The sequence below is a fragment of the Alteromonas sp. KUL150 genome (assembly GCF_009811475.1).
GTDB lineage: Bacteria > Pseudomonadota > Gammaproteobacteria > Enterobacterales > Alteromonadaceae > Alteromonas > Alteromonas gracilis.
In genome coordinates, this window is record NZ_BLIJ01000015.1 from 1 (window position 1) to 42,509 (window position 42,509).

34 protein-coding genes are annotated in these 42,509 nt (G+C 44.2%); 17 read left to right on the top strand and 17 right to left on the bottom strand.

Annotated elements, in window-relative coordinates; genetic code table 11:
- Positions 1-7: 7 nt before the first annotated feature.
- The 3 genes from GVO62_RS03175 to GVO62_RS03185 all read right to left on the bottom strand — a co-directional run bounded on the left by GVO62_RS03175 (position 8) and on the right by GVO62_RS03185 (position 3,250).
- Positions 8-1,351 carry an anti-phage deoxyguanosine triphosphatase gene (locus GVO62_RS03175; RefSeq protein ID WP_159117708.1) on the bottom strand — a complete coding sequence of 448 codons (1,344 nt, stop codon included), beginning with the start codon at positions 1,349-1,351 and terminating at the stop codon, positions 8-10.
- Positions 1,352-1,428: 77 nt separating this feature from the next.
- The gene (gene yfbR / locus GVO62_RS03180) at positions 1,429-2,028 is read right to left on the bottom strand and encodes a 5'-deoxynucleotidase (protein WP_012519109.1); all 600 of its coding nucleotides are present in this window, start codon (positions 2,026-2,028) and stop codon (positions 1,429-1,431) included.
- 1 nt (position 2,029) lies between these two features.
- Entirely contained in the window at positions 2,030-3,250 is a 1,221-nt protein-coding gene (locus GVO62_RS03185) for a pyridoxal phosphate-dependent aminotransferase (RefSeq protein WP_014976750.1), read from the bottom strand.
- A 271-nt stretch (positions 3,251-3,521) separates the two neighbouring features.
- Here GVO62_RS03185 and GVO62_RS03190 point away from each other — a divergent pair, with 271 nt between their 5' ends.
- Together GVO62_RS03190 and GVO62_RS03195 are read left to right on the top strand one after the other, a co-directional pair.
- A complete protein-coding gene (locus GVO62_RS03190; RefSeq protein WP_159117709.1) occupies positions 3,522-4,316 on the top strand; it encodes a DUF2189 domain-containing protein in 795 nt (264 codons plus the stop codon).
- A 417-nt stretch (positions 4,317-4,733) separates the two neighbouring features.
- The gene (locus GVO62_RS03195; RefSeq protein WP_173359962.1) at positions 4,734-5,063 is read left to right on the top strand and encodes a DUF3718 domain-containing protein; all 330 of its coding nucleotides are present in this window, start codon (positions 4,734-4,736) and stop codon (positions 5,061-5,063) included.
- Positions 5,064-5,189: 126 nt separating this feature from the next.
- On the opposite strand, the gene GVO62_RS03200 is transcribed toward GVO62_RS03195, so the two are convergent.
- The 5 genes from GVO62_RS03200 to GVO62_RS03220 form a co-directional block, all read right to left on the bottom strand.
- A complete protein-coding gene (locus GVO62_RS03200; protein WP_159117710.1) occupies positions 5,190-8,357 on the bottom strand; it encodes an efflux RND transporter permease subunit in 3,168 nt (1,055 codons plus the stop codon).
- On the bottom strand, positions 8,354-11,707 hold the full coding sequence (locus GVO62_RS03205; RefSeq protein ID WP_159117711.1) for an efflux RND transporter permease subunit: 3,354 nt from the start codon (positions 11,705-11,707) through the stop codon (positions 8,354-8,356). The genes GVO62_RS03200 and GVO62_RS03205 overlap by 4 nt, the downstream gene beginning before the upstream one ends.
- 25 nt (positions 11,708-11,732) lie before the next feature.
- Positions 11,733-12,866, bottom strand: a complete 1,134-nt coding sequence (locus GVO62_RS03210; protein ID WP_159117712.1) for an efflux RND transporter periplasmic adaptor subunit — start codon at positions 12,864-12,866, stop codon at positions 11,733-11,735.
- 213 nt (positions 12,867-13,079) lie between these two features.
- Positions 13,080-13,472: an OsmC family protein gene (locus GVO62_RS03215; protein ID WP_105930089.1), complete on the bottom strand. Its 393-nt coding sequence runs from the start codon at positions 13,470-13,472 to the stop codon at positions 13,080-13,082.
- Between the two features lie 86 nt (positions 13,473-13,558).
- Positions 13,559-14,443 carry a CvfB family protein gene (locus GVO62_RS03220; RefSeq protein WP_159117713.1) on the bottom strand — a complete coding sequence of 295 codons (885 nt, stop codon included), beginning with the start codon at positions 14,441-14,443 and terminating at the stop codon, positions 13,559-13,561.
- Positions 14,444-14,508: 65 nt separating this feature from the next.
- Between GVO62_RS03220 and GVO62_RS03225 the strand changes: the two genes are divergently transcribed.
- From GVO62_RS03225 to GVO62_RS03240, 4 genes are read left to right on the top strand one after another with little or no spacing between them, the layout of a single operon-like run.
- Positions 14,509-15,246 carry a 5-oxoprolinase subunit PxpA gene (locus GVO62_RS03225; protein WP_159117714.1) on the top strand — a complete coding sequence of 246 codons (738 nt, stop codon included), beginning with the start codon at positions 14,509-14,511 and terminating at the stop codon, positions 15,244-15,246.
- Positions 15,247-15,302: 56 nt separating this feature from the next.
- A complete protein-coding gene (locus tag GVO62_RS03230; protein WP_159117715.1) occupies positions 15,303-16,082 on the top strand; it encodes a 5-oxoprolinase subunit B family protein in 780 nt (259 codons plus the stop codon).
- Positions 16,079-17,026: a biotin-dependent carboxyltransferase family protein gene (locus GVO62_RS03235; protein ID WP_159117716.1), complete on the top strand. Its 948-nt coding sequence runs from the start codon at positions 16,079-16,081 to the stop codon at positions 17,024-17,026. Before GVO62_RS03230 ends, GVO62_RS03235 begins: the two co-directional genes overlap by 4 nt.
- The gene (locus tag GVO62_RS03240; protein ID WP_159117717.1) at positions 17,023-17,889 is read left to right on the top strand and encodes a D-amino acid aminotransferase; all 867 of its coding nucleotides are present in this window, start codon (positions 17,023-17,025) and stop codon (positions 17,887-17,889) included. The genes GVO62_RS03235 and GVO62_RS03240 overlap by 4 nt, the downstream gene beginning before the upstream one ends.
- A 55-nt stretch (positions 17,890-17,944) precedes the next feature.
- Here GVO62_RS03240 and fur read toward each other — a convergent pair whose 3' ends face one another.
- Complete coding sequence (fur, locus tag GVO62_RS03245; protein WP_105930083.1) at positions 17,945-18,373, bottom strand: ferric iron uptake transcriptional regulator; 429 nt, start codon at positions 18,371-18,373, stop codon at positions 17,945-17,947.
- Between the two features lie 314 nt (positions 18,374-18,687).
- Between fur and GVO62_RS03250 the strand changes: the two genes are divergently transcribed.
- A complete protein-coding gene (locus tag GVO62_RS03250; protein ID WP_159117718.1) occupies positions 18,688-20,694 on the top strand; it encodes a methyl-accepting chemotaxis protein in 2,007 nt (668 codons plus the stop codon).
- Between the two features lie 122 nt (positions 20,695-20,816).
- On the opposite strand, the gene fldA is transcribed toward GVO62_RS03250, so the two are convergent.
- The 5 genes from fldA to GVO62_RS03275 form a co-directional block, all read right to left on the bottom strand.
- On the bottom strand, positions 20,817-21,341 hold the full coding sequence (gene fldA, locus GVO62_RS03255) for a flavodoxin FldA (protein WP_105930082.1): 525 nt from the start codon (positions 21,339-21,341) through the stop codon (positions 20,817-20,819).
- Between the two features lie 26 nt (positions 21,342-21,367).
- Positions 21,368-21,586: a DUF2788 domain-containing protein gene (locus GVO62_RS03260; RefSeq protein WP_014998613.1), complete on the bottom strand. Its 219-nt coding sequence runs from the start codon at positions 21,584-21,586 to the stop codon at positions 21,368-21,370.
- Positions 21,587-21,709: 123 nt separating this feature from the next.
- Positions 21,710-22,489: an alpha/beta fold hydrolase gene (locus GVO62_RS03265; RefSeq protein ID WP_159117719.1), complete on the bottom strand. Its 780-nt coding sequence runs from the start codon at positions 22,487-22,489 to the stop codon at positions 21,710-21,712.
- Between the two features lie 103 nt (positions 22,490-22,592).
- On the bottom strand, positions 22,593-22,991 hold the full coding sequence (locus tag GVO62_RS03270) for an H-NS histone family protein (protein WP_159117720.1): 399 nt from the start codon (positions 22,989-22,991) through the stop codon (positions 22,593-22,595).
- A 145-nt stretch (positions 22,992-23,136) separates the two neighbouring features.
- A complete protein-coding gene (locus tag GVO62_RS03275; protein WP_159117721.1) occupies positions 23,137-24,786 on the bottom strand; it encodes an electron transfer flavoprotein-ubiquinone oxidoreductase in 1,650 nt (549 codons plus the stop codon).
- A 370-nt stretch (positions 24,787-25,156) separates the two neighbouring features.
- On the opposite strand from GVO62_RS03275, the gene GVO62_RS03280 reads away from it, so the two are divergent.
- Positions 25,157-25,909 carry an electron transfer flavoprotein subunit beta/FixA family protein gene (locus tag GVO62_RS03280; protein ID WP_039216447.1) on the top strand — a complete coding sequence of 251 codons (753 nt, stop codon included), beginning with the start codon at positions 25,157-25,159 and terminating at the stop codon, positions 25,907-25,909.
- Positions 25,906-26,832, top strand: coding sequence for an electron transfer flavoprotein subunit alpha/FixB family protein (locus GVO62_RS03285; protein WP_159117722.1), 927 nt, complete (start codon positions 25,906-25,908; stop codon positions 26,830-26,832). The genes GVO62_RS03280 and GVO62_RS03285 overlap by 4 nt, the downstream gene beginning before the upstream one ends.
- A 111-nt stretch (positions 26,833-26,943) precedes the next feature.
- Here the strand turns inward: GVO62_RS03285 and GVO62_RS03290 are convergent, their stop codons facing one another.
- The gene (locus GVO62_RS03290) at positions 26,944-27,252 is read right to left on the bottom strand and encodes an isoamylase early set domain-containing protein (RefSeq protein WP_105930141.1); all 309 of its coding nucleotides are present in this window, start codon (positions 27,250-27,252) and stop codon (positions 26,944-26,946) included.
- A 357-nt stretch (positions 27,253-27,609) separates the two neighbouring features.
- On the opposite strand from GVO62_RS03290, the gene GVO62_RS03295 reads away from it, so the two are divergent.
- The 4 genes from GVO62_RS03295 (at position 27,610) to GVO62_RS03310 (ending at position 34,696) form a co-directional block, all read left to right on the top strand.
- On the top strand, positions 27,610-28,842 hold the full coding sequence (locus GVO62_RS03295; protein WP_159117723.1) for an efflux RND transporter periplasmic adaptor subunit: 1,233 nt from the start codon (positions 27,610-27,612) through the stop codon (positions 28,840-28,842).
- The gene (locus GVO62_RS03300) at positions 28,842-31,976 is read left to right on the top strand and encodes an efflux RND transporter permease subunit (RefSeq protein ID WP_159117724.1); all 3,135 of its coding nucleotides are present in this window, start codon (positions 28,842-28,844) and stop codon (positions 31,974-31,976) included. Before GVO62_RS03295 ends, GVO62_RS03300 begins: the two co-directional genes overlap by 1 nt.
- A 48-nt stretch (positions 31,977-32,024) precedes the next feature.
- Positions 32,025-34,187 (top strand): prolyl oligopeptidase family serine peptidase, encoded by a 2,163-nt coding sequence (locus GVO62_RS03305; RefSeq protein ID WP_159117725.1) that lies wholly within the window; start codon positions 32,025-32,027, stop codon positions 34,185-34,187.
- 152 nt (positions 34,188-34,339) lie between these two features.
- Positions 34,340-34,696: a hypothetical protein gene (locus GVO62_RS03310; RefSeq protein ID WP_120959085.1), complete on the top strand. Its 357-nt coding sequence runs from the start codon at positions 34,340-34,342 to the stop codon at positions 34,694-34,696.
- Between the two features lie 83 nt (positions 34,697-34,779).
- Here GVO62_RS03310 and GVO62_RS03315 read toward each other — a convergent pair whose 3' ends face one another.
- Both GVO62_RS03315 and GVO62_RS03320 read right to left on the bottom strand, forming a co-directional pair.
- Entirely contained in the window at positions 34,780-37,056 is a 2,277-nt protein-coding gene (locus tag GVO62_RS03315; RefSeq protein WP_159117726.1) for a TonB-dependent receptor, read from the bottom strand.
- 257 nt (positions 37,057-37,313) lie between these two features.
- Entirely contained in the window at positions 37,314-38,303 is a 990-nt protein-coding gene (locus GVO62_RS03320) for a GlxA family transcriptional regulator (protein ID WP_159117727.1), read from the bottom strand.
- A 142-nt stretch (positions 38,304-38,445) separates the two neighbouring features.
- On the opposite strand from GVO62_RS03320, the gene GVO62_RS03325 reads away from it, so the two are divergent.
- The 4 genes from GVO62_RS03325 (at position 38,446) to GVO62_RS03340 (ending at position 42,487) form a co-directional block, all read left to right on the top strand.
- Positions 38,446-40,248, top strand: coding sequence for an acyl-CoA dehydrogenase (locus GVO62_RS03325; RefSeq protein ID WP_159117728.1), 1,803 nt, complete (start codon positions 38,446-38,448; stop codon positions 40,246-40,248).
- A gap of 79 nt (positions 40,249-40,327) precedes the next feature.
- A complete protein-coding gene (locus GVO62_RS03330) occupies positions 40,328-41,095 on the top strand; it encodes an SDR family NAD(P)-dependent oxidoreductase (protein WP_159117729.1) in 768 nt (255 codons plus the stop codon).
- 146 nt (positions 41,096-41,241) lie between these two features.
- Positions 41,242-42,003 (top strand): SDR family oxidoreductase, encoded by a 762-nt coding sequence (locus GVO62_RS03335; RefSeq protein WP_120959090.1) that lies wholly within the window; start codon positions 41,242-41,244, stop codon positions 42,001-42,003.
- 25 nt (positions 42,004-42,028) lie between these two features.
- A complete protein-coding gene (locus GVO62_RS03340; protein ID WP_120959091.1) occupies positions 42,029-42,487 on the top strand; it encodes a YaiI/YqxD family protein in 459 nt (152 codons plus the stop codon).
- Positions 42,488-42,509 lie beyond the last annotated feature (22 nt).

The window sequence follows — 42,509 nt, forward strand, 5'->3', positions numbered from 1 at the left end:
ACTGGTATTACATATGCAAACTATCTTGAATGCCGCCTTGTTTAGGGGAAAATATATTACTGTATAAGCGAGAGGCAAATTCATCCGTCATACCTGATATATAGTCGGCGAGAACGCGCATTCCATTACCGTTCTCACAGGCTTTGCGCCAGCGCTCCTGTGTGTTTTCAGGGAGAAGGCGGTCGGGATCTGACGCAAATGCTTCAAATAGCTCCATAACCACCAGTTGCCCTTTATATTCAAGAAGCTGAACGTCAGGGCGGCGTATTACTTTGTTAAACACGAAACGTTTAAATAGCTCCAAGGCTTCTGCAAATTTTTCCGGCATCACGGCGTTGAACGCAAGTAACGGATGAGCAAAACCCTCCACACCTTTAATTTCAATGGCCGTGATAAAGCTATTTACCAGTGCCCCAATAGCATTTTTTCTTTCGTGATGTGCTGCGCTAAATAGTTTGTTGGTTAACTCTTCTATATTGTCTGATAACCAAGGCACGTCAAGGGCCTTAAGTGGTATGGTCACATCATCAACAAAATGATGCTTGCTGACCATATCCATAACAATGGCGTCTTCTAAATCGTGAATGCCATAGGCGATATCGTCAGAGAGCTCCATAATTGAGCAGTCGAAAGATTTAAATTGCGTTTTGCTGTGGCCTGAGGATTTAGGCGTAAACTGCATTAACGTGTCTTTATCTTGATTGCTAAATGGCGAAAGCAGCCAGTCGAATAGAGACTCATCGCAGCGAAACAGACCCTTGGGCGGGTGCCAGTCGTGAGCCTTAACCTGACGAAGTGATACAGGGCGTTCAGGCACGGGCCCCTTACTATGAAGAGCATCAATAAAGTTAGGGTATTTTACCAAGCCCAATACGCTTCTTCTGCATAAATTCATCCCGTGTTCGGCGGTATAGGGCTCAAGCTGGGTAATGATCCTAAAGGTTTGTCCGTTGCCTTCAAACCCGCCGTATTGATGCATCATATAATTGAGCGCAATTTCACCGCCGTGCCCGAAGGGCGGGTGGCCAATATCATGAGCTAAACACAGGGTTTCAATAAGTGTGGGGTCGAGAGCCAAAGAGCTAGCGATATCGGGAAATTTCACCCATAGCTGTGCGGTAATTCCAGTGCCAATTTGGGCGGCTTCTAAAGAATGTGTAAGGCGTGTACGATAAAAGTCACTTAGCCCCACGCCTAACACTTGGGTCTTCGCCTGCAAGCGACGGAATGCAGCGCTGTGAAGCACGCGCGCTTTATCTCGCTGATACGGATTACGATGATCGCCGTCTCGTGTTTCGCTTCGGGGTAAACGGCGCTCGTGTAGTGCTAGTTCCCATTCGCTTGTTGCCAAAAAAACCTCGCTGCCATGCTGTGTTTGCTACTTCTGTTACGTAAGTATAGTAATTTGGGGGCGGTTCATAGCCTTACTTACATATCGTCTTGCGTAATTTCATCAAGACTCAAAGAAAAGCTTGGTACGTAGCGCGTTAAGAAGTAGTCCACTTCTTCAGAATGATATTCTTTAAGGGTTTTATCTAATCTTTTCTTTGCTAGCTTAAACTCTTGGTTGCCAGCAGCCAGTTCTTCAAGGGTTTTAAGGTAAGCGCAAAGTACGTCAGCTGCTTTTACGATAAACGCTTCTTCTTCACTATGGTAGTGGTGATCAATAAGTGCCGCATAATCTTCGCGAAACGCTTCTGGCGCCATTTCAATTAGCTTGTTTTCGGCTATTTTTTCAATCTTTTTGTATTCTTCTTTTATCGCAGGGTTAAAGTATTTTACCGGGGTAGGAAGGTCGCCCGTAAGTACCTCGGAGACGTCGTGAAAAATCGCCATTGTCGCGATTCGGTCTGGATTAAGTGTACCGCCAAAGAACTTATTTTTAATTAAGGCTAGGGCGTGGGCAACCATGGCCACCTGCAAACTGTGCTCCTGCACATTTTCTGTGCGCACGTTATGCATCAGCGGCCAGCGATTGATAAGCTTCAAACGTGCTAAATGCGCAAAGAAATGGCTTTTATCAGACACGTTATGCCCCTTGCTTATAGGTTCTAAAGAAGTTTCCAATTCGGTGAAGTGCTGGTACTAATACGTCGCTGTGAGGTAAAAACACTAACCTAAAATACGTGCCTTCGGTTAAGTTAAAAGCGCGGCCATGTACCAATAAAATCTTTTCAGAGCTCAATAAGTCCAGCACCATCTGCTCATCGTTTTGAATGTTGAATTTCTTCTCATCTACCTTGGCGAAACAATACATAGCACCTTTGGGTTTTACGCAAGAAATGCCATCAATGCCATTCAGCATATCTGTGGTTACATCGCGTTGAATGCGCAAGCGACCATTTTCTTTCACTAAATCGTCAATGCTTTGATAGCCGCCTAGCGCTGTCTGAATTGCGCTCTGGCAGGGGACGTTTGCGCACATTCGCATTGAAGACAGTATGTTAAGCCCTTCTATATAGTCAGACGCCAAACGTTTATTACCACTGACAACAAGCCAACCTGAGCGAAAACCGGCTACTCTATAGTTCTTACTTAAACCGCCAAAGGTAACAAAAAATACGTCGTCAGCCAGTGACGCAATACTGGTGTGCTTTGCTTCATCGTAAAGTATTTTGTCGTAAATCTCGTCACTAAATACTACTAAGCCGTGCTCGCGGGCTACTTCAACCACGTCTTGCAAAAGGGCCTTGTCGTACACCGCACCTGTAGGGTTGTTAGGGTTAATCAGTACAATTGCGCGCGTTTTGCTAGTAATTTTACTTTTTATATCGTCAATGTCTGGGAACCAGCCTGCTTGCTCATCGCAGCGATAATGAACCGGTGAGCCTGACGACAGACTTACTGCTGCAGTCCAAAGCGGATAGTCAGGGCTTGGAATAAGCACTTCATCGCCATGATTAAGCAACGCTTGCATCGCCATCATTATTAACTCAGATACGCCATTACCGATGTAAACATCGTCTACACGAATATCTTTGATATTGCGCTGCTGATAATACTGCATCACGGCTACACGGGCGGCATAAATTCCTGTCGAGTCTGAATATCCTTGAGACGTGGGCAGGTTATGGATCACGTCTTTTACGATGTCGTCAGGGGCTTCGAACCCAAACGGAGCAGGGTTACCGATATTTAATTTTAATATGCGGTGTCCTTCGTCTTCCATTTTACGTGCTTGCGCAGCAATGGGGCCTCTGATGTCGTAACAAACGTTATCTAATTTATGTGAGCGAGATACAGTTTTCATGGTCTATCTGGTTGATTTACATACCCTGAGATTATCGCAATACACAGCCTTATGCGATGGCATTTTTGCAGTATTTCCCTCTTAATCACGACTTTTTTTATCAAGTGCTCAATTATTGAACGCCAAACGAGATAGATCTTTCTTTTGTCACTTAAGTATAAAATTTATGTTAATGGGTTGTGAACTTTTCATTCTAGGCCTATCGTAGTAGTAAGGCGTGTAAAAAAACGCGTTAGTAACAAACAAGCTAACAAGCAGAGGTGATTAGAATATGTCGCACCATTTCAAAGAAACACCAGAGAATGCGATCACGCAAAGCGGTATAGCGCGCGTTATTCCATGTAAAGAGTTAGACGTTGGCGATCCCATAAAATGGATGTCACTGGCATTAAGAGACGCTATGCGCGCCCCGGGGCTCACCCTATTTTACGGGGTGTTGTTTGCGGTTATTCCCTGGTTCATTATGTACCTTGTAGAAATGACCGGTTGGCATTTGGTTATTTTACCTGCCATTGTTTGCTTTATGTTAGTTGGGCCTTTTTTGGCGGCTGGCCTTTACGACATAAGTTGGGAAATGGAAAAAGGTCATAAACCAACACTTCGTCATTCTTTACGCGCTATGCGCAGAAACGCGTTTAACGAATGGGGCTTTGCGATACTGCTAATGGTCATGATGATCTTTTGGTTACGCGTTGCTTCGCTTATCCACGCGCTTTATCCACCTTATATAGAGAACGATTTGGAAAGCCTATTGCCTTTCTTAATGTTGGGAACGATGGTGGGTGCAGGTTTTACCCTTGCAATGCTATTTGTAACTGCTTTTACTCAGCCCATTCTTATGGAACGCAAAGTTGATCTTGCCACAGCAGTTTTGACCAGTGTAAATGCCGTGTGGCTTAATAAGGTTCCTATGCTCATTTGGGGCGCAATAATCTTCAGTGCCGTTGCTATCGGTTTCGTTACCGGCTTTATTGGATTTATCGTTTTAATGCCCATTATTGGTTACGCATCGTGGCATGCTTATATCGACGCAATTGAAATCAAACGCGAGCGGAAATATGAGTAGATTTAGATGTTTTATGTAATTTAATTACGTAAAATGCACCTTTATTTGCTTATAAATTAAGCTTAAACATCAAATGTTTTGTTAAAATTACAGTTTTTAAGCCCCGAAAGGGGCTTTTTTATACTTAAGTCTTATATCACTTTCATCCTATAACCTTCTTCGCTATGCCCATTAGTAATATAGGATTTCCGTTTGTTTCGCGAATTCAATGGCTTACATTGCTAACAGATGTGTAACAACCTGATTTACCTGACATTTACCGCCGTTACACAATCTTTCAACAGAAAACTTTTTATTCTTGATGCATAAATAAAGGGCGTTGAGCAGGTTGATGATTTATTCAACGCTGCTCATGCACGACAAAGAGTTTGCCACAAACTTGTTTAGTACCTTTATCCACATATTGAGGATTTTAAAATGAAATTATCTAAAGCACTTAACCTTGTAGCTGCGACAGCAACGGTTGCTTTTACTATCAATGCAAATGCTGCTGCACCACAAAAAGATATTCGCTTTGTTGGTGAGACTCAGTTCGCGGGTTTTTGTAAAGCAATCGTCAATGATGACGTAAGAGTACTACGCTCAAGCCTTTCACGTAACGTGGGTCGTATTGGTGCCAGCCAACGTGAAGTATTGCGCATGGTAACATCGGAAGAAGGTTTGACTTGTAATGGAAGTAGTCTGATTGAGTTTTCAGTTGAGCGTGATGCTAACGCGGTACATGAGTACCTAACGTCGCGTAGCTAAGGCATTGACTGCTGTTACGTCAAATCCAGAAAAAGCGGGCTAGTGTTATCGCCTCATCGTTTATCAAGACGAGGATGATAAAAACTAGACCCGCTTTTTGTCTTCTTATTTTTTCAACTTTATTTATTAGTTCGCTATTTTTATGTATGTCGCCACGCGCGCCTTACTGGTTTTGAACAATCGCTGTGTTTTAAACCTAAGCTTTAAAAGCAACACATAAGCAAGAGGCACCAAAAATAAGCTGGTTAGGGTAGAGAATACCAAGCCACCAATAATTGCGATTGCCATTGGTGAGTAGGGCGGACCATCACCGCCAATACGGGTGCTGCCCATTGCAAGTGGAATAAGCCCTAGAACGGTTGTAGCTACTGTCATCAGAATTGGCCTGATACGAGTCATACATCCTTCAATTACTGCGTCATACAGCGATAAGCCTTCGTTGATGAGCTGATTAATTCTGTCTACCAATACGATACCATTGTTAACCACAATACCCATGAGTATCAGCATGCCAATCATCCCCATGATAGACATAGATGTACCAGTAACCATAAAGGCCCAAAACACACCTGTGAAAGAAAACAGGAGTGACGTAATAACAGAGGTTGGAAGGATAAGCGACTCAAACAGTGCTGCCATCACAACGTATATCATGCAAAGGGCTAACAGCATGTTCATTTGCATAACGGCGTTGGCTTCATCCTGGCGAGAGAAGCTGCCGTCTAGCGTCCACTTATAACCGGTCGGCAATTCAATATTCGCCAGTGCTTTCTCTATGCGTTCACGAGCTTGTTCGGTGGTGGTTTCACCCTCTAGGTTTGCACCAATAGCTAACGCGGTTTGACGGTAGTTGCGGTTAATTTGCGAAAGCTGAGGTACCACAGAAAAGTCTGCAATCATATTTAACGTTACCGATTGCCCCTGGGTAAATCCAATATTGATATTCTTAAGCTCGCTCAGCGACGCTTGAATATCGCTACCGAATTTAAGCTGCACTGCCACTTCGCCCGCATCACCATAACGGAAGGTACGTAAATTACTGCCTCGTAGAGCCGTAGAGATGAGCTTTGCTACATCATTGACCTGAATGCCAAAGCGGTTTGCTTTCTCTCTGTCTATGCGAATTTGAACCTCATCGCGGGTAGACCCGGTGTCGGCTTTTACATCCTCTAGTCCTTCTATAGTAGAAAGAATAGGAATGATCTGCTGAGAAATAGTCAGCAAGGTTTCTGAAGACTCGCCCAACAAGGTTACTCTTACGCCACCGCCATTGCCACTATCCCATTGGAAAGAGGGGCGAGCACGCACAAATGAAGGCATGGTTTCACGAATATCCTCTTTGATTTGCCCAACGCTTACTGGCAACTCATCGTTTAGTGTAATACCGCTTACCGCATGACCGGCAGTAAAGTAGGTATACACCTGTTTGATGTGAAAACGTTCTTGGTTTTCATAAAGATAAGCTTCCATTTTATCTACGGTTTTTTCTACCTCTTCTAGGGTAAAGTTTTGGGTTACGTGATAATTAAGCCAAATACGCTCTTGGTTGTTATTACCTTCATCGTCTGATGTCACTGCCTGCATGGGCACGAAAGTCGACGCCAGAATAAGTAACGCAATGACGCAAGTTATTCCTTGGTGTTTCAACATCCAGTTAAGTGCTCGGCCATAGCCTTTAATGTAGGATGGCGTTTTAGGTGTTTTTACTACTGGAATTTTTATTTTTGTTGTTAGTAATGGAATAAGTGTTTTAGCAATAAAAAGCGACGCAAAAAGAGATATGCAGATAGCGACGGCTACGTGCTCTAAGAAAATAGTCACGTCTATTTTTACTCCAATAATATTGGGTAAAAACACAATCGCCGTGGTTGCAGTACCAGCAATGACCGCAAGACTCACTTTGTTTACGCCAATTTGGGTGGCCCGTTTGATATCACCTTCTTGTTGGCGCTCTTGAAAGACGCTTTCGGTTATTACAACGGCATTATCAACCAGCATGCCTACGGCAAGCATAAGGCCCATCAGTGACAAAATGTTAAGGGTATAGCCCAAAAGATACATTACACCTAAGGTGATACATATTGAGAAGGGTACCGAAAGTACCACAATCAAGGTCGTGGTAAGCTGGCGCAAGAACAAGTAAAGCACAATAACTGAAAGTAGCGCCCCTAAAAGACCAGCGTTTAGCAAATCGCTTAGCGATGAGGTTACGCTTTTCGCGGTGTCGTCCATTACGAATAAACTAATGCCTGTAAACTCAGGGTCTTCCTTGGCTTTTTCGATAACTTTCATCACCGCATCAGAAACTTCAACGAGGTTGCTGCCAGACTCGCGAAATACGTTAAAGCCTACTGCAAAGGTGCGATCTAAGTGACGCCCTTCGTTACGCTGAGGAAGCTCGTAAGTGACGCTCGCGATGTCAGACAAGCGCACGCTGCGGGTAACCCACATGTTTTTAAAATCGTTTACATCAGTGAATTCGCCAGTTGGGTTAACCAGAATTTTTTCACCGTTGTTGTACATGTAGCCCGCGGTTAGCGAGAAGTTTGCGCTTTGAAGCTGCTGCTCTAAACGAGTACCGTCTATTTGGTAGGCCGCCATTTTCTTAGGATCTAAGCGAATGGTGATTTGGCGCTTCATGGTGCCGTATAGCTCAACTTTAGATACCCCCGGTACTCGCTCTAGCGGGCGCTTGAGGTTGCGCTCTAGCAAGTCATAGGCATTCGATAAGTCGCGGTCGCTCGATACGCGAAGTTGAAATATAGGCATATCATTGGTGTTAAATTTATACACCATGATCCGCTCTATATCGTCAGGAAGTTCGTGGCGAATAGCGTCAATCTTTTCCCGTGCTTCAATGCTTTTGGCTTTTAGGTTTTCATCCCAGTCGAACTCCACAATGACCTCAGCCATATTGTCGTACGAACGTGCTCTTAAGCGCTTTATCCCCGACATGGTAGCCACAGCTTCTTCAACTGGGCGGGTGATCATGGTTTCAATTTCAACTGGAGTCGCGTCGGGGTAGGGTATCTGCACCACCATTTCCGGAATATCGATTCCTGGGAACTTCTCAAGAGGAAGCAAGCGCCCAGATACGATACCGAACAGCAACATAGACAAAAACAGCATTCCGATGGTAACAGGCTTATTGAGCGCAAAGCGTGCAAGCCCAGCACCTATACCTGCAATGTTGGAAAGCTGGGGTTGTGACGCATCGTTTTTATCGTGTTTATTCGCATCGCGTGCTTGGCCGTTTTCGGCGTTGTTTTTAGAGGTGTTAAAAGGCGAACTCATAGTACACCGCCTTTCGACATGGCTTCTTCGTCATCAAAGCGCGCGTTCGTCTTTGTGTTAACAGGTGTTTTTTGCTCAACGTTTTTCTTAACGTCAAATAAGCTGTAAAGCACAGGCAGTAGGATTAGGGTAAGCAAGCTTGCAAACAAAAGACCGTAAATTACCGTGATGGCCATTGGCGTGCGAATTTCAGCGCCTTCGCCAAAACCAAACGCCATAGGTAATAAGCCTAGCACCGTAGTGAGTGTGGTCATTACGATAGGGCGTAAACGCGTTTTAGCCGCATCTAAAATAGCCGCGTCTTTATCTACCCCTTGACGGCGAAGCTGGTTAATACGGTCAACTAATACAATAGCGTTGTTTACTACAATGCCGCACAGCATTATTAAGCCTATAAATACCACTACATTAATCGGCGTATTGGTAAGCCATAGGCCATACACCGAACCCGCTCCAGCTAAGGGCACTGCGAATAAAATAAGCAAAGGGTGTAGTAATGACTCAAATTGCGACGCCATAACCAAGTAAACCATGAATATTGCAAGGGCTAATGCGAACTGTAGTGAACGGAAGCTGCTTTGCATATCTTCACTTTGTCCGGTGACCGTTGCGCTTAACGACAGAGGAAGCTGAGTCTCACTAATGACCTTGTTGGCAACGGCAACGGCTTCATCAAGCTTACCTTTGGCAAGGTTCGCTGATACCAGTGCTACACGCTGCTGTCCAACGCGGGTAATCTCGCTTGGGCCTACGCTCATGTAAACATCGGCGACGGCACTTAATGGAATAGGTTGTGCAGAGCCTGGGTTAACAACAATGGCGCGAACGCTTGCGATATCGTCTCGCTGATTTTCTTGCGTTCTTACCAGTACATCCACTTTTCTGTCTTCAACACTATACTGCGTAGCAACACGTCCGCCTACTTTAGCGGCTATAAGCTGAGAAACGGTAGACGCATCAAGTTCAAGTCGAGCCAGTTTTGCGTGATGGAAGGCTATCTTAAGCTCTGGGTTGCCATCTCGAATACTGGTGGTAACGTCTGCAAAATTACTGTAACTGGTAAGTTTGGTCGCAATGGCGTCCCCATATTGCTGAAGCTGGTTTAGATCGTAACCTGCAATTTCAATTTGAATAGGTGATGCAAAGCTAAATAGTTCTGGCTCTGAAAACGTTGCCTGAACCTGAGGTTCGAAAGCTAAGTGATCGCGAAGCGCACGTTTCACGTCGTCCATATCAGTCGCTGTTGCTGTTGGCTGCATAACAATGTTCAAGCGACCCCAATGATCGCCACCTTGGTTTGGCGCAGCGCTGATAAGACTACCCGTACCAGACATGGCATAGGTACGTAATAACTTTGTGTCGCCGCTACTAGAATCATTTACTGCAACACCAGCAAGCTCGCTAATTACGGCGTCGGTACTAGCTAGTGGCGAGCCCGCAGGAAGGGTGACTTCTACCGAAAATTCACCTTGTGACAGAGTTGGAATGAGTTCCATGCCAAGTCTTGGTACAAGGGCTATCGCGCCAGCGGCAAGAACTAAGGCAGTGACTAGCACTAGTGCTTTTGCTCGAAGGCTTGCGCGCAGCAGCGTTTCATAGGCCGAAGCGAGAAGGTCGAACGCTTTATTAAATGCCCATACAAGTGGTTTAAACGCAACGCTCAGTAATTTACTGACGATATGCCATGCACCGATAACCAAGGTAACCAAAGCCGCAGGTAGAAATACAAAGATAAGCCTGAGTACCCAACGAATTGGCAGAGTAATAAAGTACATAATTTTGCCGAACGTCGACGAAGGTGCCGTGGGCGCAGGAGAGGCAAAGACATCTTCATGATCAAGCTGTTGCTTTTTCTTCTTGTGTGCCATTGCAGGGATAAGTGTAAGTGCGACGACAAGTGACGCTGCGAGCGCGAACGATACGGTTAAAGCTTGATCTTTAAACAGTTGCCCTGCAATGCCTTCTACAAATATCAGCGGCACAAACACGGCCATAGTCGTCAGTGTTGAAGCTACAATCGCGCCAGAGACTTCTTTTGTTCCTTCGCTGGCGGCAGAGTTCTCGGCCAACGTTTCGCTTTCTGCCCCTTTTAATTTTTTGTGGCGGTCGATGTTCTCAAGAACGACAATGCTATTGTCCACCAGTAGACCGACGGCAAGTGCAATACCACCTAAGCTCATCATATTTAGGCTTATGTCGTTGGCATACATCAAATTAAACGTTGCAATGACCGACACTGGAATAGATACCGAGATGATGACGGTAGCCCAGAAATCTTTTAGGAAGAGGTAAAGCACCAGCATGGCTAAAATGCCCCCCATGACTGCTGCTGATTTCACATTGTCTATGGCTTGCTTGATAAACACGCTTTGGTCGTAAATTTCGCTTAGCGTGTAATTTTCAGGAAGGCTATTTTTTATTTCGCTTAATCGGTTAGCCACTTTTTGCGCGACATTTACCGCGTTAGCGTCACCTTCTTTATAAATGGCAACTTCAATGCCTTCGCTTCCGTTGAAGCGGGTTACCACGTCACGGTCTTTATAAGCACTTTCTACCGTAGCAATATCTTTAAGCTGAATGTTTCTGCCTTCGAAGCGACCAATAAAAAGGTTCTCAATATCATTTAACGATTCAAACTGGTTTAGTGTTCTCACTAAAAACGCCTGCGCTGCGTTATCAATTCTACCGCCAGCTGCATTAATATTCTCAGCACTCACCCGGTCAATGATGCGGGTGATAGGAATAGACAGCTGACTGGCTTTTTGCTGGTCGATAAGAATGTGAATTTCGTTCTCTAAACCACCGCCTACACGTACTGCAGCCACACCCTCTACAGATTCCAAAGCGCGCTTTACCTGTTGTTCGGCATATAAACGCAGCCGCTTCATTTGCGCTACGCTCAAACTTGATGTGTCGGTTTGTGCCGTAAGACCTAACTTAATCACCGGGTCTAGACTGGGGTTGAAACGAAGAAGTCGTGGTTTCTCTATATCCAAGGGAAGTTGCAACACATCGAGCTTTTCGCGCACTTCTAAGCTTGCGAAATCCATGTCTGTGCCCCAGGCGAAAGACAAAACCACGTCAGACTGACCTGCGCGCGACGTGGAGGTGACTTTACGTACTCCTTTCACTACGCCAATGGCTTCTTCAATGGGTTTTGAAACCAATTGTTCTACTTCGCCTGGCGCTGCGCCGTCGTAGTCGGTGCGGATAGTGAGGGTGGGGTAAGACAAATCAGGCAGCAAGTTTACCGATAGCCGGCCTAACGACACCATACCAAATAATAATACCGCAAACGTAAACATGCTAACGGCTACAGGGCGCTTTACAGCGAGATCTACAATACGCATTGTGTGAATTCCTTGTAAGGCCAAATTAGCTGTTAACTACTTCAACAGGGGCGCTGTCTTTCAAGTTTTGGTGGCCTGCAGTAACGACTTCTTCGTTTCCGCTTAATCCATTGATAACCTCAATGACATCGTTATTTTCAAATCCAGTAGCGATATCAACTTTTTTCACCTTGCCATTATCGACCACGAATACGCTGTGGCTGTTATCAATGGTGACCAGCGCTCTTCGAGGTAGCAACGTAGCGTTAGCATGAGTAGCGTATTCAAGTGATACATCGGTAAACATGCCGGCTTTAAGCTGGTTGTCTGCGTTCGGTACTTTTAAGGTAACTTTGAACGTGCCGGTGGTTGCATCAATAACTGGGCTTATACGTTCCACGTTGGCCGAGATAGTTCTATCGCCTAACGCGGCAACAGTAAGTACTGCCCCTTGACCAACCACTACGTTAGGAAGTTCGTTTTCTGGCAAGTAAACAACGCCCTGAAGATTACGCTGTTGAACAATATGAAACATTCTTTCACGTTGAAAAGACTCGGTTAAGTTACCGACTTTGGCGTTTCTCTCTGCAATATACCCGTCAATAGGCGCCGTGATCGTTGCCTCTTTTAAGTCAAGCTCAGCCAATCGGACAGACGCTTTTGCTGATTCAAATTGCGAGGTAAGTTTGTCGTAGGTATCGTCGCTTATGAGCTTTTTGGAATAAACTTTATTAACCTTATCAAGTTCGCTTTCTATGCCGGCTAGATCAGCCAGTGCTTTAGATAAGTTCAGCTCGTAGCGACGCTTATCAAGTTGCGCTAGCACTTGGCCCTTTTGCACATAGTCACCTTCTTCAACGAAGATTTCTTCAATGATCCCCGAGGCGCGAGCAACGACAAACGCTTCTTCTCGTGCTTCTAGGATGGCGGTAGTGTCATAGGTGGATGTTATGTCGCCAGTAATGATGGTTTGAGTTTCAACAGGAATAGCAAAGGCCGTTTCCTCTGCTGACTCCGACTGGGCGTTGGCGTCGATAGCATCGGCATTAGAACATGCAGTCATCGAAAGAGAGAGAGCAACAATACCGCTTCCAAGAAGAAGCTTTAGCGATGTTGGTGAAAACGAGAGTAAGGAATATAATGGTGAAAAAGAGATGTTGCTTTGCGTTGATGTTTCCATGGTCAATAACCCTAACGTGTGTGTCGTTATATAGTAATGACCGGATACAGCAGCTAATATGCCAAAGATGTTAAATAATGTTAATTCCTAATCAATTCAATAGTTTATATGTGTAACAAGTGGTTTCAATAAAAAGGCCAACATTTGCAGTTGGCCTTTTGCACTAATGCTTAGCGAAAAATGCTAATAACCGGCTAGTTCCACTATAGTCTATTAAACCAAAGTATAGCTTGTGGTGATATCAACGTTGCCAGTAAGCATAAGCATAACGGAACAGTATTTTTCTGCAGAAAGCTGCACAGCGCGAGCAAGAGCCTTTTCGCTAATACCTTCACCTGACACCGTGTAATGTGCATGAATTTTAGTAAAAACCCGCGGCGGCTCTTCGGCTCGCTCTGCTTCTAATTCACAATTACACGCTTCGATATTAAAACGGCCTTTTTTCAGAATATCGACCACATCAACACTTGAGCAGGCACCAACGGCTATGAGTACCGACTCCATTGGAGACACTGCGTTGCCGCTACCATCCATCACAGTTTTATAACCGCTGTCTGTAGTGCCAGTAAAAGTAAGATCTTTGTCCCAAGAAACTCGTGCTTTCATTGTTTGTCCTAATATCATAAAGCTATCGAAAGAGGCTGCAAGCCACTGTTGTCACTAACGCATACGACAGCAGCGACATGTTATTCTTATTTGTTCAGACGAATGGCGTCTGGGCTTAGTGTTATTTTCTTTTGCTTGTACAATGCGCCCAATGCTTTTTTATAAGCAGCTTTACTCACATTAAAATGAGAATAAATAGCCTCCGGCGCACTTTTATCTGTTAACGTAGAAATACCACCATGGGCTTCCAAGTCATCTAAAATTGCCTGTTGAAGAGCGTCACGGCCGCCTTTATCAACGCGCTGAAGGGCAACATCAACCTTTCCGTCCTCGCGGATAGTTTTGATAACACCCTCTGTCGCTTGGCCGATTTTAAGCGGTTTAAAAGCATCGCTGTGGAAAATGAGCCCTAAATTTTTCTCGTTGATGACCACTTTAAAGCCTAAATCGGTTTTAGCGTAAACTAAGCAATCTACCGTATCGCCTTCGTTAAGATAGGCGCTGCTTTCTTTGAGAAAATAGTGAAGCTTTGTTGCACCTAAAATACGCTGTGTCTTGTCGTCAAAAAAAGCGTGAACGACGTAATACATTCCTGGGTTAACAGGTTGAGCCTGATAGTCGTTAGGCATCAACAAATCGTTGTCCAAACCCCAATCGAAAAATGCACCAAAATTCGTCGCTGAGACGGCTTTGAGTACCTTGGTCTCGCCAACTTGGATAAGTGGCTTCTTCACAGTAGCATAAAGGTCGCCGCGCTGATCTGTGGCGACAAAGACTTCAACTTCTTGACCGTCAGCCAGTGGCGTTTCCACGTCGTCAATGGCAAGTGTGACAGTTTGCATTTCATCAGCGTCATCAATTTCTATGATACCGTCGTTCGCATCATCATTTTCGACAAGTGGCGCAAGTGCGTAGCCAAAGGGGTATTGGGCTACAACGCGTAATGTATTAATTTTTCCAATATTTATCATCAGCACTGACTTTTTAAAAAGAACAGGTAACATGATACTGGAATGAAGGTAAGAGCTAAACCATTATGAAGTTAAATTGCGATTTAGGTGAAAGTTACGGTGCGTGGTCCATGCCTATAGAGTCGGCTATTATGGCAGAGATTGATCAAGCGAACATCGCGTGTGGATTTCATGCAGGCGATCCACTGGTAATGAAACAGGCGATATTTCTAGCGAAAACCCACGGTGTTGCCATAGGAGCGCATCCAGCTTACCCAGACTTGCAGGGCTTCGGCCGACGAAGTATGACGATAGGGGCCGACGAACTTATCGCCATGATTCAGTATCAGGTTAGCGCGCTAGCCGGTATGGCGGACCTTTCTGGGGCAACGGTGAGCTATGTTAAGCCCCACGGTGCGTTATATAACGATATGATGAAAAGCCTCACAATTAGACGTGCAGTGATGCAAAGCGTGGCTGAAATAAACGCGCAAATTTCACAGGAACCATTGACGCTAATGGTGCAAGCGACAGCAAGAAATGACGTGATTAAAGAAGAGGCGAAAGAGTGGGCGCTGCCATTATACTTCGAAGCGTTTTCTGATAGACGTTACACCGATGAAGGGTTATTGCAATCGCGCACGATAGAAGGTGCAGTATTAAATGAAGATGAAGCCTTAGCCCAGGCTGAACGGCTAATAGAGTCAGGTACTGTTATCACTGCGTCTGGCAGTACGCTGAAAGTAGAAGCAGATTCTTTGTGCGTGCATGGTGACACGAAAGGCGCCGTGAGTATTGCGCAAAGGATCAGAAAGTTTCTATAAACTCGCCTCATAAAAAACACATTTATTAAAAATAATAACAGTATCAAGGACAGCAGATGCAAGCTTTCGGGTGTATTAAGCTAATTGTGACAGCAGGTGCTGACGCCATAATAGTGTATTTTGACGGCGCGAACTTAGATGAAGCAAACAGCGCATGTCACCAAATGCTTTCGGCTATTGACGCTAAACAGGAGCATATCGCTCATATTGATGTTGGTAAAAAGCCAGAAGGTGATACAAGTACTCGATGGAGTTGGTTACGCGAATGCGTGCCGTCCTACGACAGTTTGCTTATCATCTTTGACATGGCATTAATTGACAGTCACGGTGTATATCTAGCCTTACGAGAGTTAAGTGCCGAAAATATATATAGGCTTCCTACTGCATCAGAACAGCGCGTGAAAAACTCGGTGGTTGAAATTCCTGTGTGGTATGGCGCACCAAATGCCAGCGATTTAAGCATCGTAAGCAAGAAAACGTCACTGTCTATTGAAGAGATTATCGCGCTGCACACAAGTACAACTTATAAAGTATACGCAGTGGGCTTTTCTCCCGGGTTTGCCTATATGGGCGATATTCCAGAAGCGTTGAAATGTGCCCGTTTAGGCACACCGCGCAAGCGGGTTCCCAAAGGAGCAGTCGCGATAGCGGACAGACAAACTGCCGTCTACCCAAACGAGTCACCCGGTGGATGGAACCTTTTAGGGCTCACTGCGTTTGATATGCTTCTGCACAAAGATCAGCACAGTGAGTCACGATTGAGAGCGGGAGACGTAGTTAAGTTTGTTTCGATTACTGAGCAAGAATACAAATCAGGGTTGCAGGTTGAACTATGAGAATTAACGTACTCAGCAAGGGACTGTTTAGCCTCATTATCGATAAGGGCAGAGTAGGAAAACAGAGAGATGGTTTTTGCGAGTCAGGCCCCATGGACAGTAACGCCTATGATTGGGCCAATTTTCTTGCCTTCAATCTAGATGGCACACCGTGCATTGAAGCGATTGGCGAGATGCAGATACGCGTTGATGAAGATTGTGTTATTGCGGTTACTGGAAGAGAGCCTTCACTTGATATAGATGGGATCGCTAAAGCGGTATATCAGAGCCAAAAAGTATCAGCAGGCGCAACGATAACCTTCAAAAGTGCGCTTTTAGGTAGCAAAGCATACTTGGCAATATGTGGTAACTGGCAAGTGCCAAAAGCAGTGGGCAGTGCCTGTACGGTGGTTCGCGAACAGCTTGGTGGATTGGACGGTAAGGGATGCGTGTTAAAAGATGGCGATTGCATCGAGGTTTTAGCTAACACAAGAGTGAAAGACAACGCTAAAATGCGAACGCTAGCGCAGCAGCACATAGATGACTATGGCTTTATAGAATCAATCCGAGTTATTCCCGGTTATCAGTTTACAAGCTTTAGTAATGTTGCCGTACGTACATTTGAAACCAGTACTTATACGGTTTCATCATCAATCGACCGTATGGGCTTCAGACTAACAGGTGAGTCAGTGGCCTCCGATATAGAGAATATGCGCTCTGAAGCCATCCATCTAGGCGCCATTCAAGTTCCCGGCGACGGGCAGCCTATTGTGATGATGCGCGACAGGCAAACGTTGGGGGGCTATCCGAAATTAGGCTGTGTGAGCCCCTGTGATATAAGTCGCTTGGCACAAGCCGTGCCCGGTGAAAAGGTAAATTTTGTTTTTCAAGATGAAGAAGAGGCAAGGGCCGACTGGCTACTTATGACAAGTAGACGCCGCCAATTGCAAGGAGAAATATTGTGACAATTGCGTTTTTAAACGGTGAGTATATGCCTCTTTCTGAGGCGAAAATTTCTCCAATGGATAGAGGCTTTCTATTTGGTGACGGTATTTATGAAGTCATACCAACTTACGCTGGTAATCCTGTCGGGTTCAAAGGACACACCACGCGCATGGCTCAAGGTTTAGAAGCAATCGAAATCACCAATCCGTATACCGCAAAACAATGGCAGGATATTCTGTCAAATCTGGTTTCAAAGAATCAAACATTCATTGAAAGCGGAAACATTGGCGTTTATTTTCACGTAAGCCGGGGTACCGATACTAAGCGGTTCCATGCTTATCCTAAGCATATAGCACCAACGGTGTTTGGCTTTGCGTTTGAAATCGCGCCACCTCAACCTACGTCCAAGACTGATGCCAAACCTTTTAAAGTTGCACTCGAGCAAGATAAAAGATGGCAGCGATGCCACATTAAATCAACGTCGCTGTTAGGTAACGTTATGCATTATCAGGCGGGAGTAGACGCGGGCGTTAACGAAACTATATTGTACAACGGCGACGGTATGATAACCGAAGCAAGCTCATGTAATGTGTTTATGGTTAAAGACGGTGCTATATCGACGCCGCCACTCAATCACGAACTTCTTCCTGGCATTACTCGCGCTATAGCCATTGAAGCGTTCAAGCAAGCTGGGCTAGTTGTCTCCGAAACGTGGTTTAGTAAAGACGATCTTTTGAATGCTGATGAAGTATGGCTTACCTCATCGAGTAAAGAAGTAGCACCTGTGGTAGAGGTAGACGGGCACGTCATTGGGAATAGTGAAGTGGGGGATGTGTGGGAGAAAGCTATTGCTGCCTATCACTCCTACAAATTTAAAGCGTAAAAAACGAAAGAGGCCCGCATAAAAGCGGGCCTCTTCTTGAATAAATACAAATAATTTAGTCTGGTACGTTATCGCAGTTACCGTCGGTGCATTCGCCGTAAAGATAAAGGCTGTGATGTGTTAGCTTCATCTTATGTTTTTTGGCAATCATTTCTTGGCGTTCTTCGATGATCTCGTCTTCAAACTCGATAACTTTGCCGCACTTGAGGCATACCAAGTGGTCGTGATGATCTTTGTGGCTTATTTCGAATACTGATTTTCCGCCTTCAAAATGATGACGATTAAGGATACCTGCATCATCGAACTGGTTTAAAACGCGATATACTGTCGCTAAACCAATTTCTTCACCCTGTTCAATGAGTATTTTGTAAACGTCTTCAGCACTGATGTGTTGGTTTTCTGGCTCTTGCAGAATTTGTAAAATTTTAAGGCGAGGCAGAGTGACTTTAAGCCCTGCTTTTTTCAATTCTTTATTTTGATCCATTACAACCTACTAAGAACGAGTGAATAAATATTTGGGGTTATTATAGGTAAGTTAAAACAATTTAAAAGGAAAACCGTGGAAACTTTGTCTTCTCGACGAAAATTTACCCATTGCTTCAAGAACGACCAAATTTGACCCAGTGTGGTCGAGTAAATTAAGCAACTCCGACCAGTACATAAGTCTCAGATAATGTTACTAAATAACTAAAATAAATAAAACTTTTGACGTATTGCATTAACATCCTGTTAAACTAAACTTAATGAAGTGACTCAACGCTCCGATATTTTTGGCATGCAGTTTTAATGGAAGTGCCCATGCAGTTAACAATTATAAATAAAATCACACTAGGCTTCGGTCTATTCGGCTGCTTACTTTTACTTACCAGTACGCTCTCCTACTTTGGACTCAGTAGTATAAAAGACTCTGCGTTAGATGTTGTAGAACAGAAAATGCCGGTGCAAACCAGTATGGTAAAGGTGAAAACCGAGATTCTCTCGTTATCGGTGATTACGGCTAATGGCTATCACGTAGTAGATATTGCTGAGTTAAATGCTAATAAAGCGACCTTTGACTCATTATCGTCAGCATTCGAGGGCGACCTATCGAAGTTAACCTCCCTTATGCCCAAAAACAATGTAGCATCCAATGCCGTTGACGTAAGTTTGGCCTATGTTGATAGCAGCAATAACATGTATGCGGCAATTAATGAGAGGATGAATATTGAAAAGGCACTTGCCACCCAGCTTGAGAAGGTTCTGATGACCGCCGACGAAGCCAGTGCTCTTATGCTTGATCTTTCTTATTTAGAAGGTAATAACCCTAGCATCGAAACGCTTATTGGGGCTGGAACGGCTATCGATAATAAGCTACTCACAATGAACGACTCTTTTGTTGAATTGGCGGAAACAAACGATGCGGCACAAAGTGCCAATATTATCGAAGATTTAAATTATCAATTGAGCAATTTGCAAGTTGATAAGGACTACGTTAACCGCTTAGCAACAGATGTTGATGACGGTGGCACAATAGAGGCGTTTAACGAGCAGTATGACCTGCTTATTGAGGCGGTAAACGGGGCAAATGGCCTGATTGCTCTTCAACGTCAGAAACTGTTAGAGGTAGAAAAAGCTGCGGTTGCGCAAAAGCAAGCAAAAGAGGCGTTACAGACGGCACTTACCGATATTAATACCTTGTTCGATTCAGTACAGACGCAGTCGCTTGATGGACAAAACGCCATTCTCGAATCCGTTCAGGAAAATTTAGTTCGCAATATTATTGTTGCAGTCTTAGGGCTAACCGCAGCGATATTCTTAGCGGTAATTGTGACGCGTAGTATTTCAAAGCCTTTAGGTCGAATAAACCAAGGGCTGAGCCTGCTGAGTAAAGGCGATTTAAGTACGAAACTATCTGAAGAAGGCAACGATGAGTTTTCAGCACTATCAGCAAAGGTGAACAGTTTAACTGACAGTTTAAGAGAGCTGGTGGGTAATATTTTAGAACAAGAAAAGCGGCTGATTGAAATTACAAAAGAAAGCGTTGAGCTAGGTAACAAAAGCCTTTCGGAGGTGGATAAGCAGCGAGAGCAAGTCACTGTTACCTCAACGAACACGAAAAACGTCCAGGATAAGAGCCGCAGCAACCTTGCTCAAATTCACGATGCAATGGATGCGCTTAGAGAAATAACCCAACAGAGCACAGACATCGGTCATTTAGTCGATAAGAACCGTCAGCAAGTAGGAAATCAAGCTAGACAAGCTGAATCATCTTCACAAATTATAAGCAGGCTAGACGATAACTCTCGCAGTATTGGCAGTATTTTAGACGTCATTAAGACAATAGCTGAACAAACTAACTTGTTAGCGCTGAATGCTGCCATAGAAGCAGCCAGAGCCGGTGAGCAGGGCAGGGGATTTGCTGTGGTTGCTGATGAAGTACGAACGTTGGCAAATCGCACACACGACTCAACGGAAGAGATAGAGCAAATGATAGGTAATTTGCAAAAAGATGCTGCTGAGGCCGTTAAAGCGATTAATGCAGGGCGTGAGCAAGCGCAAGAAGGGGTGCAAATTACGCAGCAAGTTTCACAACAAGTTGAAAGCATTCGCCAGATTATTGAACGCTTAAGCGATATCAACGAACATATTGTCACGGATACTCAGCAACAAGACATACTGCTTGGTGATGTTGCCGAGAGTTTGAATAAAATTGTGGCCTTGGCAGATTCGAGTGCACAGAGCACTAGGCAGTCTAATGAATCAACGATGATGCTGGATGCACAAACTGAAAGCCTAAGAAAGGCAGTAGAGCGTTTCCACTTGTGATTTTCATTAGGTACTGTCTTGTACGCAACGCAATTCGCTTGAATGTAAATCAAATAAAAAAACCGCTCGTCTGAGCGGTTTTTTGTATGCCTATTTGTGCACGCTAATGTATCGCGTTCAAACTAGGCCAGTTCTGCCAAGCATAATTCGTCGTGAATTTGCTTACACCACGCTTTAACGCGAGACTCTGTTAGTTCAGGTTGGCGGTCTTCATCAATTCCTAGACCAACAAAATGATTGTCGTCAGCCATACCTTTAGATGCTTCGAAGTCATAGCCATCAGTTGACCATTGACCAACTAAAATCGCGCCTTTGGCTTCAACGATGTCTCTAACCATACCCATCGCATCTAAGAAGTATTCAGCATAATCTTCTTGATCGCCACAACCAAAAATTGCAACCAACTTATCATTAAAGTCGATTTGCTCTAACTCTGGGAAAAAGTCATCCCAGTCGCATTGCGCTTCACCGTAGTACCACGTAGGGATACCAAAGATAAGCAAATCAAAATCAGCGATGTCTTCTTTACTGCTCTTGGCAATGTCTTTAACATCAATTAGCTGTTTACCCAATTCCTTCTGGATCATTTTCGCAACATGTTCGGTATTACCCGTGTCACTTCCGAAAAATAGGCCAACGCTTGCCATATCTAACCTCTATTAATCGTTACTAATTAAACGCCTGTGCTTAACCAAAACCATTCAATAATGCCTTTCGCAAGAAACCCCAAGGCTCCTAAACCTAGCACACCATAGGTGACGACACGCCCTATGAGCGGTACATCGTTCTTACGCAGTACATCGTGTACAGCGAAACCCATCAATACGAAAAGTATAAATAAGCCGCCATACAACATGATGGACTCAATGAGTTCGTAATTTTCTGCAAGCATAGTGTTGTTACTTCAAAATTCTGGCGCAATGATACCACAGTATATACGCCTGTAAGAGCCTAAAACGTTCAAAAAAATGTAATAATAGTCATTCTCATCTTTTATGATGACGAAACCTTATTTTTAGGACGATTTCTTGAGCGTTCTCTCAACTATCGAATTAAATGCCGCAGGCTTTTCTGCATGCAACCAATGGCCCGTACCCTCGATAATATGTGCTTTCGCATTAGGGAAATAACGACTTATCTCATCGCGGTAAGCAGATGTTATGTAGTCAGACTCACTTCCCTTAATAAATAATGTTATGCCATCAAACGTCTGATTAGTTTGTTCCCAGTCAATAATATGGGAATAACTTGCCATGAGACCTTCTACATTAAATCGCCATTTCCATGCGCCGCTATTATCCTGATACAGGCTCTTCAAAAGAAACTGGCGCACGCCAGGTTCTTTTACATGCGCCGCCATTTCTTTTTCTGCGTCCTTTCTACTTTGGATGGTGTTTAACGGAACAGAATTCAAGCCGTCAAATACCGCTTGATGACTATGATCGTATTTAACCGGGGCAATGTCGGCAACAATTAAATGGGATATTACAGCACTGTGACTTAAGGCTAATCTCATTGCAACTTTGCCACCTAAAGAATGGCCCAATACCGCACTGCGACTTATTTCAAGCGATTGCATTAGTTCGAACACCGCTTCAGCTGCATCGACTATTGAAAACAATGAAGTCCACGGTGATTCACCATGATCCGGTAAATCAATGCTAAGGACATTAAAATCTGATTCAAAATGGCGTTTAATTCCCGCTAAATTATCGGCATTGCCAAAAAGACCGTGAATTAATATTAACCACGGAGAAGATGTTTGGCTTTTTGAAAGTTTATAGTTTAACTCCACAGCTTTATACCTATTTTCCATTTAAAAATGCGCTAACTGACGTGTGGTCAAAATAAAATAAGGCCTGTAAAACAGGCCCCATTATAATGGTTAAGCAGATAATTTAATTTATAGCGTAATCGTCAAGTGACTTGCCGCTGTCGAGCGCATCTTTATAAACGCGAGGCATACGACCTATGCCTGTCCATAAATGCTCTTCGCCTTTTTCATCTACCAGCTTATATTTGATTGGGCGCTTTTTTCCGGCTTTTTTATTTGTGTCGAAATTTAACGCCTGTAAATCTTCTACATTTAAGCCAGCTTCTTCCATTTGCTTTTTAATTGACGCTAGCTTTTCTAACTTTTCTTTTTCTAGTTTTTCTTGCTCAAGGGCTTTTTCTTTTCTTTTTTCTATTATGCCGCTAAGTTTTTCTTGAACTTGTTCAAGTTCTTCTATGCTTAATTCCTTAACAGCACCTTGTAAACGTCTTCCATGGGTTAAAATATCTAAAAATTCGCTCATTAATTAACCTTAATACGTTGTACTAAATTTCAATTAGATAATAATTAAAAGTAGCACAAAAAAAAAGCGAGCTACGCTCGCTTTTAAAAATTATCCGTTTAATTGCAGAAACTATTAAAAATTGTTTCGCAAAGGTAGAGGGAATTTACATATTTGGATAATTGGGGCCGCCTGCACCCTCTGGTACAACCCATTTAATATTTTGGCTGGGATCCTTGATATCGCAGGTTTTACAGTGAACGCAGTTCTGTGCGTTAATTTGAAAACGAGGTTGTCCTTCTTCTTCAATTACCTCATACACCCCAGCAGGACAGTAGCGCTGAGCAGGCTCAGCAAATTTAGGTAAATTAATTTGAATAGGAATAGAAGGGTCTTTCAGTTTTAAGTGACAGGGCTGATCTTCTTCGTGGTTGGTGTTAGATAAAAATACCGATGATAATTTATCAAAACTCAACACGCCATCTGGTTTCGGGTAGGAAATCTCTCTCGCATCTTTTGCTTCTTTAAGTTGAGCATAATCTTTGTGTTCATCTTTCATAGTGAAAAACAAATTGCCGTTAAAGAAATTTTGCTCAAGGGTATTGAATGCGCCGCCCCAAAAATTACCAAGCTTATGAATTGCTGGACCAAAATTACGAGAGCGGAACAATTCATCATAAAGCCACGATGATTTAAATTTCTCTGTAAAGCTGGTTAACTCTTTTATGGGGGCTTCAGAATTCTCTACAATTGCATCAAAAATACTTTCAGCGGCTAACATGCCCGACTTCATTGCAGTGTGATTACCCTTTATCTTCGCAAAATTAAGGGTACCTGCTTCACAGCCAACTAATAAGCCACCAGGAAAGGTCATTTTAGGCAGCGAATTAAAGCCACCCTTTGCAATTGCACGAGCGCCGTAAGAAACGCGCTTACCACCTTCAAGGTACTGTTTAAAAACAGGGTGATGTTTGAGGCGCTGAAATTCATCAAACGGGCTTAAATAGGGATTGTCATAATTAAGGTCAACGATTAGGCCAACGAACACCTGATTGTCCTCAGCGTGATAAAGATAGCTTCCGCCTGTGGCATCATCAAGGGGCCAACCCGCGCTGTGAACAACCAAACCTGGCTGATGCTTGGATGGATCTATGTCCCAGATTTCTTTAAAACCAATGGCGTAGTGTTGAGGAGAGGCATCTTGATCTAACTTAAAGTGAGAAATGAGCTCTTTGCCTAAGTGACCGCGACAGCCCTCAGCAAACACGGTGTATTTAGCACGTAACTCCATGCCTGGCATATAGCCGTCTTTAGGTTCGCCATTTTCGCCAACACCCATGTCTCCGGTAAGCACACCGCCAACACTGCCATCTTCATTATAGATAACTTCAGAGGCAGCGAACCCAGGAAATACTTCAACACCTAACTGTTCAGCTTGTTCCGCTAACCAGCGGCTAACGTTCCCCATTGAGACAATATAATTGCCGTCATTGTGCATGGTTTTTGGCGTTATGCCGTTTGGTAGCTTTCTCGATGACGTTTCATCGTTGAGTAAATAGATATGGTCTTCAGTGACTGGCGTGTTGAGTGGTGCACCTTTTTCTTTCCAGTCAGGAAAAAGCTCGTTGAGTGCGCGAGGTTCGAACACCGCGCCAGAAAGAATATGCGCGCCTACTTCGGAGCCTTTTTCGACCACACAGACCATTAGCTCTTGGTCTTTCTCATTTGCAAGCTGCATAAGCTTGCAAGCCGTTGATAATCCAGCTGGGCCGGCACCGACGATGACTACGTCAAACTCCATCGATTCTCGTTCCACGGGAGGCTCCTTATGTTTGTATTTTTATAGTGCACTATTGATGAAACAAATAATGCTTTGTGTCAAAAACATGTAAATTAATTGTCGTTTTGCAAGGTAATGCAGGTTGACGTTTACGTCAACAGTAAGTACATTGCAAAGCAGTTTACGTTAACGTTAACTGGCGGTTCATTATAACTGCTCGTAAACGTGGTGTTAACGTCGTTTTAAGGCTAGCCTTTTAAAAACGTACGTTCCACAGTTTCTTTTTTAACGTAGAAGCATTGTTAAAGTTTCAAAAAGCGTGGTGATGTAATACGTTTTTAATTATTAATAGTTAATTATTAATGAAACGTAATTAGCACCGACGAACTCAACAATTGAGGTAAATATGAAAATACTCGTACCGGTCAAACGCGCGATCGACTACAACGTTAAGGTAAGAGTGAAGGCCGATGAATCAGGCGTAGATCTTACTAACGCGAAAATGGCCATTAACCCTTTCTGTGAAATTGCTGTTGAAGAAGCCGTTCGTTTAAAAGAAAAGGGCGTGGCCACTGAAATCGTTGTCGTTTCAATTGGTGACAAAAGCTGCCAAGAACAAATACGTACAGCACTAGCCCTAGGTGCTGATCGCGGTATCCAAATCGATACCGATCAAAATCTTGATTCACTTCAAGTGGCAAAGCTATTAGCCAAAGTGGTAGAAGAAGAGCAGCCTCAGCTTGTTATTCTTGGTAAACAGAGCATCGATTCTGACAACAACCAAACAGGCCAGATGCTTGCCGCATTAACTGGTATGCCTCAGGGAACTTTTGCCTCTGAAGTGGTTGTAGATGGCGAAAAAGTGAATGTAACTCGTGAAATCGACGGTGGTCTTCAAACTGTTGCGCTCTCGCTTCCAGCTGTAGTCACAACAGACCTTCGTTTGAACGAACCGCGTTACGCCTCGCTTCCAAATATTATGAAAGCAAAGCGTAAGCCTCTTGATGTTAAAGCGGCCGCAGACTTTGGTGTTGCATTAGAGTCAAACGTAAAAGTGCTTAAAGTCACGCCTCCGCCTCAGCGTGAGGGTGGCATTAAAGTGGCAGACGTTGCTGAGTTAGTAGATAAGTTAAAAAATGAAGCAAAGGTGATCTCATGAGCGTACTCGTATATGCAGAACACGATAACACAAGCTTAAAGACGGAAACGCATAAGCTTGTGAACGCGGCACAGAAAATGGGCGGCGATATCCACGTTTTAGTGGCAGGCGAAGGTTGCCAAGCGGTTGCTGAAGCTGCTGCTCAGATTGATGGGGTTGCGAAGGTACTTGTTGCTGATAATGCAGCTTATAAGCATCAACTGGCCGAAAATACGGCTGACTTGGTTCTTGAACTAGCGGGCGACTATAGCCATGTCATTGCAGCTGCAACAACTACAGGTAAAAACTTTATGCCTCGCGTAGCGGCATTGTTAGATGTTGCCCAAATCTCTGACATTATTGGCGTAGAAAGTGAAGATACTTTTGTACGTCCAATTTATGCAGGTAACGCAATTGCTACCGTTCAATCATCTGACGCAAAAAAGGTGATTACCGTTCGTGCAGCATCATTCGATGCAGCTGCAACTGGTGGTAGTGCTGAAGTAACCGCAATTGATGTGGTTAAAGGCAGTGAGAAATCTGACTTCGTTTCAGCAGAGCTTACTGAATCTGAGCGCCCAGAACTCACAGCAGCAGAAGTAGTTATTTCAGGCGGTCGTGGTATGCAAAATGGCGACAACTTCAAGCTTCTTGAAGGTATTGCAGACAAGCTTGGTGCAGCTATTGGCGCATCGCGCGCTGCGGTAGATGCTGGCTTTGTTCCTAACGATATGCAGGTTGGTCAAACGGGCAAGATTGTTGCGCCTCAATTGTATATCGCTGTAGGTATTTCAGGCGCTATTCAGCACCTTGCGGGTATGAAAGACTCTAAAGTTATTGTTGCTATTAACAAAGACGAAGAAGCGCCAATTTTCCAAGTTGCTGACTATGGTTTAGTGGGAGACCTATTCGACGTTCTTCCAGAGCTTGAAGGCTCACTTTAGTCATATCGCTTAAACGACAAAAGGCTGCATTAATGCAGCCTTTTTTGTAGGGATTGGTTTTTCAATACGCGCGGTATCTTATAGGTATAATGCTTGGATTTGAGCTAGTTGTTATACTCGAACAACAGAGTTGTCCTCAATGCTCACCGGTGAGGGGATGTACGCATCGGCATCCCAGTCATTTTCCCATTTTTCCCCGTCAAGAAGATATCTGAATTGGTATTCATTATCTTTTTCTAGGTCTACCGTTAACGTAAAGTCGCCGCTTTTTAGCTTTTTCATTGTTAATGGTTGGGTTTTCCAATCAGTGAAATCTCCACATAGAGATGCTTCTTTGGCGTCTTTTGCCGCTTCCGCATTTAGTCGAAATGTCACTTTACACAGAGGTTTTGATTTAAGGTATTGTTTCTTAAGGCTCATAATCTGTTTTCCCTTCAACGTTGCGAATTCAATCCCGAGGCGAATGAGCATGCAAGGCAGTGCTCAAGTGATAGCCGCCGGTTAACTCATAACCAATGAGTGCTTAAATAATCAACGAAAACCTCATAATTATCAATCATACTTTGTATTCTTTTGATATTTTTTTATATTAGTAACGCTTGATTTTTTTGTGCTCTTTTTTTTAATAATTCGAAATAAATTTTAACAATCTTAAATGAGTACTCTACCAATAAATTCAGTACACTAGTGTTGATACAATAATAATAGAAATTTTGGGGTATCTGAGTGGCAAGACATTGCTTTTACTTTGGTTACCTTCGTTCCTAGGGATAGTAAATGAAAAACTCCATGTTAATGAAAAGTGGTATTCCACTGTTCATAGTATTAATCGCGTTTGTTGCAGCGGCGGTTATGATTAAATCGCGCAAGCCACCTGAGCAAGTCCCCGTAGAGATCCCTGCTTTCTTAGTTGATGCAAAAGCAGTGAACGCAGAGCAAGTAAGCTTCATTGTAAAATCTCAAGGTAATGTGGTACCCCGAAATAAAACCGGGCTAAGTGCACAGGTCAGTGGCAAGGTAGTGAGTCTTTCCGATGCGTTTATCGCGGGAGGAACATTTCAGAAGGGCGACATACTCGCCACGCTAGAGCAAGATGACTATCGCACAGATTTAAAGCTTGCAGAAGCTGAACTCGCTCAAGCGCAAGCTGCCTTACAGGAGGAAATAGCGCGAGGAAAGGTTGCAGAACAAGAATGGCGCTCAGTAAGCAGCGTCGCGCCACCTGAGTTGGGCTTAAGAAAGCCCCAATTGGCAAAAGAACAGGCAAACGTTAAAGCCGCAGAGGCTAAACTAGAGCGTGCAAAGCGCAATTTAGAACGAACTAAAATCACAGCGCCATACAACGGTATCGTTGTAGAGCGAAATATTGATCTTGGACAGTTTGTGGCTGCGGGTTCAATGCTGGGCACTGTATATTCTACCGATACGGCGGAAGTAAGATTACCTATTCCAGATAGCGACCTCATGTTTATCGATATAGCTGGGCAGTCGAGCGAAAGCGCCCCCGTTTCTCTCTTTGCGTCGGTTGGTGGCGTTAAGCGCACATGGGAAGGCAAGCTAGTTCGTTCAGAAGGAATTTTAGATACGGGTAGTCGAGTAGTCTACGCCATTGTTGAAGTTAAAGACCCTTATAATCTTAACGATTCTCACCCTTCGCCACTGCGTTTCGGTCAATTTGTGGAAGCAGAAATTACCTCTCGCCAAAACGAAGAGCTTGTGGTGCTACCTCGCAGTATTTTGCGGTTAGATAATACCGTAGTTACCGTTAACGATAATCGAGAAATTGATATTAAGCCGGTTGAAATTGCTCGTACCACCGCGAAAGATGTGTTTATTCGCTCTGGTATCGAAGAAGGTTCATTGGTCGTCACCAGTGCGGTTCCAAACCCTTATAACGGTATGAAAGTCCGTTTGCCAGGTGATGAGCCTGTGTTATCTGAAGCAGCTGAATCTGATACGTCGAAAAACACTGACAAAGTGGAAAGCAAGTCCTCTGAAGGAGGCAACTAATGAGTCGCATTGATACAAACAAAGGCTTAATTGCCTGGTTTGCAAAAAATAATGTTGCCGCTAATCTACTAATGATATTGCTTGTTGTTGGCGGTATATTCAGTGCGTTCAGTATTCAAAAGCAAGTTTTTCCAAGCTTTGAAATAGACGTCATTAGTGTACGGGTTCCCTACTTAGGTGCTGCGCCACAGGAAGTAGAAGAAGGCGTACTGCTAAAAATAGAAGAGGCAATTAAAGACTTAGAGGGCATTAAGCAAATTAACGCTACCGCCGTTGAAGGGATGGGAACGGTAAGCATCCAAGTCGAAGAAGATTATGATGTGCAGTCGTTGCTTGATGAGGTAAAGGTACAGGTGGATGCAATACCAAGCTTCCCCGCTGATACTGAAAAACCAGTAATTTATCGCCAAAAAATTCAACAGGATGTGATTTGGATTTCAGTTTATGGTGACGCGTCAGAGCGAGAGTTGAAAGAGTTTGCCAAAAATTTACGCGATGACATTGCTAATTTGTCAGGAATTTCCAGTGTTCAAGTGGTGGGCGCGCGCGACTACGAAATATCGGTAGAGCTGTCTGAAGTCGATTTACAAAAGTACAATCTTACCTTTGCTGATGTTGTAGGGCGCTTGAGCCAGTCTAGTGTGGACTTACCTGGCGGTTCAATTCGCACCGAAAACGGCGATATCTTGCTAAGAACAAAGGGGCAAGCCTATACCGGCTGGGACTTTTCTCAAATTGTACTGGTCACTAATTCGAATGGAACGCGAGTAACTTTGGGCGATGTTGCATATATAAACGACGGCTTCATCGAAAATAATCAATACGCCTTATTTGACGGTAAACCAGCCGTTAGCTTGCGGGTACAAGCCGTTGGTGATCAGAACGCGTTAGAGATATCTGAACAAGTAAACAATTACATCGATAGTCAAAAGGCAGAATTTCCAGCCCACATTACGGCCGATACATGGGGAGATAGATCATTCTATCTCGCTGATAGACTTAATATGATGCTCGAAAATATGTTTTTCGGCGCGCTTCTTGTTTTTCTGGTTCTGTCTCTATTTTTAAAAATAAAGCTCGCATTTTGGGTTATTGTAGGGCTACCGGTGTGTTTCCTTGGCACTTTATTTGTCATGCCGTTAGATGTAGTGGGTGTATCTATTAATATGCTCAGCTTGTTCGCCTTTATCCTTGTCTTAGGGATAGTGGTAGATGATGCCATCATCATGGGCGAGTCAGCTTACTCTGAAATAGATAAAAAGGGTCACAGCGCTGACAACGTCATTGCCGGTGTTAAAAAGGTTGCTATGCCCGCCACTTTCGGCGTACTGACTACTATCGCTGCATTTATGCCAATGCTTATGGTTTCTGGCCCTTTCGGTATTATTTGGAAGACCATCGGCATGGTGGTGATTGTCTGTCTGATATTCTCACTTATAGAGTCTAAGCTTATATTGCCTGCCCACCTTGTGCATATGAAGCTGAAGCCCTATGACCCAGCAAAAGCAAATGGCTTTCAAAAGTTTAGAGACTTTTTCAGTGAAGGTATAAAGACCTTCATTCAAAAGAAATACGCACCTTTTTTAGCTAAAGCCATACGCAATAGGTATACCACGGTTTCCGTTTTTGTCGCGATGCTGATTTTAACAGTCGGTTTATTTGGCGGTGGTATCGTGCGTTTTGTATTTTTCCCTAATATCCCAAGCGACTTTATGGTTGCCAGCTTTGAGCTAGAACCAGGCTCGTCACTACAGCAGCGTGATAATGTGCTTACAACGCTTCGTGAAGCTATGCATCGCATGGACGAAAAGATTGCTGAAGAATCTGGAGAAAATGTAATTAAACACGCCATTGCATTTGATAATGGCAATTTAGGCGGAGAGATTTTTGCGGAGCTTACAAAAGGGGAAACACGAACGCTGACTGATTTTGAAATTCAGGACATGTGGCGTCAGGAGCTTCCTGAAATACCTGGTGTTAAGTCATTCAATATTAGTTCTCCTGGCGGCCCAGGTGGTGGTGCAGACCTTAGCTTTGAGTTTAGTTCAGGCGATATCAAAGCGCTGCGTGCTATTAGCGAAGAGCTAAAAGAAGCGTTAGATCAATACGAAGGCGTAACCGATATTAACGATACTTTCTCTGGTGGCAGTGATGAAATTCAGTTAGCGCTTAAGCCACAAGCTGATGCACTTGGTATTTCGTTACGAGACCTTGGTCAACAGGTTCGTTTTGGCTTTTATGGCGCAGAAGTTCAGCGTATTCAGCGAGACGATGAAGAAATAAAAGTTATGGTACGCTACCCTAAAACCGAGCGAAGCTCCGTAGAGCATCTTGAAAATATGCGTATACGCGCACCAAATGGACAAGAAATACCTTTTGAGCAAGTGGCGACCTTCACTGTTGGCCAAGGCTTTGACTCTATTATTCGCGTAGACGGAAAGCGTTCTGTTACCGTTACGGGTGTAGTTGATAAAGCATTACTCGACCCATCAGAAGTGACGAATGACGTAATTGAAAACCTAATGCCTGACTTGTTGGCTCGTTATCCAAAAGTTGACTTTCAGCTGCAGGGGAACTCAAAGGAACAAGCCGAAGCTATGTTTAGTCTGATGCAGGGGTTGTTGTTTGCATTGTTCGCTATCTACACATTACTTGCTATTCCGCTTAAATCTTATAGCCAACCTCTGATCATAATGTCAGTTATTCCTTTTGGCATAGTGGGCGCTATTATCGGCCACTTGGTGCTTGGTATGGCGGTAAGTGTATTGTCTGTCTGCGGCATTATTGCGTTATCTGGGGTTGTGGTAAATGACAGCTTGATCATGGTGGATTTTGTAAACCGTGCGCGCAAAGAGGGAATGTCTCTAATGGAGGCGGCAATTAGCGCTGGTACGCAGCGTTTTAGAGCGATAATTCTAACGTCATTAACTACCTTTATGGGGTTGATGCCAATTGTATTTGAACGCAGTCTGCAAGCACAGGTTGTCATACCTATGGCTATTTCCTTGGCCTTCGGTATTTTGTTTGCAACGGTGATAACGCTGCTACTCGTTCCTGCACTTTATCTAATTCTTAACGACCTTAAGAATGTATTTAAAGGCAGAAGACAAGCTCAAGTTACGACAGAAAGTTAAATAGATAATGCCGGGTAAAACCGGCATTTTTCTTTTAGGGAATAAAAAATGAAGAAAAATCTAATATACGCAGCCGTGGTTGCAGCTTCCGCAGGCTTAACTTTGGCTTGCACAAGCTCGCCAAGCGAAACGTCTGATTCAGTTAATATAGAACAGAACAGCGCTGCCATGCCGAAAGTGTCTGGTTATCCAGAAACGAAAACCGTTGCACAGCAGGATAATTATCATGGCACTATGGTTAGCGATCCCTATCGCTGGTTAGAGGAAGAAGACAGCGAAGAAGTAAAAACGTGGGTTGAGTCGCAAAACACGCTTGCTCGCCCTTACTTGGCCGAATTACCCTCGAGAGAACGTTACAAAGAACGTTTAACCGCGCTTTGGGATTATGAGAAGTATTCAACGCCCTACATGGTAAACGGCAAGCTATTTTATTCTTACAACAACGGTTTACAAAATCAGTATGTGCTTTACATGGCAGACGGCGTTGACGGTGAACCCGAAGTGTTGATTGACCCAAATACGTTAAGCGATGATGGCACAGTATCAATGGCATCAACAGAGCTTAGCCCCAAAGCTTCGTACCTTGCATATATGCTATCTGATGGTGGTACTGACTGGAAAACCATTCACCTTCGCAACACCAGCAATAAATCAGACTTAACGGATACTATCAAAGGCATTAAGTTTTCGAATATCGCCTGGTTGCCTGACGAAAGTGGGTTCTTTTACTCTCGTTACCCAAAAAATGACGCGGGCGAGTATGATGATAGTCAAACGGTAGCTATCTACTTTCATGCGATAGGTACAGCGCAAAGTGCAGACAAAAAGATCTTTGCGTTTGAAGGAAAGGATACCTGGAACCCGTATCCTTCAGTTGTACAGGAAGGTGAAACATTACTTATTTCTGTTTTTGAGGGGTATCAGGCTAACGGTGTGTATGCTAAATCGCTTAAAGAGGATGACAGCGAGCTTGTTCCTGTTTTCGACAAGTGGGATGGTCGATACGATTTGATTGGCGAGCATGGCGATGCGCTGTTCTTCACTTCTACTGCAGATGCCCCAACGGGCAAGGTCGTTAAAGTAACTTTTGATAATGGTGTTAACACTACTGAGACCGTTATTGAAAGTACACCTGATACCTTATCTAGCGTTTCTCTTCTAGGTGAGAAGCTTTTTGCGCAGTATCTAAAAGACGTGAAAGGTCAGGTGAGTGTATTTGATTTAACCGGCGAAAAAGTTGATGAAATCACGTTCTCTGACATAGGTAGTGTAAGCGGCTTTTTTGGCGGCAAAAATGCCGATACAACCTTTTATAAACTGACTGGATTTACAAATCCGGGTCAGGTGTATGCCTACAATATAAAAAGTGGTGAGTCTTCGTTATTTAAAACCATTGATACCGGTATTGATTATGACGATTACGAAACAAAGCAGATTTTCTATACCAGTAAAGATGGAACGAAAGTGCCCATGTTTATTGTACATAAGAAAGGCTTAAAACTAGATGGCAACAACAAAACCCTGTTGTACGGGTATGGTGGTTTTAATATTCCATTAGTACCACGATATTCAGTATCGCGTATGGTATGGGTAGAACAGGGTAATGTACTGGCCATAGCTAACCTACGCGGTGGTGGCGAGTATGGGCAGAAATGGCACAAAGCTGGTACTAAGCTAGACAAGCAAAACGTATTCGATGACTTTATCGCAGCCGGTGAGTATTTAGTTGGAAGCGGCTACACCACACCTGAGAAAATGGGTATTCAAGGTGGCTCGAATGGCGGCTTGCTTGTAGGCGCGACCTTAACTCAGCGTCCGGACCTTTTCTCTGCGGCCTTACCTGCAGTCGGTGTGTTGGATATGCTTCGCTATCACACGCCAAGTGCAAATGCACGCGCCTGGTCTTCTGATTATGGGTTAAGTGAAAACAAAGACGAATTTGAAGCGCTTTACGCTTATTCGCCACTTCACAACACTAAGCCAGGCACCTGTTACCCAGCTACATTAGTCACTACAGGTGATCACGATGACCGTGTTGTGCCGTGGCACAGTTATAAGTTTGCAGCTCAAGTACAGGCAGATCAAAGCTGTGATAACCCGGTTTTGCTTCGTGTAGAAACCCGTGCAGGTCACGGTGCAGGTACGCCAACGTGGATGCAAATTGAAGGGTATGCCGACCAGTGGGCCTTTTTAGAGTCTGCCCTTAACTAACTTCCTGCATTTTTAACAAAAACAAGCCGCTATAAAAAGCGGCTTTTTTGTTTGCATTTTAAACAAATGAACATATACTGTATAAATATCAGTATGGTTTATTTTGAATCTTATATAGGCGTGCGACTTTGCACAACCTTTAGGAGAAAATTATGCAAACAGGCATTAAAGCGGTAGATCAACTTATCTCGAAACACGGCATTATGGCTGAATTCGGAGCAGACACCTTTCAACGCCGCACTCGCTTAACCGGTGGCGATGAACGCGCGAACACACTGCCTTTTTGTATGTATCAAAAAGTGGCACACGCCCCTTTATCAAAGCAATTTACCGTGCACCATTTTTACATGCCGGGGAACAAAGGAAAGTTAGCGAGCTTTTTGTTTGATGAAAAAGGGCAGTTAATAGAGCAGGTCTACTATCAAAAAGTCGCGCGGTGGGTGCAGGTGTGCAGAAAACTACAGCAATTAGTGGAAGTGCCAACCTCAGACGTTCATATGGCGGCGTAAAAAAAAGCGGTAGCGTTTGTAAACGCTACCGCTTTTGATAAACCAAATCGCTACCCTACATGAAAGTAGCTACCTATATTGGCTTAGTAATAAGTGTACTTAAACTCAACACCCCAAACGCGTGGCTCGTTTACGATACCCGTTAGGTTGTTGAAGTCGATTGCACCTTTAACGTTATCTTCGTCAGTAATGTTACGGCCAAATAGCGCTACTGTGTAGTTGTGCGCGAAGTTTTCGTAACCAATACGTAGACCACCTTCGAAGTTGTCGTCAGTAGTGAATTCAACCGCTTCGTATAGGAAGATGTTAGTTTCACCTTGGAACGCCCAATCGGTAAACACGAAGAACTCACCGTCATCACCCATAGGAATGGTGTAACGAGCAGTAAAGTTGAAGATTGACTCTGGTGCTTGTGGGAATGGGTTGCCGTCGATTGAAGCAACAAAACCGTCTGGACGAGGGTCGGTTACTGTACAGTTTCCTGTAGAACCAAACGCTGGGTTAGTACCACATGGCGAAACCGTTAACGTATCGTCTTTGATTTCAGTGTGGTTGTAGCTGTAGCCTGCAGTAAACGTTAGTTCATCAGTTGCAAGCCATTGTGCATCTACTTCAAAACCGTACGCTTCACCTTTGTCAGCATTAACTAATGCTGTAAAGTTATTGCCACCACCGATCGCAGAGAACTGCATATCATCTACTGTGTAGTAGAATGCAGCTGCGTTTAAGCGAAGTGTGTCGTCTAGAAGGTCAGATTTAACGCCTACTTCAAATGAATTGATAGTTTCAGCATCAGCAACAGAAGGTGCGCCTTCAAACGCAACGTCACGGCCTTGAATAGTTTGGGCGCGGAAGCCGTTTGCATAACGTGCGAAAACAGACATGTCGTCAGTAACGCGGTAGTTTGCACTAAGTTCAAAGCTAGCTTGACCATCATCTACATCAATGTCGTCGTAGTCCTGAATTTGAGCATCTCCGGTAACCAACGCAAAACCATTCACGTTTTGATCGCCAACCACTAAACTCTTAGAGTCGTGCGTATAGCGAATACCACCGGTAACGTTTAGTTTTTCGTTAACTTGGTAAGAGGTTTGACCAAATACCGCCCATGTTTGGTTTTCGTGGAATACGGTTGTTGCACCAAAGTAGCCGTCGATACTGGTTACATTGAACGATGCATCATAGTAGAAGGCTCCAACCTGCCAGTTCATCGCATCACGGCTGTTGCTTGCAAGTCTAAATTCTTGAGTGTATTGCTCTAGGTCATCAAGGTTATCTTGCGTTACCGCCGAGAAAGGAATGAAACCAGGACCTGAAGTACCGTCTGCACGGTTAAAACCACCATCAACATCGCCTAAGCTTGAGCCATCAGCTGTTTCGATAGCCGAGATAGACGTGAAGGTAACTTCATCCATATCGTATTCAAGTTTTAGTGACGCACCAAAACCGTCATATTCTTGTGGGTTATTGTCGATGCCGTCGCCTTGAAGGTCGCCATCATAGAAAACCGTTTCGCGATCGTAGTTTTCGTTAAGCTCGTTACTGCCTTTGGTGAATACGTTGGCACGGAAAATAGACGCTGTACCTTCAAGCTCGCGACCGTGTACGTTTAATAGTGCAGAGAAGTCAGCAGACGGTTCCCAGAGAAGCTGTAAACGATAGGCTTTCTCATCGTAGCCACCGATTGCATCGTTTTCGCCTGTGAATGCGTTATCGATGTAGTCGTCACGTTCTTGTGACAATACAGAAAGACGAGCAGAAAGTTCGTCAGTGAGGCCACCGCTAATAGCACCTTCGAAGTTCATTGTTCCGTAAGAACCAAAACCAGCTTTCGCGTAACCTTCAAGGTCTTGTGTCGGTTTTACAGTATCAAACTTAATGATACCTGCAGTGGTGTTACGACCAAATAATGTACCTTGTGGACCGCGAAGAACTTCAACTTGTTGAACGTCGAAAAGCGGGAAGCTCTTAAGTACTACGTTTTCCATTACCACTTCGTCCATGATAATAGAAACAGGTTGTGACGCCGCTAGGTCAAAGTCGGTGTTGCCAAGACCACGGATATAAAAGCGTGGAGCGACACGACCGTTTGACGACTCGGCGTAAAGACCAGGTACACGTACCGCTAGTGCAAGAATGTCTTCACCACCAGAGAAAAGGCTTTCGAATTTTTCACCGCTTAACGTCGCTACAGAGATTGGTACTTCTTGAATTGACTGAGTACGCTTTTGCGCAGTAACGGTAATTTGTTCAAGTGAGGCTTCTTTTTTTTCTGTCGTTGCGGCCTCTTGTGCAAGAACTGAAGAGCTGAACGCGGCACTAACAGCTAGTGCTAGCGTGGCGATTTTGTGTGTTCTCATGTTTCCACCAAGATGATTTTGAAATTATACTTTTGTAGTGTTTTAAGCACATAAATTTTCGATCTATGCTTGGCGCTGCATTTTACACAAAGTTTGGAATAAAAACTTCAAATTTGTGCAAAAAAGGGCTCATTTCAACTGATGTGCACTATATTGGAAAACTCGCATATACATTAAAGCCCTGTTTGCACTGTCATGACCCAATTAGTATTCGAAACTATTCTTACTGGTGCAGCTCCCTTGTAAAACGGGAAAAGCTAGTTTCGCTTAAACTTCGCTCGATACTGAGAAGGGGACATTCCTGTCGCTTTTTTAAATAGTCGAGTGAATGAACTTAGGTCTTCGTAACCTACGGCGCTTATCAGGCTTTCTAATGGAGTATTTGAGGTTTCTAACAACTTTCTTGCCTGTTCAATCCGCAATGACTGTAAATATTGACCCGGAGTGGTATTGCATGCATTTTTAAACCGGCGTATTAACGTTCGCTCGGTCATATTGTGCTGTGTTGCCACGTCAGAAATTGTGACTTTGCTTTGCAGATGCTTTTCCAAAAATGACTGAACCTCCATAATATCTTTATCCGAATGGAAACGCCGTTGGCGACTGCTCGCATAAATAGTTTGGCTTGTCCTCGACACATCTAACACATGAGATTTCGCAGTATCGCTTGCCACTTGATGACCACAATATCGCTCTATCAATAAAATGGACAAATCAATCCATGCCATCCCTCCACCTGCACAATAGATTTCATTGTCTTCCGTCACCATTTTTTCAGGCTGTAAATTGACTAAGGGAAACATAGCGCTAAATTTTTCGGCATATCCCCAGTGCGTTGTGGCAATCTTATCTGTAAGTAACCCTGTATTTGCCAATAAGAAAGTGCCAGTGCAGTTTGCAGCAATATCGGCGCCCACCTTTTGCAATCTTTTTATATGAACAAGTAATGGCAGTGTTTCAATGAGAACTTGGTCTATATCCCCACCAATAGTAGGGATCAATAAAATATCCGTGTGAGAGACGTCTTCAATAGCGATATTCGGCTGCAATGTAACCTGATTCGAGCAAAGAAATGCTTGGCCGTGATGACTGGCTAACTGCACTTTAAACTGCGGTGAGGTTGGTAATTTGTGAATGCGCTGCCAACTGATACCAGCAAACGCAAATACATCCAACGCTCCAGTTATTGCTGAAGCGAGAGCCTGATCAAAGCCGAGCACGGTAACGGTAAACTTCGGTTTATTCATAAAAGTAATTCAGGTTATTAATACGGATAAAAGCTGCTTATTGTTGGCGGTATTGACCATTATTGTGTCATTAATGACAATAATGGCACGATAACGAATATGACACAATGTGTTAACAAGTATTTGTAAAGGACAAAACACCATGGCCGACCAACTCATTCCTCGTCGTGAAATGCAATTCCAGCTTTATGAAGTATTAGACACTGCTGCTCTTTGCGAGAAGACGCGATTTGAAGAGCACAACGTTGAAACCTTTAATGCCGTTGTCGATATGGCTGAGAAGATGGCAGAGGAGCTTTTTCTTCCTCACAACGCTGTTGCTGATAAGAATGAGCCCACATTTGATGGGACCAAGGTATCAATGATCGATGATGTGAAAGTGGCATTCGACACATACAGAGAGACGGGCTTTATTGCAGGTCACTTCGATTATGAAGATGGTGGTATGCAGCTTCCTGTTACTGTGATGAATGCTTGTGCAGGTTATTTTTTAGCAGCGAACCCTTCGTCCACTGCCTATCCATTTTTAACGGCAGCTGCAGCGAACGTTATAAAACACTTTGCATCAGAAGACGTAAAAAACGCGTTTTTACCTAAAATGCTCAGCGGCGACTTTACCGGCACCATGGCACTTACCGAGCCTCATGCCGGATCGTCGCTTGCAGATATTCGCACCTCGGCACGGCTTCAAGAAGATGGCACCTATCGGGTAAAAGGTAGCAAAATTTATATCTCAGGCGGAGAGCATGAGCTTTCTGACAACATTGTACATTTAGTGCTAGCTAAAATTCCTGGCGGCCCGGCTGGTGTGAAAGGTATCTCACTATTTGCTGTGCCTAAATACCGTTTAGATGCTGATGGCAATCCAGATGTGCGCAATGATGTAACCCTTGCCGGCCTTATCCACAAAATGGGCTATCGGGGCACCACATCCACGGCGTTAACCTTCGGTGAGAATGGTGATTGTCATGGTTATCTGATTGGTGAACCACACCAAGGTCTGCGCTACATGTTCATGATGATGAATGAGGCACGCATAGGCGTGGGCTACGGTGCAGCGATGATTGGCTATCGCGGTTATCGTTATTCATTAGAATATGCAAAAGATCGCACGCAGGGGCGTGCGGCACCTAATTTAGCGCCAGAAGACGACCCAACACCAATCATTAATCACGGTGACGTTCGTCGTATGCTGCTAGCTCAGAAAGCATATTGCGAAGGCGGTATGGCGCTTTGTCTTTATGGCAGCATGCTCATAGACGAAATGGAAACCGAAACTGATAGCGAAAAACGCACCGAACTTTCCCAGCTTCTTGACCTATTAACGCCAGTGTTTAAGGCCTGGCCGTCTGAGTTCGGCCCTAAAGCAAACGACTTGGCGATTCAAATACTAGGTGGCGCGGGTTACACCCGAGAATATCCTGTTGAACAATGCTGGCGCGACAATCGCTTAAACCCCATTCATGAGGGGACTAACGGTATTCAGGCGCTTGACTTGTTAGGTAGAAAGTTATGGCAGCATGACGGGAAAGGACTTCAAGTGTTACTTGCTCGAGTAACCGCTGACATGAAGCGCGCTGAAACACCAAGAGCACAGGCACTCGCTGCTAAGCTTAAGCCCTACTTAGACAAACTCGGCGTGCTTATTCAGCAAGCGGCGGGAGATTTACGCTCAGATAAGCAGTCGGTATTGCTAACCAATGCCAGCTGCTTTTTGAACATATTCTCAAGCTGCGTTGTGAGTTGGATTTGGTTACGCCAAGCAAACGTTGCTGAGCAAGAGTTGGCTCATGAAGTGGGTGAACAAGATGTCGATTTCTATGAAGGTAAGTTAGCTGCTGCAGAGTACTTCCTGAATTGGGAGCTGCCGTTGGTAAGCCGTGATATTGAAGTTTTGAGTACGCGTGACACAACGTGTAATGACGTAAAGGCAAGTTACTTCTAGCTGTAGAGCACGATTTATAAAAAGCGATGGCGTGCAGGTTCACGTCATCTCGATGACTTAATTACTTGGAGTACAGCTAATGAACATAGCTGCAAATGTTGAAGGCAAACATATTCTTATTACTGGCGGTGGCTCGGGAATTGGCGCTGCATCTGCCCGCGTATTAAGCGCCAGAGGCGCAATGGTAGGTATCGCTGACCTAAACGAAGATAACGCAAAAGCGCTTGCAGATGAAATTACCAAATCAGGTGGCAAAGCCTTTGCGGTGTCGGTAGACGTGACCGAGCCTGCTCAGGTTAAAGCGATGTTTGATACCGCTTTTTCTCATAATGACAAAATTGACGTCATTATAAATAACGCGGGTATTGATCATTTTCCTGCGCCTCTTACCGAAGTTGACGACGCTATGTTTATGAAAAACATTCAGGTCAATTTAGCTGGCGTATGGTATTGCATGAAAAACGCGCTGAAGCATATGACGGCAACAGGTGGCGGCCATATTATCAATATTGCTTCTGTGGCTGGGCTGCGCTCTGCGCCTATGATCAGTGCTTACAGTGCGTCTAAGCATGGAGTTATAGGTTTAACGAAATCAGCAGCAGTAGAATACGCGCGGGCTAACATTCGCATCAATGCGGTATGCCCTAGTTTTGTAGACACACCGATGGTACAGGGCGTGCTATCTAAGCTAGATGAGCGTGGTCAAAAAGGCCTCATTGGCGCAAATCCGATGAAGCGCCTTGGTAAGCCCGAAGAAATTGCAAATGCTATTGCATGGCTGTGTAGCGACGAATCATCGTTTATGACTGGCCAGTCTGTTGTACTTGATGGAGGCATGCTGGCATAGAACATTCATGTTTCGATGCCTAAAGGCTTGCCTTCTATTCTTAGAATTTGAGCCTATGATTTTTTTAACAGATTTCGCAACTAACGTAGGTAGCTAAAAAGCTATCCAATTGGTTAGTTCATAAACAGCAAGAGAAGGAATATTTGATGAAGAACTTATTCGATTTAACAGGAAAAGTTGCACTGGTCACTGGCGCCAGCCGTGGTATTGGAGAATCTATTGCTCGTTTGCTTGCACAATACGGGGCCCATGTGATTGTATCGAGCCGCAAAATTGACGGCTGTGAAGCGGTTGCTTCATCTATTCGCGACGCAGGCGGCAAAGCTACCGCACTGGCGTGTCACGTAGGCGAAATGGAACAAATTACTGAAGCCTTCAATGTAATCAAACGTGATTTCGGCAAACTGGACATTCTTGTAAATAACGCGGCGGCTAATCCGTATTTCGGTCACATTCTAGATACTGATCTGGGTGCCTACAACAAAACTGTAGATGTAAATATTCGCGGTTATTTCTTCATGTCTATTGAAGCGGGCAAAATGATGAAAGAGCAGGGCGGTGGTGTAATTTTAAATACGGCATCAGTAAACGGCGTCACCCCTGGTGACATGCAGGGAATTTACTCTATTACCAAAGCGGCGGTTATCAGCATGACTAAATCGTTCGCAAAAGAATGCGGTAGCCTGAACATTCGCGTCAACGCGCTTCTCCCTGGATTAACGGATACTAAATTTGCATCGGCGCTAACAACCAATGAGCAAATTCTTAAACATGCGCTTAAAGTCATTCCTCTTGGTCGCGTTGCTGATCCCGATGAAATGGCGGGTACCGTATTGTACTTAGTCTCAGACGCTTCAAGCTACACCACGGGCACGACAGTGGTGGTAGATGGTGGTATGCTAGCGTAATTAGTCACAATTACGAGATACGACCATGCATATATGGGTTGACGCCGACGCGTGCCCTGCAGTTATTAAAGACATTCTTTTTAAGGCAGCCAGACGAACTAAGCTGCCTTTGTCTTTGGTGGCGAACCATTCTATGTCTGTTCCACCAGACAAACATATAACATTGACCCAGGTGCCTTCTGGCTTCGATGCCGCAGATGATTACATCGTGGAGAAGTGCGAAGCTGGTGATTTGGTGATAACTAATGACATCCCCTTAGCGGCTGATGTGCTGGCGAAAAATGCCCTAGCGCTCAACAATCGTGGTGAAGAATACGATAAGTCGTCTATCAAGCAGATATTGGGTATGCGAGATTTTATGGACACCATGCGCTCAAGCGGCGAACATACCGGTGGGCCCAAAGCATTTTCACAGCGCGACAAACAGAACTTCGCCAACGCACTAGATCGACTTCTAACCCAAGGCCTCCGCAACCTCAAATAAATTATTGGGGTCAGAGTCTGAG

Bases quoted from the DNA above. Each gene is read 5' to 3' on its own strand.
- GVO62_RS03270 (WP_159117720.1), bottom strand. From the start codon at position 22,991: ATGAGCGAATTTTTAGATATTTTAACCCATGGAAGACGTTTACAAGGT.
- GVO62_RS03290 (WP_105930141.1), bottom strand. From the start codon at position 27,252: ATGAGCCTTAAGAAACAATACCTTAAATCAAAACCTCTGTGTAAAGTG.
- GVO62_RS03285 (WP_159117722.1), top strand. From the start codon at position 25,906: ATGAGCGTACTCGTATATGCAGAACACGATAACACAAGCTTAAAGACG.
- GVO62_RS03325 (WP_159117728.1), top strand. From the start codon at position 38,446: ATGGCCGACCAACTCATTCCTCGTCGTGAAATGCAATTCCAGCTTTAT.
- GVO62_RS03300 (WP_159117724.1), top strand. From the start codon at position 28,842: ATGAGTCGCATTGATACAAACAAAGGCTTAATTGCCTGGTTTGCAAAA.
- GVO62_RS03200 (WP_159117710.1), bottom strand. From the start codon at position 8,357: ATGAGTTCGCCTTTTAACACCTCTAAAAACAACGCCGAAAACGGCCAA.
- GVO62_RS03315 (WP_159117726.1), bottom strand. From the start codon at position 37,056: ATGAGAACACACAAAATCGCCACGCTAGCACTAGCTGTTAGTGCCGCG.
- GVO62_RS03205 (WP_159117711.1), bottom strand. From the start codon at position 11,707: ATGCGTATTGTAGATCTCGCTGTAAAGCGCCCTGTAGCCGTTAGCATG.
- GVO62_RS03330 (WP_159117729.1), top strand. From the start codon at position 40,328: ATGAACATAGCTGCAAATGTTGAAGGCAAACATATTCTTATTACTGGC.
- GVO62_RS03210 (WP_159117712.1), bottom strand. From the start codon at position 12,866: ATGGAAACATCAACGCAAAGCAACATCTCTTTTTCACCATTATATTCC.
- GVO62_RS03230 (WP_159117715.1), top strand. From the start codon at position 15,303: ATGCAAGCTTTCGGGTGTATTAAGCTAATTGTGACAGCAGGTGCTGAC.
- GVO62_RS03190 (WP_159117709.1), top strand. From the start codon at position 3,522: ATGTCGCACCATTTCAAAGAAACACCAGAGAATGCGATCACGCAAAGC.
- GVO62_RS03260 (WP_014998613.1), bottom strand. From the start codon at position 21,586: ATGCTTGCAGAAAATTACGAACTCATTGAGTCCATCATGTTGTATGGC.
- GVO62_RS03335 (WP_120959090.1), top strand. From the start codon at position 41,242: ATGAAGAACTTATTCGATTTAACAGGAAAAGTTGCACTGGTCACTGGC.
- GVO62_RS03295 (WP_159117723.1), top strand. From the start codon at position 27,610: ATGAAAAACTCCATGTTAATGAAAAGTGGTATTCCACTGTTCATAGTA.
- fldA (WP_105930082.1), bottom strand. From the start codon at position 21,341: ATGGCAAGCGTTGGCCTATTTTTCGGAAGTGACACGGGTAATACCGAA.
- fur (WP_105930083.1), bottom strand. From the start codon at position 18,373: ATGGATCAAAATAAAGAATTGAAAAAAGCAGGGCTTAAAGTCACTCTG.
- GVO62_RS03225 (WP_159117714.1), top strand. From the start codon at position 14,509: ATGAAGTTAAATTGCGATTTAGGTGAAAGTTACGGTGCGTGGTCCATG.
- GVO62_RS03220 (WP_159117713.1), bottom strand. From the start codon at position 14,443: ATGATAAATATTGGAAAAATTAATACATTACGCGTTGTAGCCCAATAC.
- GVO62_RS03310 (WP_120959085.1), top strand. From the start codon at position 34,340: ATGCAAACAGGCATTAAAGCGGTAGATCAACTTATCTCGAAACACGGC.
- GVO62_RS03185 (WP_014976750.1), bottom strand. From the start codon at position 3,250: ATGAAAACTGTATCTCGCTCACATAAATTAGATAACGTTTGTTACGAC.
- GVO62_RS03235 (WP_159117716.1), top strand. From the start codon at position 16,079: ATGAGAATTAACGTACTCAGCAAGGGACTGTTTAGCCTCATTATCGAT.
- GVO62_RS03340 (WP_120959091.1), top strand. From the start codon at position 42,029: ATGCATATATGGGTTGACGCCGACGCGTGCCCTGCAGTTATTAAAGAC.
- GVO62_RS03280 (WP_039216447.1), top strand. From the start codon at position 25,157: ATGAAAATACTCGTACCGGTCAAACGCGCGATCGACTACAACGTTAAG.
- GVO62_RS03215 (WP_105930089.1), bottom strand. From the start codon at position 13,472: ATGAAAGCACGAGTTTCTTGGGACAAAGATCTTACTTTTACTGGCACT.
- GVO62_RS03195 (WP_173359962.1), top strand. From the start codon at position 4,734: ATGAAATTATCTAAAGCACTTAACCTTGTAGCTGCGACAGCAACGGTT.
- GVO62_RS03250 (WP_159117718.1), top strand. From the start codon at position 18,688: ATGCAGTTAACAATTATAAATAAAATCACACTAGGCTTCGGTCTATTC.
- GVO62_RS03320 (WP_159117727.1), bottom strand. From the start codon at position 38,303: ATGAATAAACCGAAGTTTACCGTTACCGTGCTCGGCTTTGATCAGGCT.
- GVO62_RS03305 (WP_159117725.1), top strand. From the start codon at position 32,025: ATGAAGAAAAATCTAATATACGCAGCCGTGGTTGCAGCTTCCGCAGGC.